At 54.9% G+C, this 57,401-nt stretch carries 52 protein-coding genes and 2 tRNA genes (2 of these 54 only partly in view); 27 read left to right on the top strand and 27 right to left on the bottom strand.

The features are described from left to right. Positions 1-332, top strand: the 3' portion of a protein-coding gene (locus FHW71_RS12110) for a family 20 glycosylhydrolase (protein ID WP_179451908.1). The gene continues 2,053 nt to the left of window position 1, outside the view; only the last 332 of its 2,385 coding nucleotides appear in the window; the start codon falls outside the window, past its left edge; its stop codon occupies positions 330-332. 67 nt (positions 333-399) lie between these two features. On the opposite strand, the gene ridA is transcribed toward FHW71_RS12110, so the two are convergent. From ridA to argF, 4 genes are all read right to left on the bottom strand, one after another. Beyond that, complete coding sequence (ridA, locus tag FHW71_RS12105) at positions 400-786, bottom strand: 2-iminobutanoate/2-iminopropanoate deaminase (protein WP_061718232.1); 387 nt, start codon at positions 784-786, stop codon at positions 400-402. A gap of 78 nt (positions 787-864) precedes the next feature. Beyond that, positions 865-1,329 (bottom strand): aspartate carbamoyltransferase regulatory subunit, encoded by a 465-nt coding sequence (gene pyrI / locus FHW71_RS12100; protein ID WP_007886734.1) that lies wholly within the window; start codon positions 1,327-1,329, stop codon positions 865-867. An 11-nt stretch (positions 1,330-1,340) separates the two neighbouring features. Further along, positions 1,341-2,276, bottom strand: a complete 936-nt coding sequence (gene pyrB, locus FHW71_RS12095) for an aspartate carbamoyltransferase (protein WP_008104258.1) — start codon at positions 2,274-2,276, stop codon at positions 1,341-1,343. Positions 2,277-2,519: 243 nt separating this feature from the next. Then, a complete protein-coding gene (gene argF, locus FHW71_RS12090) occupies positions 2,520-3,527 on the bottom strand; it encodes an ornithine carbamoyltransferase (RefSeq protein WP_154154422.1) in 1,008 nt (335 codons plus the stop codon). 162 nt (positions 3,528-3,689) lie between these two features. Between argF and rraB the strand changes: the two genes are divergently transcribed. Then, complete coding sequence (gene rraB, locus FHW71_RS12085; RefSeq protein WP_008104254.1) at positions 3,690-4,112, top strand: ribonuclease E inhibitor RraB; 423 nt, start codon at positions 3,690-3,692, stop codon at positions 4,110-4,112. A 58-nt stretch (positions 4,113-4,170) separates the two neighbouring features. After that, on the top strand, positions 4,171-4,941 hold the full coding sequence (gene miaE / locus FHW71_RS12080) for a tRNA isopentenyl-2-thiomethyl-A-37 hydroxylase MiaE (RefSeq protein WP_179451909.1): 771 nt from the start codon (positions 4,171-4,173) through the stop codon (positions 4,939-4,941). 64 nt (positions 4,942-5,005) lie between these two features. Here the strand turns inward: miaE and FHW71_RS12075 are convergent, their stop codons facing one another. The 4 genes from FHW71_RS12075 to pepA all read right to left on the bottom strand — a co-directional run bounded on the left by FHW71_RS12075 (position 5,006) and on the right by pepA (position 10,553). Beyond that, the gene (locus FHW71_RS12075) at positions 5,006-5,509 is read right to left on the bottom strand and encodes a GNAT family N-acetyltransferase (protein WP_154181801.1); all 504 of its coding nucleotides are present in this window, start codon (positions 5,507-5,509) and stop codon (positions 5,006-5,008) included. 66 nt (positions 5,510-5,575) lie between these two features. Beyond that, positions 5,576-8,431 carry a valine--tRNA ligase gene (locus tag FHW71_RS12070; protein WP_154154416.1) on the bottom strand — a complete coding sequence of 952 codons (2,856 nt, stop codon included), beginning with the start codon at positions 8,429-8,431 and terminating at the stop codon, positions 5,576-5,578. Positions 8,432-8,433: 2 nt separating this feature from the next. Then, on the bottom strand, positions 8,434-8,895 hold the full coding sequence (locus tag FHW71_RS12065) for a DNA polymerase III subunit chi (protein ID WP_008104246.1): 462 nt from the start codon (positions 8,893-8,895) through the stop codon (positions 8,434-8,436). A 146-nt stretch (positions 8,896-9,041) separates the two neighbouring features. Beyond that, entirely contained in the window at positions 9,042-10,553 is a 1,512-nt protein-coding gene (pepA, locus tag FHW71_RS12060) for a leucyl aminopeptidase (RefSeq protein WP_008104244.1), read from the bottom strand. 269 nt (positions 10,554-10,822) lie between these two features. Here pepA and lptF point away from each other — a divergent pair, with 269 nt between their 5' ends. Then, positions 10,823-11,923 (top strand): LPS export ABC transporter permease LptF, encoded by a 1,101-nt coding sequence (gene lptF / locus FHW71_RS12055; RefSeq protein ID WP_179451910.1) that lies wholly within the window; start codon positions 10,823-10,825, stop codon positions 11,921-11,923. After that, complete coding sequence (gene lptG / locus FHW71_RS12050) at positions 11,923-12,999, top strand: LPS export ABC transporter permease LptG (protein WP_008104239.1); 1,077 nt, start codon at positions 11,923-11,925, stop codon at positions 12,997-12,999. Before lptF ends, lptG begins: the two co-directional genes overlap by 1 nt. 32 nt (positions 13,000-13,031) lie before the next feature. Here the strand turns inward: lptG and FHW71_RS12045 are convergent, their stop codons facing one another. The 3 genes from FHW71_RS12045 to FHW71_RS12035 all read right to left on the bottom strand — a co-directional run bounded on the left by FHW71_RS12045 (position 13,032) and on the right by FHW71_RS12035 (position 17,605). After that, complete coding sequence (locus FHW71_RS12045; protein ID WP_154181754.1) at positions 13,032-14,309, bottom strand: DUF445 domain-containing protein; 1,278 nt, start codon at positions 14,307-14,309, stop codon at positions 13,032-13,034. Between the two features lie 57 nt (positions 14,310-14,366). Then, a complete protein-coding gene (locus FHW71_RS12040) occupies positions 14,367-15,869 on the bottom strand; it encodes a helicase HerA-like C-terminal domain-containing protein (RefSeq protein ID WP_179451911.1) in 1,503 nt (500 codons plus the stop codon). Between the two features lie 167 nt (positions 15,870-16,036). Next, on the bottom strand, positions 16,037-17,605 hold the full coding sequence (locus FHW71_RS12035) for an ABC transporter substrate-binding protein (RefSeq protein WP_179451912.1): 1,569 nt from the start codon (positions 17,603-17,605) through the stop codon (positions 16,037-16,039). 532 nt (positions 17,606-18,137) lie between these two features. Here FHW71_RS12035 and FHW71_RS12030 point away from each other — a divergent pair. Genes FHW71_RS12030 through FHW71_RS12020 form a run of 3 tightly spaced genes read left to right on the top strand, consistent with a single transcriptional unit; the run spans position 18,138 to position 21,931 of the window. Next, positions 18,138-18,869, top strand: a complete 732-nt coding sequence (locus FHW71_RS12030) for a gluconate 2-dehydrogenase subunit 3 family protein (RefSeq protein WP_008104229.1) — start codon at positions 18,138-18,140, stop codon at positions 18,867-18,869. A 37-nt stretch (positions 18,870-18,906) separates the two neighbouring features. After that, positions 18,907-20,676: a GMC family oxidoreductase gene (locus tag FHW71_RS12025; protein ID WP_008104227.1), complete on the top strand. Its 1,770-nt coding sequence runs from the start codon at positions 18,907-18,909 to the stop codon at positions 20,674-20,676. 4 nt (positions 20,677-20,680) lie between these two features. Next, positions 20,681-21,931, top strand: a complete 1,251-nt coding sequence (locus tag FHW71_RS12020) for a cytochrome c (protein ID WP_179451913.1) — start codon at positions 20,681-20,683, stop codon at positions 21,929-21,931. Between the two features lie 33 nt (positions 21,932-21,964). On the opposite strand, the gene FHW71_RS12015 is transcribed toward FHW71_RS12020, so the two are convergent. The 4 genes from FHW71_RS12015 to FHW71_RS12000 form a co-directional block, all read right to left on the bottom strand. Then, positions 21,965-22,654, bottom strand: coding sequence for a MarC family NAAT transporter (locus tag FHW71_RS12015; RefSeq protein ID WP_179451914.1), 690 nt, complete (start codon positions 22,652-22,654; stop codon positions 21,965-21,967). 114 nt (positions 22,655-22,768) lie between these two features. Beyond that, positions 22,769-23,404, bottom strand: a complete 636-nt coding sequence (locus tag FHW71_RS12010; protein ID WP_008104221.1) for a hypothetical protein — start codon at positions 23,402-23,404, stop codon at positions 22,769-22,771. Between the two features lie 95 nt (positions 23,405-23,499). Continuing rightward, positions 23,500-23,979: a carboxymuconolactone decarboxylase family protein gene (locus FHW71_RS12005; protein ID WP_179451915.1), complete on the bottom strand. Its 480-nt coding sequence runs from the start codon at positions 23,977-23,979 to the stop codon at positions 23,500-23,502. A 17-nt stretch (positions 23,980-23,996) separates the two neighbouring features. Next, positions 23,997-24,602, bottom strand: coding sequence for an NAD(P)H-dependent oxidoreductase (locus FHW71_RS12000; protein WP_179451916.1), 606 nt, complete (start codon positions 24,600-24,602; stop codon positions 23,997-23,999). A 112-nt stretch (positions 24,603-24,714) separates the two neighbouring features. On the opposite strand from FHW71_RS12000, the gene FHW71_RS11995 reads away from it, so the two are divergent. Next, positions 24,715-26,091 carry a PLP-dependent aminotransferase family protein gene (locus tag FHW71_RS11995; RefSeq protein WP_179451917.1) on the top strand — a complete coding sequence of 459 codons (1,377 nt, stop codon included), beginning with the start codon at positions 24,715-24,717 and terminating at the stop codon, positions 26,089-26,091. 45 nt (positions 26,092-26,136) lie between these two features. Here the strand turns inward: FHW71_RS11995 and FHW71_RS11990 are convergent, their stop codons facing one another. Beyond that, positions 26,137-26,646 (bottom strand): DUF2501 domain-containing protein, encoded by a 510-nt coding sequence (locus FHW71_RS11990; protein WP_179451918.1) that lies wholly within the window; start codon positions 26,644-26,646, stop codon positions 26,137-26,139. 273 nt (positions 26,647-26,919) lie between these two features. On the opposite strand from FHW71_RS11990, the gene FHW71_RS11985 reads away from it, so the two are divergent. The 4 genes from FHW71_RS11985 (at position 26,920) to FHW71_RS11970 (ending at position 31,741) form a co-directional block, all read left to right on the top strand. Further along, positions 26,920-27,004, top strand: a tRNA-Leu gene (locus FHW71_RS11985). Between the two features lie 191 nt (positions 27,005-27,195). Further along, on the top strand, positions 27,196-30,714 hold the full coding sequence (locus FHW71_RS11980; RefSeq protein WP_179451919.1) for an AAA domain-containing protein: 3,519 nt from the start codon (positions 27,196-27,198) through the stop codon (positions 30,712-30,714). A 184-nt stretch (positions 30,715-30,898) separates the two neighbouring features. Continuing rightward, a complete protein-coding gene (locus FHW71_RS11975) occupies positions 30,899-31,285 on the top strand; it encodes a DUF1090 domain-containing protein (RefSeq protein WP_179451920.1) in 387 nt (128 codons plus the stop codon). A 126-nt stretch (positions 31,286-31,411) separates the two neighbouring features. Then, a complete protein-coding gene (locus FHW71_RS11970) occupies positions 31,412-31,741 on the top strand; it encodes a DUF1493 family protein (RefSeq protein ID WP_008107769.1) in 330 nt (109 codons plus the stop codon). A gap of 30 nt (positions 31,742-31,771) precedes the next feature. On the opposite strand, the gene FHW71_RS11965 is transcribed toward FHW71_RS11970, so the two are convergent. Next, positions 31,772-32,551: an NAD(P)H-dependent oxidoreductase gene (locus FHW71_RS11965; protein WP_154181762.1), complete on the bottom strand. Its 780-nt coding sequence runs from the start codon at positions 32,549-32,551 to the stop codon at positions 31,772-31,774. A gap of 91 nt (positions 32,552-32,642) precedes the next feature. Here FHW71_RS11965 and FHW71_RS11960 point away from each other — a divergent pair, with 91 nt between their 5' ends. Beyond that, positions 32,643-33,533 carry a LysR family transcriptional regulator gene (locus tag FHW71_RS11960; protein WP_179451921.1) on the top strand — a complete coding sequence of 297 codons (891 nt, stop codon included), beginning with the start codon at positions 32,643-32,645 and terminating at the stop codon, positions 33,531-33,533. Between the two features lie 83 nt (positions 33,534-33,616). Further along, positions 33,617-34,672, top strand: a complete 1,056-nt coding sequence (locus FHW71_RS11955) for a DUF1176 domain-containing protein (protein WP_154181763.1) — start codon at positions 33,617-33,619, stop codon at positions 34,670-34,672. Between the two features lie 64 nt (positions 34,673-34,736). Here the strand turns inward: FHW71_RS11955 and FHW71_RS11950 are convergent, their stop codons facing one another. After that, positions 34,737-35,414, bottom strand: a complete 678-nt coding sequence (locus FHW71_RS11950) for a YecA family protein (protein WP_154154382.1) — start codon at positions 35,412-35,414, stop codon at positions 34,737-34,739. A gap of 210 nt (positions 35,415-35,624) precedes the next feature. On the opposite strand from FHW71_RS11950, the gene FHW71_RS11945 reads away from it, so the two are divergent. The 4 genes from FHW71_RS11945 to FHW71_RS11930 all read left to right on the top strand — a co-directional run bounded on the left by FHW71_RS11945 (position 35,625) and on the right by FHW71_RS11930 (position 39,442). Next, positions 35,625-36,644: an isopenicillin N synthase family oxygenase gene (locus FHW71_RS11945; RefSeq protein ID WP_353620991.1), complete on the top strand. Its 1,020-nt coding sequence runs from the start codon at positions 35,625-35,627 to the stop codon at positions 36,642-36,644. A 17-nt stretch (positions 36,645-36,661) separates the two neighbouring features. Next, on the top strand, positions 36,662-37,444 hold the full coding sequence (locus tag FHW71_RS11940; RefSeq protein WP_179451923.1) for a MetQ/NlpA family ABC transporter substrate-binding protein: 783 nt from the start codon (positions 36,662-36,664) through the stop codon (positions 37,442-37,444). A gap of 183 nt (positions 37,445-37,627) precedes the next feature. After that, positions 37,628-38,773 carry a serine hydrolase domain-containing protein gene (locus tag FHW71_RS11935; protein ID WP_218889283.1) on the top strand — a complete coding sequence of 382 codons (1,146 nt, stop codon included), beginning with the start codon at positions 37,628-37,630 and terminating at the stop codon, positions 38,771-38,773. Positions 38,774-38,929: 156 nt separating this feature from the next. Further along, entirely contained in the window at positions 38,930-39,442 is a 513-nt protein-coding gene (locus tag FHW71_RS11930; protein ID WP_061718197.1) for an RcnB family protein, read from the top strand. Here the strand turns inward: FHW71_RS11930 and FHW71_RS11925 are convergent. Next, positions 39,439-40,887 (bottom strand): PLP-dependent aminotransferase family protein, encoded by a 1,449-nt coding sequence (locus FHW71_RS11925; protein ID WP_179451925.1) that lies wholly within the window; start codon positions 40,885-40,887, stop codon positions 39,439-39,441. The two genes, FHW71_RS11930 and FHW71_RS11925, sit on opposite strands and share 4 nt — an antisense overlap. Positions 40,888-40,994: 107 nt before the next feature. Between FHW71_RS11925 and FHW71_RS11920 the strand changes: the two genes are divergently transcribed. Then, complete coding sequence (locus tag FHW71_RS11920; protein ID WP_179451926.1) at positions 40,995-41,702, top strand: GNAT family protein; 708 nt, start codon at positions 40,995-40,997, stop codon at positions 41,700-41,702. A 61-nt stretch (positions 41,703-41,763) separates the two neighbouring features. Here FHW71_RS11920 and opgB read toward each other — a convergent pair whose 3' ends face one another. Both opgB and FHW71_RS11910 read right to left on the bottom strand, forming a co-directional pair. Then, a complete protein-coding gene (opgB, locus tag FHW71_RS11915; RefSeq protein WP_179451927.1) occupies positions 41,764-44,055 on the bottom strand; it encodes a phosphatidylglycerol--membrane-oligosaccharide glycerophosphotransferase in 2,292 nt (763 codons plus the stop codon). Positions 44,056-44,269: 214 nt separating this feature from the next. Continuing rightward, positions 44,270-44,659, bottom strand: coding sequence for a tautomerase family protein (locus tag FHW71_RS11910; protein WP_008107739.1), 390 nt, complete (start codon positions 44,657-44,659; stop codon positions 44,270-44,272). Positions 44,660-44,779: 120 nt separating this feature from the next. On the opposite strand from FHW71_RS11910, the gene FHW71_RS11905 reads away from it, so the two are divergent. Then, entirely contained in the window at positions 44,780-45,703 is a 924-nt protein-coding gene (locus FHW71_RS11905) for a LysR family transcriptional regulator (protein ID WP_101762199.1), read from the top strand. Here the strand turns inward: FHW71_RS11905 and FHW71_RS11900 are convergent. Further along, positions 45,677-46,690 carry a capsular polysaccharide synthesis protein gene (locus FHW71_RS11900; RefSeq protein ID WP_008107736.1) on the bottom strand — a complete coding sequence of 338 codons (1,014 nt, stop codon included), beginning with the start codon at positions 46,688-46,690 and terminating at the stop codon, positions 45,677-45,679. The genes FHW71_RS11905 and FHW71_RS11900 overlap by 27 nt on opposite strands. A gap of 415 nt (positions 46,691-47,105) precedes the next feature. On the opposite strand from FHW71_RS11900, the gene FHW71_RS11895 reads away from it, so the two are divergent. Continuing rightward, positions 47,106-48,056: a WD40 repeat domain-containing protein gene (locus FHW71_RS11895; RefSeq protein ID WP_179451928.1), complete on the top strand. Its 951-nt coding sequence runs from the start codon at positions 47,106-47,108 to the stop codon at positions 48,054-48,056. Here the strand turns inward: FHW71_RS11895 and FHW71_RS11890 are convergent. Next, complete coding sequence (locus FHW71_RS11890; protein WP_179451929.1) at positions 48,049-48,603, bottom strand: histidine phosphatase family protein; 555 nt, start codon at positions 48,601-48,603, stop codon at positions 48,049-48,051. The two genes, FHW71_RS11895 and FHW71_RS11890, sit on opposite strands and share 8 nt — an antisense overlap. Before the next feature lie 583 nt (positions 48,604-49,186). Here FHW71_RS11890 and FHW71_RS11885 point away from each other — a divergent pair. The 4 genes from FHW71_RS11885 (at position 49,187) to FHW71_RS11870 (ending at position 54,147) form a co-directional block, all read left to right on the top strand. After that, positions 49,187-50,569 (top strand): MFS transporter, encoded by a 1,383-nt coding sequence (locus FHW71_RS11885; RefSeq protein WP_179451930.1) that lies wholly within the window; start codon positions 49,187-49,189, stop codon positions 50,567-50,569. 75 nt (positions 50,570-50,644) lie between these two features. Beyond that, positions 50,645-51,667, top strand: coding sequence for a LacI family DNA-binding transcriptional regulator (locus FHW71_RS11880; RefSeq protein ID WP_008107730.1), 1,023 nt, complete (start codon positions 50,645-50,647; stop codon positions 51,665-51,667). A 12-nt stretch (positions 51,668-51,679) separates the two neighbouring features. Next, positions 51,680-52,657 (top strand): nucleoside hydrolase, encoded by a 978-nt coding sequence (locus FHW71_RS11875; RefSeq protein ID WP_008107729.1) that lies wholly within the window; start codon positions 51,680-51,682, stop codon positions 52,655-52,657. Between the two features lie 269 nt (positions 52,658-52,926). Further along, positions 52,927-54,147: an MFS transporter gene (locus FHW71_RS11870; protein ID WP_008107723.1), complete on the top strand. Its 1,221-nt coding sequence runs from the start codon at positions 52,927-52,929 to the stop codon at positions 54,145-54,147. Here FHW71_RS11870 and FHW71_RS11865 read toward each other — a convergent pair. From FHW71_RS11865 to FHW71_RS11855, 3 genes are all read right to left on the bottom strand, one after another. Next, positions 54,144-54,608, bottom strand: coding sequence for a YbaK/EbsC family protein (locus tag FHW71_RS11865; RefSeq protein ID WP_061718187.1), 465 nt, complete (start codon positions 54,606-54,608; stop codon positions 54,144-54,146). The two genes, FHW71_RS11870 and FHW71_RS11865, sit on opposite strands and share 4 nt — an antisense overlap. Before the next feature lie 95 nt (positions 54,609-54,703). After that, positions 54,704-55,498, bottom strand: a complete 795-nt coding sequence (gene fhuF / locus FHW71_RS11860; RefSeq protein ID WP_179451931.1) for a siderophore-iron reductase FhuF — start codon at positions 55,496-55,498, stop codon at positions 54,704-54,706. 134 nt (positions 55,499-55,632) lie between these two features. After that, complete coding sequence (locus FHW71_RS11855) at positions 55,633-56,727, bottom strand: diguanylate cyclase (RefSeq protein ID WP_008107720.1); 1,095 nt, start codon at positions 56,725-56,727, stop codon at positions 55,633-55,635. A 228-nt stretch (positions 56,728-56,955) separates the two neighbouring features. Here FHW71_RS11855 and FHW71_RS11850 point away from each other — a divergent pair, with 228 nt between their 5' ends. Next, positions 56,956-57,240, top strand: a complete 285-nt coding sequence (locus tag FHW71_RS11850) for a DUF1435 domain-containing protein (protein ID WP_008107719.1) — start codon at positions 56,956-56,958, stop codon at positions 57,238-57,240. 92 nt (positions 57,241-57,332) lie between these two features. On the opposite strand, the gene FHW71_RS11845 is transcribed toward FHW71_RS11850, so the two are convergent. Further along, a tRNA-Leu gene (locus FHW71_RS11845) sits at positions 57,333-57,401 on the bottom strand; it runs 18 nt beyond the window's last position.

Raw genomic sequence — 57,401 nt, 5'->3', positions numbered from 1 at the left:
AGGTTGATCGCTTGATCGCCAATCGCGCCGATCACGCGGCGGCGCATGCCATCCGTCAGCAGCTGCAGCGCTGGCAGAACAACAGCGATGCGGTGATGCCGCTGATTCTGGGTAGCTATCAGCTCAAGCCGCTGCAGCAGCAGGTGCAGCAAGTGACAGAACTGAGCCGGATGGGGCTGGATTTGGTCAACGCGCTGGAGCGTAATCAGGCGTATGGCGCAGGCGAAGTGGCGCAGATGCATACGCAACTGGATGCGGCAGCGCAGGTGCAGGATGAAACGGTGCTGGCGCTAGTGCGGCCGCTGGAGAAGTTACTGCGATCGTTTAAATAACAGAGGTCGCCATTAATGGCGACCTTACGAAAAGCGTAGGGTGCGCATTTATGCGCACCGCGATCAATCAACGACGAACCGCAATCGCCTCAATCTCAATCTTCACATCTTTCGGCAGACGCGCCACTTCCACGCAAGAACGCGCTGGGAAGCTGGCGTTGTGCTCGGTGAAGAACGCTTCGTAAGTTGCGTTCACCGTGGCGAAGTCATTCAGATCCTTCACAAACACGGTGGTTTTCACGATATCGCCCACTTTCAGGCCTGCGGCTTCGACAATCGCCTTCACATTTTCCAGTGACTGACGTGCCTGTGCAGAAACATCATCGGCAACAGCGCCGGTAGCCGGATCAACCGGGATCTGGCCTGAAGTGATGATCATACTGCCGAGATCCACGCCCTGCACGTAGGGGCCAATCGCTGCGGGTGCGTTTGAAGTACTGATTTCGCGAGACATTGTTTCTCCTTGAAAGTGCGCGGCCGACCGATGTCCGCCGCGAAATGAATCGTCCCATTATAGGGACGACGCAGGCGATTACCAGTGACCGAGCACCACGTGGCGCGCGAACTCTTTCTCGCAATATTTGCACTTCAGATGTACATCATCTTCGCGCTTTTTCACCGCAAAGCTGGTGAACACCGGCTCGTTGCGGCTGATGCAGTTGCTGTTCGGGCAAGTCAGCACGCGGTCAATACGATCCGGCAAGGTTGGGGCGATCTTCGCCACCACTTCGTATTCGTCAATGCGGTTCACCGTGGCGAGCGGCGCATACACCGCCAGCTGATTGATCTGATCGTCGGTCAGGAAGGTGTTTTCGATCTTGATCAGATCTTTGCGGCCCATCTCGCCCGACGGCAAGTTGAGGCCAATGGTGATGCGCTGATCGGTTTCGGTCAGACGAAACAGCGACAGTAACTTAAAGCCGACCTGCGCCGGGATATGGTCAATCACCGTGCCGCGTTTGATGGCTTCAACCTGCAATTTATTATCGTGTGTCATCGTTTTGCTCCTTACAATGCCAGTTCGCGATTCAGTACCAGCGCCAGCAGTGCCTGGCGAGCGAAGATGCCATTTCCAGCCTGCTGGAAATACCAGGCGTGCGGCGTGCTATCCACGTCGGTGGTGATCTCGTCGATACGCGGCAGCGGATGCAGTACTTTCATGTTGTCGCGAGCACCGGCTAAATCGGCGGCGCGCAGGATGAACTGTGCTTTAACGTTGGCGTATTCCGACGGATCGAGGCGCTCTTTCTGCACGCGCGTCATATACAGAATGTCGAGTTCTGGCATCACTTCTTCGATGGTGTCGTGGCGCGACCAGGCAATGTTCTGCTCATCCAGCATATCGGTGATATACGACGGCATCGCCAGCGCATCCGGCGCGATAAAGAAGAAGCGGTTGCCATCAAACTTCGCCAGCGCCTGCGTCAGTGAATGCACGGTGCGGCCATATTTCAGGTCGCCGACCATCGCCACATTCAGGTTATCGAGGCGATTTTGCGTTTCGCGAATGGTAAAGAGATCGAGCAGCGTTTGCGTCGGATGCTGGTTAGCACCATCACCGGCATTCAGAATCGGAATGCCGCCGGAGAATTCCGTCGCCAGACGCGCCGCGCCTTCCTGCGGATGACGCATCACGATGGCATCGACGTAAGTACCAATCACCGAAATGGTATCGGCGAGGGTTTCTCCTTTCTTGCCGAGCGAGGTATTGCTGCCGTCGGCGAAGCCCACCACCGACGCGCCGAGACGATGCATCGCGGTTTCAAACGACAAGCGCGTGCGCGTTGAAGCTTCAAAGAAGCAGCTGGCGATCACGTTGTGTTTCAGCAGCTCCGGCTGGGGATTGGCTTTCAACTGGGCGGCGGTATGCAGCACCAGCTCCAGCTCGTCGCGGTTGAGATCGTTGATGGAAATAATGTGCTTGCGATATAGCGGGTTGGCCATAGCGTTCTCCTCTGCGCTGCCGGATTGCGGACAAAAAAAAGCCCCTGCTTAAGGGGCTTTTTTTACGATCGATTGATGACGGAAAGAAACAGATGCGCCGCCCGCTGTCAGGCGTCGTTGAGCGTCAAATTGTGCGCTGCGCTGTTGCATGTTTCCTCCGGCAAATTGGGCCGCATTATACGCATTCACTGATTTGCATCAAGCAAATATCGCGCACGAGGTAAACGTTTGCGGCGCGACCAATCATAGCTTGCCGAGTGTCGCCACCATCACCGCTTTAATGGTGTGCATGCGGTTTTCAGCCTGATCGAACACGATGCTGTGCGCAGATTCAAACACCTCATTACTCACTTCCATGCCATCCTGCAAACCGTACTGCTCGGCCATTTGCCGGCCCAGCGTGGTTTTGTCGTCATGAAAGGCAGGCAAGCAGTGCAGGAACTTCACCTGCGGATTGCCGGTCAGTGCCAGCATCGCGCTGTTCACCTGATAAGGACGCAGCAGAGCGATGCGATCTTCCCACACCGATTTGGCTTCGCCCATCGACACCCACACATCAGTGTAGATGAAGTCGGCACCTTGCACGCCTTCGGCGATATCTTCGGTCAGGGTGATTTTGCCACCGGTTTGCTGCGCGGCCACGCGGCATTGCTCGACCAGTTCCGCTTCCGGCCAGCAGCCTTTTGGTGCCACCAGACGCAGATCCAGGCCGACCAGCGCAGCGGCTTCCAGCATGCTGTTACCCATGTTGTTACGCGCATCGCCAACGTAAACCAGCGTCATTTCATTCAGCGCTTTACCCGGCAAATGTTCCTGCATCGTCAGCAGATCGGCCAGCAGTTGCGTGGGGTGGAATTCGGTGGTCAGGCCATTCCATACCGGCACGCCAGCGAATTCCGCTAAGGTTTCCACCAGTTCCTGGCCGTAACCGCGATATTGAATACCGTCATACATGCGTCCCAGCACGCGCGCGGTGTCTTTCATTGACTCTTTATGGCCGATTTGGCTGCCACTTGGGCCGAGATAGGTAACGTTAGCGCCCTGATCGTAAGCGGCAACTTCGAAAGAGCATCGGGTACGAGTCGAGTCTTTTTCGAAGATGAGCGCGATGTTTTTGCCTTTCAGGTACTGCGTTTCGCTGGCATTTTTCTTTGCGTGTTTTAATTCACCTGCCAGACTCAGCAGAGAATCGATTTCGGCTGGGGTGAAATCCAGCAATCTCAGGAAATGTCTTTGATGTAGCTGACTCATACAGCGCTCCGGGTGCCCACATTAAAATGAATTAAAATTCAATCTAACCGTATGAATATGCATTTTCAACCCCGGCGTTAAGAAACTTGTTGTTTTGTGTAGTGGCGCGCGAGGCAGTGTGGGAAAATAATTGTATTCAGCCGAATATTTGAGGACACACCCATGGCATATGAAGCATTGCTGGAAGAACAGCGCGAAGAGACGCGACTGATCATTGAAGAGTTGCTGGAAGACGGCAGCGATCCAGATGCGCTTTACACTATCGAACATCATCTCTCCTGCAACAACTTTGACTCGCTGGAGAAGGTCGCGGTTGATGCCTTCAAACTGGGCTACGAAGTCAGCGAGCCAGAAGAGCTGGAGCTGGAAGACGGCACCACCGTGATGTGTGTGGATATCCTGAGCGAAGGCGCGTTGAAGCCTGAGTTGATTGATGCGCAGGTTGAGCAGTTGGTGAATCTGGCGGGCAGCTACAACGTCGATTACGACGGTTGGGGCACCTACTTTGAAGATCCTGATGCCGAAGATGAAGACGACGATGGCGAGTTCATCGACGACGAAGAAGACAACGGTGTGCGTCACTAAGCATTAATGGGCGGCGCTCGCCGCCCTGAAACCTCTCCCCGTAAGACAAAGACTGCCCATGAATTACGCTCCTCTATTAGAACCGATCTATCAATTCCTGCATTGCCGCACGCCACAAGCGTGGATTGATGAAGCGCGCAAGCCGGAAAATCTGACGTTGCTGCTCACCGATCACATGGTTTGCGAATTGAAAGCCGCGCAAACTGCGGTGTTTATCATCCGTAAATACGTGGCGGATAAGCCGAGTGGTGATGCCATTCTGGCGTGGCTCAAGCCGTATGAAGATTTTATCTACCGCGATGAGCAGGACAGTAACTTTATCAATGCCCACAAGAATCTGACCAAAAGCATTATCGTGCGCAACGAACTGCCTTGGGCCGACGATCTGGTGGAGATGATGGTGCTGCTGGTGAAAGAGGAATTGCATCACTTCTATCAGGTGTGGGAGATCATGCAGTCGCGCGGTTTGCCGTATCGCAAAATCACCGCCAGCCGCTATGCCAAAGGGCTGATTCGCGAAATTCGCACTTACGAGCCGGAAGCGCTGGTGGATAAGCTGATTTGCGGGGCGTACATCGAAGCGCGTTCCTGCGAGCGTTTCGCCAGCCTGGCGCCGTATCTGGATGAGCAGCTGGAGAAGTTCTATATCTCGCTGCTGCGCTCGGAAGCGCGTCACTATCAGGATTACCTGAAGCTGGCACAGCAGATTTCGCCGAAGGACATTGCGCCGCGCGTAAAGGTGTTTGGTGTGACAGAAGCGCGCTTAATCAGCGAACCGGATGGCGAGCTACGCTTTCATAGTGGGGTGCCGGCAGTTTGGTGCGCATGAATGCGCACCCTACAAAAAACCGGCTACTAAACCGTAGGGTCGCCATTCATGGCGACCTCAATCATCACAACACCTTCAACATCCGCACTTCGCAATCCACATGCCCGGTACAACCCATCGCGTTATCAATCAGCTCAAACCCCAACGACTCATACAGCTTAATCGCACGCGTCAAACTGCCGGTGGTTTCCAGATAGCAGCGCTGAAAACCCTGCTGACGGGCAAATTCCATTGCGCGCAGCGCCAGATCGCGCGCCAGGCCTAAACCGCGCACCTGCGGCAGGAAATACATCTTCTGCAGCTCGCAGATATCCGGCGCGCTACACGCCAGCGGAGCAACGCCGCCGCCGCCCACCACCACACCATCATGTTCCACAATCCAGTAGGCGCTATTGGCTTCGCTGTAGAGTTCGAACAGGCGATCGAGATGGGGATCGGACACGGTGTAGCCTTTGTCCGCCGTCAGGCCAAATTCAGCTGACACATCACGGATCACCTGCGCGATCAGCGAGTTATCGGCAGCGGTAATGGGGCGCACCTTTAAATTGATGGAGGCGTCGGTGGTCATCATTATCTTCCGGTAAAAAAAAGCCGGGCAGTGCCCGGCTTCGATTAAGCAGTTGGACTGAAGCGCTTACAATGCCGCAATAACGCCCTGCTGTTCAAACAGTTTTGCTTTTGATTGCTCAAGCTCAGCCACGCGCTCACGCTCTTTCGCGACAACCGCTTCCGGCGCACGTGACACAAAGCCTTCGTTCGCCAGTTTGGTCTGGATCTTCTCGATTTCGACATCAAGTTTCACCAGCTCTTTCGCCAGACGCTCCAGCTCGGCTTCTTTGTTGACCAGATCCGCCATCGGGATCAGCAACTCAGCGCCTTCAACAATCTTGGTGACCGAAACCGGGCCTTTCTCGCCCGCAGGCAGAATGGTCAGGCTTTCCAGACGCGCCAGACGCGACAGGAAGGTGCGGTTCTCTTCTACGCGACGCTGAGCGGCGGCAGAGCAGTCACGCAGCAGCACGTCGAGCGGCTTGCTTGGTGCGATGTTCATCTCAGCACGGATATTACGCACCGCGACGATCGCCTGCTTCATCCACTCGATATCGGCCTGCGCCTCGGCATCCTCTTTCGCCGCTTCATACTGCGGGAACGGCTGCAGCATGATGGTATCGTGGTCGATGTTTTTCAGGCCTTTCACACGCTGCCAGATGGTTTCGGTGATGTAAGGAATGATTGGATGCGCCAGACGCAGCAGCGCTTCCAGCACGGTGACCAGCGTATTACGCGTACCGCGCAGTTCCGCTTCGCTACCGCTGGTCATCACCGGCTTGGTCAGTTCCAGATACCAGTCACAGAACTGGTTCCAGGTGAAGTCGTACAGAATGTTGGCCGCGATATCAAAGCGATAGCTATCCAGCGCTTCACGGTAGGCTTTCACGCTGCGGTTGAATTCGCTCAGAATCCAGCGATCCGCCAGCGACAGCTTCATTTCGCCGCCGTTTTGGCCGCAATCCTGCTCTTCAGTATTCATCAGCACGAAGCGGCTGGCGTTCCACAGCTTGTTACAGAAGTTGCGGTAACCTTCGAGGCGCTTCATATCCCAGTTGATATCACGACCGGTAGACGCCAGCGCGGCGAGGGTAAAGCGCAGCGCATCGGTACCTGAAGGCACGATGCCGTCCGGGAATTGCTTCTCGGTACGTTTGCGGATCTTCTCAGCCAGCTGCGGCTGCATCATGTTGCCGGTACGCTTCTCCAGCAGATCTTCCAGCGAAATACCGTCAATCATATCCAGTGGATCGATGACGTTGCCTTTCGACTTGGACATCTTCTGGCCTTCTTCATCACGGATCAAACCTGTCATGTAGACGGTTTTAAACGGCACCTGCGGTTTGCCGTTTTCATCTTTGATGAAGTGCATGGTCAGCATGATCATGCGCGCAATCCAGAAGAAGATGATGTCGAAGCCGCTCACCAACACGCTGGTTGGATGGAAGGTACGCAGCGCTTCGGTGTTCTCTGGCCAGCCCAGTGTCGAGAAGGTCCACAGACCGGACGAGAACCAGGTATCCAGCACGTCGTCGTCCTGGCGCAGTGCCACGTCGGCGGCCAGATTGTTCTCCTGACGCACTTCGTCTTCGGTGCGGCCAACGTAGACGTTGCCGTCGTTGTCGTACCATGCTGGGATGCGATGTCCCCACCACAGCTGACGTGAAATACACCAATCCTGAATGTCGCGCATCCATGAGAAGTACATGTTTTCGTACTGCTTCGGCACGAACTGGATGTCGCCGTTTTCTACCGCTTCCACCGCGACTTTCGCCAGCGGTGCGGTGCGCACATACCATTGGTCGGTCAGCATTGGCTCGATGACCACGCCGCCGCGATCGCCGTAAGGCACGGTCAGGTCGTGTGGTTTGATCTCTTCCAGCAGGCCGATCTCATCAACGGCAGCAACAATCGCTTTACGCGCGGCGAAACGCTCCATCTTCTGGAACTGTGCCGGGATATCGTCGGCGCATTCGTCGCTGACTTCACCATTGGTGTCGAACACTTCCGCGCGCTCGCGGATGTCGCCATCAAAGGTCAGAATGTTGATCATCGGCAGCTTATGACGACGACCCACTTCGTAGTCGTTGAAGTCATGCGCAGGCGTGATCTTCACGCAGCCGGTGCCTTTTTCCATGTCAGCGTGTTCATCGCCAACGATCGGAATGCGACGGTTCACCAGCGGCAGGATCAGCTCTTTGCCGATGAGATCTTTGTAGCGTGGATCTTCCGGGTTAACTGCCACTCCGGTATCGCCCAGCAGGGTTTCCGGACGCGTGGTCGCCACCACCAGATAATCTTTGCCTTCCGCGGTTTTCACGCCATCAGCCAGCGGATAGCGGATGTGCCACATCGAGCCTTTGCTCTCGCGGTTTTCCACTTCCAGATCGGAGATGGCGGTACGCAGTTTTGGATCCCAGTTCACCAGGCGCTTGCCACGGTAAATCAGGTTCTCTTTGTACAGGCGGACAAACACTTCGCGCACCGCGTTGGACAGACCTTCATCCATGGTGAAACGCTCGCGCTCCCAGTCAACCGAGTTGCCGAGACGACGCATCTGGCGCGTAATGGTGCCGCCGGATTCCGCTTTCCACTGCCAGATTTTGTCGATGAACGCATCGCGGCCATAATCCTGGCGCGTTTTGCCCTCTTCAGCGGCGATTTTGCGTTCTACCACCATCTGCGTGGCGATACCGGCGTGATCGGTACCGGCCTGCCACAAGGTATTTTTACCCTGCATGCGCTGGTAGCGAATCATGGTATCCATGATGGTCTGCTGGAAAGCGTGACCCATATGCAAGCTGCCGGTGACGTTCGGCGGCGGGATCATGATGCAAAAGCTTTCCTGGCTGGTATCGCCATTCGGTTTAAAGTAGCCCTGCTGTTCCCAGTGCTCGTAGAGCGGCTGCTCGATATCTTGCGGGTTATATGTCTTTTCCATTTCTACACTGTCGTTTGCGGCGAGGGTGGCGTCGCCGTATTCAATTGGAAACCAACGCTGCGATAGGCTTTGTAGCGATCGCGCGCCAGTTGTTTTAGGGATTCTTCATAAGGAACGAAGTCTATCACTTCATGGAAACCAGTAGCAAAATCTGCGAACTGCGGCAGAAGGCTGATCAGCAGATCGCGCGGTGAACTGCCACGACGCTGTGGCCAGGCCAGCTCAACCGGTGCGCCGTAGCGCGGGCCTTCTCCAGCGAGGTTATGCGGCACAAAGGCGTTGGCCGGGAGCTGCCAGAGCGCTTCATCCAGCCGATTGGCTTGTTCTTCGTTTTCGCAGGCAATCAGGATGCGTTTGCCGTCACGCCAGCGTGTTTCAGCAAGAGAGCACACCAATGCTTCGATGGCGGTTAGGCCGTCGCTGGCGCTCTCAGACTCCATCACATAGAAAGTGGCGTTTTTCATGGCGGACTCATTTCCATAAATGACAGTGGGGCGCATTGTGCGTCATCGGGTTTCGTGCGTCCAACAATAAGGTCGCCATAAATGGCGACCCTACGGAGTAAGGTGCGCATTCATGCGCACCGTTTCAATGACCGCATTGCGACAACTTAATCGTCGCCGTTCAATCCTGCGCGATTCAGCAGGAACTGCGACAGCAGCGGTACCGGACGACCGGTTGCGCCTTTGGCTTTACCGGAACGCCATGCGGTACCGGCGATATCCAGGTGGGCCCAGTTAAACTTACGCGCAAAGCGCGCGAGGAAACAGGCCGCAGTAATCGCACCGCCAGGACGGCCGCCAATGTTCGCCATATCAGCAAAATTGGATTCCAGCTGCTCCTGATACTCATCCGCCATCGGCAGGCGCCAGGCGCGGTCGCCGGACTGCTCAGATGCGCTAATAAGCTCGTGCGCCAGCGGATTGTGGTTCGACATCAAACCGCTGACATGATGACCCAACGCAATCACGCAGGCGCCAGTCAACGTAGCGACGTCAATCACCACTTCTGGCTCGAAGCGTTCAACGTAGGTCAGTGCATCGCACAGTACCAGACGGCCTTCGGCATCGGTATTCAGCACTTCAACGGTTTGGCCCGACATGGTGGTTAACACGTCACCCGGACGCATTGATTTGCCATCTGGCATGTTTTCACAGCCCACCAGCACGCCCACCACGTTCAGCGGCAGATTCAGTTCCGCTACCATGCGCATCACGCCGTACACCGACGCCGCGCCGCACATGTCGTACTTCATCTCATCCATCGCTTCGGCCGGTTTGATCGAGATACCGCCGGAATCGAAGGTTAACCCTTTGCCAACCAGCACAATTGGGCGCGCTTCCGGATCGTTATTGCCTTTGTACTCAATCACCGACATCAGCGATTCATTGTGGGAACCGGCACCGACCGCCAGATAGGCGTTCATCCCCAATTCTTTCATCTGCTGTTCGCCGATGACGCGGGTTGTTACATTTTTGCTGTACGCATCCGCCAGCTGACGCGCCTGCGACGCCAGATACGCGGCGTTACAAATATTTGGCGGCATATTGCTGAGGTCTTTTGCGGCTTTCACACCGGCAGCCACAGCCAAACCGTGCTGAATAGCACGTTCGCCGCTGGTGAGTTCACGGCGGGTCGGCACGTTGAACACCAGCTTACGCAGCGGACGGCGCGGCTCGACTTTGTTACTTTTCAGCTGATCAAAGTTGTAGAGCGCTTCTTTCGAGGTTTCGACTGCCTGACGCACTTTCCAGTAGGTATTGCGACCTTTGACGTGCAGTTCAGTCAGGAAGCACACTGCTTCCATCGAGCCGGTATCATTCAAGGTATTGATTGTCTTCTGAATCACCTGCTTGTACTGGCGCTCATCCAGCTCGCGCTCTTTACCGCAGCCGATCAGCAGGATGCGTTCGGAGAGGATATTTGGCACATGGTGCAGCAGCAGCGTTTGGCCCACTTTTCCTTCCAGTTCACCGCGGCGCAGCAGGGCGCTGATGTAGCCATCGCTGATTTTATCCAGCTGCTCAGCAATGGGTGACAAACGGCGCGGTTCGAAAACGCCAACAACAATGCAGGCGCTACGCTGTTTTTCCGGGCTACCGCTTTTTACACTGAACTCCATGCACTCTCCTGAATCTTAAAGACAACGGCCTAAGCTGTCGTTAGAATGTAGCGCGCTCGTAACTCATTAATTCGTTACGACGCCATGACAATTCAACGCCGGTAGTCATAATGAGTTGTGGTGACAAGTATGTTGTTTTTTCACCACGCTAACGCGTTCGTCATATTATTTTAGCTACGATGACGGCCATTGATGAAGAAAAATGGCTGATAAGCGTTGAAACTAGCGATTTTCCTGCAAAAAGACAAGTTATCACAGGCGTACTAAGCGTGATCATCATTAGATATCTGGTTCGGGAAACGCTCAAAAGCCAGCTGGCTATCCTCTTCATCCTGCTACTTATCTTCTTTTGCCAGAAGTTAGTGCGGATTTTGGGAGCTGCGGTGGATGGCGAAATTCCAACAAACTTAGTTCTGACATTGTTAGGACTTGGCGTGCCTGAAATGGCACAACTTATCCTGCCCCTAAGCCTGTTTCTGGCGATTTTAATGACCCTTGGGCGGCTGTACACCGAAAGTGAAATCACGGTGATGCATGCCTGCGGCCTGGGGAAAAGTGTGCTGATCAAAGCCGCGATGATTCTGATGCTGTTCACATCGATTGTGGCGGCGGTCAACGTCATTTGGTTAGGGCCATGGTCCTCACGTTATCAGCAGGAAGTGACGCAAAACGCCAAAGCGAACCCAGGCGCGGCGGCGCTGGCAGCTGGACAGTTCCAGACCTCCAGCGACGGTAATGCGGTGCTGTTTGTTGAAAATGTGAAGGGCAACCATTTCGGTAACGTGTTCCTGGCTCAGCTGCGTCCGAAAGGCAATGCGCGTCCATCGGTGGTGCTGGCTGACAGCGGTCACATGGAGCAGCACAAAGATGGGTCACAAGTGGTAACGCTGGATAAAGGCACGCGTTTTGAAGGCACCGCCTTGCTGCGTGACTTCCGTATTACCGACTTCGTCAACTATCAGGCGGTTGTAGGCTACAAAGAAGCCACGCTCGATCCGAACGATGCCGATCAGGCGGATATCAGCACGCTGTTCCAGAACAAAACCCCGCAGTTCCAGGCGGAGTTGCACTGGCGCTTAACGCTGGTGTTCGCGGTGCTGATTATGGCGTTGATGGTGGTGCCGCTCAGCGTGGTTAACCCGCGTCAGGGCCGCGTGCTGTCGATGCTGCCTGCCATGCTGCTGTACCTGATCTTCTTCTTGCTGCAGAGTTCTCTGCGTTCCAACGCCGCGAAAGGCCGCTTCGATCCGGCTATCTGGATGTGGGTGGTGAACTTCTCCTATCTGGCGCTGGCGGTGCTGCTGAACCTGTGGGATACCGTGCCGATGCGTCGCATCCGTGCGCGCTTTAGCCGTGGAGGATCGGTCTGATGTTTAAGGTTCTTGACCGCTATATCGGCAAAACCATCTTCAACACCATCATGCTGACGCTGTTCATGCTGGTGTCGCTGTCGGGCATTATCAAGTTCGTTGATCAGCTGCGTAAAACCGGGCAGGGCGCATATACCGCGCTGGACGCCGGTTACTACACGCTGCTCAGCGTGCCGAAAGATATCGAAATCTTCTTCCCGATGGCGGCGCTGCTGGGCGCATTGCTGGGTTTGGGCACGCTGGCGCAGCGTAGCGAACTGGTGGTGATGCAGGCATCGGGCTTCACCCGCATGCAGGTGGCGCTTGCGGTGATGAAAACGGCGATTCCGCTGGTGCTGTTAACCATGGCGGTGGGCGAATTTGTTGCGCCGCAGGGCGAACAGATGGCGCGTAACTACCGCGCACAGCAGCTTTACGGCGGCTCGCTGGTCTCGACGCAAAACGGTCTGTGGGCGAAGGACGGCAACGACTTCATCTACATCGAGCGCATCAAAGGTGATAACGAAATTGATGGCGTCAGCATCTACAAGTTCAGCGATCAACGCCGTTTGCTGAGTGTTCGCTATGCGGCGAGTGCTACCTGGAATGCGGATAAAAAGCTGTGGGCGCTGTCGCAGGTCGATGAATCGGATCTGCAAGACGCCAAACAGATTACCGGCTCGCAAACGCTGAGCGGCGAATGGAAAACCAACCTGACGCCCGATAAGCTCGGCGTGGTGGCGCTGGATCCGGACGCGCTGTCGATCACCGGCCTGTATAACTACAGCAAATACCTCAAGCAGAGCGGCCAGGTTTCAGGACGCTACCAGCTCAATATGTGGAGCAAAATCTTCCAGCCGCTGTCAGTGGCGGTGATGATGCTAATGGCGCTGTCGTTTATCTTTGGTCCGCTGCGTAGCGTATCAATGGGCGTGCGCGTGGTGACGGGGATTAGCTTTGGTTTCCTGTTCTACGTGCTGGATCAGATCTTTGGTCCGCTGAGTCTGGTGTACGGTTTGCCGCCGATTCTGGGTGCGATTTTGCCAAGCGGCGCGTTCTTCGCCATCAGTTTGTTCCTGCTGATGAAACGCCGTTAAGCCTTGTAGGGTCGCCATTTATGGCGACCTTTTTACTGAATACGCTCGATCCACCCCGGCACCTGCGACAACAAATACAAAATCAGCCCAATCGTCCCGCCAACCAGCGTGCCGTTAATGCGGATAAACTGCAGGTCGCGACCAATATTCAGCTCAATTTGCTGTGACATATCGCGGGCGTCCCAGCTTTTCACCGTATCGCTAATGTGGCGCGTCAGGAAGGCAGCAAACTCCGGCGCGACGCTACGTGCAGCGTCTTCGAGATGCTGATTCATAGAAGCGCGCAGCGCTTCATCGGCCGCCAGAGTTTCGCCCAGCCACAGCGCAGCCAGCCTGACGCGCTCCTGCACCCGCGAATCCTCGCTGTTCAGATCGTCTTTCAGCCAGCCACGTAAATCCTGCCACAGCTCACCAATGTAGCGATTGAACGACTCATCTTCCTTCAGCCAGCTCTTGATGGTTTCGGCGCGTTCCGCCATCTCAGGATCGCTTTTCAGCCGCTCAATCAGGCGCTGCACCGCGCGGTCAAAGCCGAGACGTAACTCATGTCCCTGATCGAGCGCCACTTGGTCAAGTATCGAATCCACCGCATTCGCCACCAAATCGGCGCTGTGCTCGCCAAGCCATTCGGTCGGCAACATTTTGGCTTTAATCGGATGCTCGCGCTTCAGCCAGCGCACAATCTGCGCGGCGATAAACTCGCGCGTACCGGGCTTGTGCAGCAAGCGCAGCAGCTGTTGTACTGCCGCATCCAGCAGCTCCTGATGACGATTATTTTTCGTCAGGCTATCCAGCAGCAGCGCGCTGGATTGGGTGAGATCGACCTTATCCAACGCGCGATGCACTGCACGGCGCAGAAAACGCTGAATGCGTTGATCATCGGTGAGATCGAGAAAACCGCGCATCACCTGCAACAGATGGCGACCAATGCGATCGGCGTTGCCCGGCGTGTTCAGCCACTGCGCCAGCATCTGCGACGGATCGTGGCGGCGAATCAGCGCCAGCAGCGAATCGGTATCGAGGAATTTCTCCTGCACGAAGCGCCCCAGATTCTCGCCAATGCGATCTTTATTGCGCGGAATAATCGCCGTATGACGCGAGATAAACGGCACCGGCACGCGGCGGAACAGCGCCACCACCGCGAACCAGTCGGCTAATGCGCCGACCATCGCCGCTTCGGCAATCGCCTTCAGCCCGAGTACCCAAAAGTTGGGGGGCAAAAACAGCGTTACCACAAAAGTCGCTGCCGCAATCAGCAGCAGCGACAGCGCCAGACGTTTGCTGCGTTTGAGTTGTTGATATTTATCCATAAATCCTTTGTAGGGGAGGCATTCATGCCTCCCATTTTAGAGGGTCGCAAAGAGTTTCTAGCGGCGACGTCCGCCTAACAAACTGCCGAGCACACCACGAATGATCTGATTGGTGACCTGACGCGCGGCACTTTTCGCCACGCTCTGCACCACGCCGTCACGCTTGCCGCCGCGCGGGCCGGTGCTGCCGAACAAGATGTCCTTCAGGCCGCCGAGAATGCCGTCATCGACGGCAACATTGTTGCCTTTGGCTTCCGGCGCATTGGCTTGCTGTGTGGTTGCCTGCACGCCTTTTTGCAGCATTTCGAATGCGGATTCGCGATCCACTTCGGTGTCGTATTTACCGTACAGCGGCGAGTTGTTGATCAGGCCGTTACGTTCATCCTGGCTTACCGGCCCCATGCGCGAGCCGGGCGCAATCACCATCGCCCGCTGCACCATTGATGGACTGCCTTTTTCATCGAGGAAGGAGATCAGTGCTTCGCCAGTGCCGAGCGCCTGAATCGCCTCGACGGTATCAAACGCCGGATTGGCGCGCATGGTTTCGGCGGCGCTTTTTACCGCTTTCTGATCTTTCGGCGTAAAGGCGCGCAGCGCGTGCTGCACGCGGTTGCCGAGCTGGCCCAGCACGTTGTCGGGAATATCGGCGGGATTTTGCGTAACGAAATAGACGCCAACGCCTTTCGAGCGGATCAGGCGAATCACCTGCTCCACTTTCTCCAGCAGCACCGGCGGCGCGTCGGTAAACAGCAGATGCGCTTCGTCGAAAAAGAACACCATTTTCGGCTTATCAAGATCGCCAGCTTCGGGCAAGTGCTCATACAGCTCGGCCAGCAGCCACAGCAGGCTGGTGGCGTAGAGTTTCGGCATTTGATAGAGCTTTTCCGCCGAGAGGATGTTGATAAAGCCTTTGCCGTTGCTGTCGCAGCGCATCCAGTCGCGGATATCCAGCATCGGCTCGCCAAAGAAGTGCTCGGCGCCTTGCTGCTCCAGCGCCAGCAATCCGCGCTGAATCGCCCCAACGGATGCGCTGTTGATGTTGCCATATTGCGTCTGGAAGGCCTTCGCGTTGTCGCCGATGTACTGCGTCATGGCGCGCAGATCTTTGAAATCCAGCAGCAACAAGCCCTGATCGTCGGCGATGCGGAAGATGATTTGCAGTACGCCCGATTGCACCTCGTTGAGGTTGAGCAGACGCGCCAGCAGCAGCGGGCCGAGATCGGAGACCGTGGCGCGTACCGGATGGCCTTGCTGACCAAAAATATCCCACACCATCACCGGATTTTTCTGCGCCTGCCAGTCGGTAACGCCAATCTTCGCCAGACGCGCCAGCAGCTTCTCTGAACCTTCACCCGCAGCGGAAATGCCAGTGAGATCGCCTTTCACATCGGCCATAAACACCGGCACGCCGATATCGGAGAAGGATTCCGCCAGCTTTTGCAGCGTGACGGTTTTACCGGTGCCGGTGGCGCCAGTGATCAAACCGTGGCGGTTGGCCATGTTGGAGAGAAGATGCAGTTGAACGTCAGGCGTTTGGGCAATCAGTAACGGAGTGGTCATGATTTTTTCGCTCTCAGGCAATAGGTTATGCCAGAAAGGATAGCAAGCGGCGCGGTGTATCGCGTAATGTTTGTCAGTCGAGATTCATAACGGTCGCCATTCATGGCGACCCTACGGTTTTGTAGGGTGCGCATGTATGCGTACCGAACAATAACGCTGAAATGAGATTACTTCTGCACCGTATCAAAAAACAGCAAACTCACGCCAATCCCTTGCTGCACATGATTCACGTTATTACGCACCGCCACCTGCTGCGCGCCCTGCAGCGTCACAACGAACGGTGAGTTCTGCTGCACGGTTTTCTGCAAATCGGTATAGAGCGCGCGGCGCTTACTAGCATCGCTCTCACCGGCTGCAGCGCGGGTTTTCGCGCTCAGATCCGGAATATCCCAGCCGACGCGCCAGGCCAGGGTTTTGGAACCGCCTGGCACGTTATACGCAAAGGCGCTGGCGTTGGTGTTCGGATCGACATAGTCCGCGCCCCAATAGATGAAGATCGACTGGAAATCGCGACCGCGCATTTTGCTCCACAGCTCGGATTCCGCTACCGGCTGCAATTCAATCTGCACATCCGCTTTGGCAAAGCTGGCCTGCAGCGCCTGTGCTACGTCAATGTAGGGCGGCTGATTGATCACCGTCAGCGCAAACTTCGTTCCCGGTTTGATGCCGCCTTTGGCTAAAATCTCTTTGGCTTTCGCCACATCGTAGTGGAACGGCTGATCGTCCAGCGCGCCGTCAAAACCTTGTGGCAGGAAGCTCTGATGAATGCGGTACTGACCTTTCAGCAAATCCTTCGAGATGGAATTGTAATCCACTAGCCAGCGCGCGGCTTGCCACAGCGCCGGATTGCCTAATGCCGGTTGCGCTTTGTCTTTGGTATTGAAACCGAGGTAGTAAACCAGGCTGGATGGGAAGGCCTCAATGCGCAGGTTTTTGTCGCTCTTCAGCGCATCAATCTGGTCCGGGCCGAGCTGGTACGCCACATCGACATCGCCTTGCTGAATCAGCAGACGACGCGCACCGGCATCCGCCACGCCTTTCAGCAGAATGCGTTTCAGCTTAGGCTGCGGATTAGCTTGTTGGTTGGCGCTCAGCACCAGCGCCTGCTGCGGCACATATTGCTGAATGGTAAAGGCGCCGCTGCCGGCGGAGTTGGTATGCAGCCAGCCGTTGCCAAAATCGTTATTGGCGACGTGTTGCTGCACGGTTTTGCTATCTACCACCGAGGCAACCGGCGCGGTCAGCAGACGCAGCGCCAGGTTCTGACCAATCTGCGCCGGCCACTGAATCTCCAGCTGATGGTCATTCAGCACTTTGAACTGGCTGGCGATGTTTTCCCTGGTCCAGCCAAATTCGGCGAGGATGAAAGAGGGCGCTTTGTTCAGCTGCACCGCGCGCGTCAGTGAGAAGATCACATCCTGCGCGGTCAACGGATTGCCGCTGGAAAAGTGCGCGTCGGGTTTGATGTTGAACACTAAGCTGTGCGGCGTGCTGCCTTGTTGCCAGTTGGTGGCCAGCAGCGGTGCCAGTTTTTGTGGATCATTGCGATCCGCCTCCACTAACGTTTGGTAGATGTTGCGCTGCACGCTGTTACTGACGGTTTCGAAGCTTTCAGCGGGGTCGAAGCTAATAATGCCGTCGAGCGGGACGGCGACGACAAGGGTATCTTTCGGTGTGGCGGCGTGCAGTGCAAAGCTGCTGCCCCATAAAGCGACGAGCAAAATCAGTGAGCGCATTATTATTGTCCTGAGTGATAGATAAATTCACTCTATCTCTGCCGTCGCGTTGGCAAAATGCCGGTTTGTTCTGAGCTGTGCCGGAAAATAACAATTGATTACCTTGAGGTATTATTACGTTTATTTTGTGCGCGACTTGTCATTTCCACGAAATAGATCGTTCATCTGCTGGTCAATAAAGTAAATAGGATGTTATAAATGAGAATAATTCTCTGGTATGGAAGTATGATTTTTTTTCATTGATTCATTTCTGCGATTATTTACTTTCGCGATAATACCTGGTCAAATGCCCACTGATTAGTGCCAATATCCCATCAAATGTACGGTTAAAACCGTGTTTTTCGCCTCGAAAGCCTTTTACCAAGCCTTAACCTAAATTCAACATGATGATTGAATTTCATCAAAACACATCCTTAATTGAATTTTTACATTCAGAAATACCTATATCCCTAAGATTGCCAGGTTATTTACCGATTTATAAAGCTATTAACAAAAATAATTATCTTTCTTAGCAAGTGAGAGTCTTCGCGCCATGCTTCTAAATAAACCGACCACCAGACGTAAGTTTTTACTTGGGTCGCTTCTGGCTTTGCCATTAAGTGACCTGGTATTTAAGGGATTGACTGCGGCGCAAGCTGCGGAAATGGCAGCACCTGAGCTCGCCGACTATAAACCGATCTTTTTCAGTGCCGATGAGTGGCAATTTATTCTGGCCGCAGCCGATCGTCTGATCCCCGCCGGCGGCAAAGGTAAAGCGCCAGGTGCACTGGAAACCAACGTACCGATCTTTATCGATCAGCAGTTGCACAGCCCGGAGTTCGGGGCAGAGATCTACATGCAAGGTCCTTTCAACGTGCATGCGCCTGCCACCATGGGTTATCAAATCCCGTTCACGCCACAGCAGATGTACCAAACCGGTATCAAGCTGGTGAATCAATGGACGCAAAGCAACTTCCAGAAACCGTTCCATGAGCTGTCACTGGAAGAGAAAGATGCCGTCCTCACCAAAGTGAACAAAAACGACGGTATCGACTTCGCCGCGCTGGGCGAAGAGAACCTGAAAGCCTCGCAGTTCTTCGGCCAACTGCTTGCAGATACCAAACACGGCTACCTCGCTGACCCGATGTACGGCGGCAACAAAGGCATGAAAGCCTGGATTGCCATCGGCTTCCCGGGCGCACGCGCCAGCTTTACCGAATGGGTGAAGCAGCACAACGTGCCGTACCCGCTGGGACCGGTCAGCCTCTTGGGTGAAAGCGCGTAAGCACACCCCCGTTTTTGGTATGTGAGACAGGATTAACATGGCACAGATTACAAAGAAAGAAGTCGACGTCGTCGTTTGCGGCCTCGGCTGGGCCGGCTCGTTGATGAGTATCGAACTGGCGATGGCGGGACTCGAAGTGCGCGCATTAGAGCGCGGCGGCGAGCGTGATTACCCGGATTTCGCCTATCCGAAACCGGCCGATGAATACGCCTACAACGTGCGTAACAAAGTGTTCGCTACCCCGAAAGAAGTGGCGGTTACCGTGCGTTACAACAGCAGCCAGACGGCGTTGCCTACCCGTAAATGGGGCGCGTTTGCGCCGGGTACCGGCGTGGGTGGTGCGGGCATGCACTGGACGGCGGTGCTGATTCGTCCAACCCCAACCGATATCAAGCTGAAAACCTACGTCGATGAGGCCTACAAGCCAGGCATCCTGCAGGAAGATATGCGCGTGATGGACTTCCCGTTCACCTGGGAAGAGATCGAGCCGTATTACTACAAGTTTGAGCTGATCTGCGGTCAATCGGGTAACACCGGCAACCTGCGCGGTCAGATTCTGCCGGGCGGCGATCCGTTTGAAGGCCCTCGCTCTGAACCTTATCCGTTGCCTGCGCTGGAAGACACGCTGAACAACGTGATGTTCAAAGAAGCGGCTACCAAGCTGGGTTATCATCCGTTCCCGAACCCTTCTGCCTGCGTATCGCGCGCGTGGAAAAACCCGTACGGCAACCAGATCGCGCCGTGTAACTACTGCGGCTACTGCTCGAAATATCCGTGCCTCAACTACTCAAAAGCCTCACCACAAACTGCGGTGATGGATGCGCTGAAGCGCATGCCAAACTTCTCTTACGAAGTGCATGCCGAAGTGGTGAAAGTGGTGCTGCACGACGACCAGAAAACTGCCAAGGGCGTGATTTATTACGATGTGGACGGCAACGAAGTATTCCAGCCGGCGAAGATCGTGGTGCTTTCCAGCTTCCAGCTCTACAACGTGCGCCTGATGCTGCTCTCCGGTATCGGCAAGCCGTATAACCCAATCACCGAAGAGGGTGTGGTAGGGCGTAACTACGCGTTCCTGTCGAACGGCGGCGCAACCCTGTTCTTCAAAGACAAAAACTTCAATTCTTACGCCACCGCAGGCGCCACCGGCCAGATGTTCAACGACATCTCACCAGGCAACTTCGACGGTCCGGGCCTTGGCTTCCTGGGCGGCGCCAAGATCCACAGTTCGCAGGCCACCGGTACGCCAATGGCCGCTGCGTTGCCGAAAGGCACACCGAGCTGGGGCATGGGTTACAAGGAAGGTCTGGAGGAGTGGTACAACCATTCCATGAAGATCAGCATCACCACCACGTGCCAGTCGTACCGCGATATCTATCTGGATCTGGATCCAAACTACACTGACCATCGCGGTCAGCCGTTGCTGCGTATGACGTTCAACTGGAAAGAGAACGAACTGAAGCTGCAACAGCATCTGAAAGGCATCGTTGGCAACATCGCCAAAGAGCTGAACCCAGACAGCATGAGCATGAGCTTCCTGCCGATGGGCGCGGACTTTGACCTCACCAAATACGTTTCGACCCACAACGTGGGCGGCGCGGTGATGGGCGATAACCCGAAAACCTCTGCACTGAACAAGTACCTGCAGAGCTGGGATGTTCATAACGTGTTTGTGCCGGGCGGCAACGCCTTCCCGCAAAACTTCCAGGCGAACCCGACCGATACCATCGGCGCGATCACCTTGATGGCGGCACAAGCGATTAAAGAACATTATCTGAAAAATCCCGGTCCACTGGTACAGGCATAAGCGCATGAAATTAAAATCATTGTTAATCGCCAACGCCGTGCTGCTGGGCAGCTTTGCATTGCAGGCACACGCGGAAGATGAAGCTCAATTGATCAAGCAGGGTGAATACCTGTCGCGTCTCGGCGACTGTATGGCGTGCCATACGGTTTCTGGTAAAGGGGATTACGCCGGTGGTTTGGCGATTGAGTCGAATCTCGGCACCATTTACTCCACCAACATCACGCCGGACAAAGAGCACGGCATCGGCAACTACAGCGAGCAGCAGTTCTCGGACGCGGTGCGCAAAGGCGTGTTGCCGAACGGGTCGCGTCTCTATCCGGCGATGCCGTATCCGGATTACGCCAAGATTTCCGATGCCGATATGCACGCGCTGTATGTCTACTTCATGAAAGGCGTGAAGCCGAGCAGCGAGCAGCCGCCGGAAACCGATCTGAGCTTCCCGTTCAGCCAGCGCTGGGGCATGCGCTTCTGGAACTGGGCGTTTACCTCTGACAAGCCGTTCCAGCCGATTGGCGGTGCGTCAGAAGAGGTCAATCGCGGCGCTTATATCGTAGAAAGCCTGGGTCACTGCGGCAGCTGCCATACGCCACGCGGCCTCGGCATGAACGAGAAGGCGCTGGATAGCGGCGACGATCAGTTCCTTGCCGGTGGCAGCCTGAACAACTGGGATGTGCCGTCACTGCGTGGCTTGCCGCGCTGGAGCGAGCAGGAGATCGTCGATTACCTGCAAACCGGTCGTAACGACAAAGCAGCGGTGGGCGGTGAGATGAAGTCGGTGATTGAGCACTCGAGCTCGCACATGACAGATGCTGACCTGAAAGCGGTTGCCTCCTACCTGAAGTTCCTTGGCGGCAACCCGGCGCTGCAGGCGTATGACGTGAAGAAACAGCAGGCGACGGAAGCGAAACTGACTGCCGCGAAAGGTTTGTCGGAAGGTGAGCGTCTGTATATCGACAACTGCGGCGCTTGCCACTTTGTCACCGGTAAAGGCGCGCCGGGGATCTTCCCGGAGCTGGATCAGGCGACGATCGTCAATGCCAAAGATCCAAGCGGTTTGATCCACACCATTCTGGCCGGTGCGCAGCAGCCATCGACCGAGAAGGCGCCATCAACGCTGGCGATGCCAGGTTTTGCTAAGCGTCTGGATGATGATCAAGTGGCTAAACTGGCGACCTTTATTCGTCAGGGCTGGAGCAACAATGCGCCAGCGGTGACGAAAGATCAGGTAGCAGAAGTACGTAAAACGTTGAAATAAAACCGTAGGGTCGCCATTCATGGCGACCTTTCTTTATGCCACGACCGAATGATAATTGTGAATCACTTCTAACACGCCGTTAATCACGAACTGCACGCCCATACATACCAGCAAAAAGCCCATCAAACGTGAAATCGCTTCGATCCCGCCCTTACCTACCAGCTTCATGATGGCGCCGGAACTGCGCAGTGAAATCCACAGAATCACCGACACGGTCAGAAATATCAGCACCGGCGCAACGGCAACTACCCACGCCGGGAAGTCCACACCCGATTTAACCGTCGACGCGGAACTGATGATCATCGCGATGGTGCCCGGCCCAGCGGTGCTCGGCATCGCCAGCGGTACAAACGCGATGTTGACGCTTTCGCGGTTGTTATCGGTCGCGTCCAGCTCATCCTGCTTATGCTCGGCTTCGACCGAATGCCCCACCGGTTTCGCCGGAAACAGCATACGAAAACCGATAAACGCCACAATCAATCCGCCCGCCATGCGCAGGCCGGGAATCGAGATACCAAAGGTGTGCAGCACCGCGCTGCCGGCGTACCACGCCACCATCATGATCAGGAACACGTAGATCGAGGCCTGCATTGCCTGGCGATTACGCTCCTGGAAGTTCATCTCACCGGCCAGGCCGAGAAACAGCGCCACGGTAGTCAGCGGATTGGCGAGCGGCAAAAGCACCACCAATCCCAGCCCGATGGCTTTAAACAATTCCAGCATGAAATGTCCTCAGAATTCCAGGTCGCCATAAATGGCGACCCTACAAATGCGGCGATGCCCTCCGTAGGGTCGCCATTTATGGCGACCGTGTCAGACGTCGCACCTACCCGAACATCAATGCTTCGGCGTATCCAGTGCCTCGATCAGCTCGGGGAAGAAATCCTGCAGCAGTTCCGGCGTCATCAGTTCGGGATAGTTGATCAAATGCTCACGAATGCGCTCATTCACATCGGGCAGCAAACGCTGGGCGGCGTCTTGCGCGCTGATCTTCTTCTGCTTCATCAGGCGCAGCACATCATCCGGCAGATTGTCTTCATCTTCGACTTCATCCACACCTTCGAGATCGTCCAGCTCATCCAGCAGATCCATCAAGGCTTCAATCTGCGGCGTGCGTGACTGGTATTCGGATGGCTGCTCATTCTCCAGATAACGCAGCAGCGCGCGCACCGGTGAACCATCGGGTTCGGCGGGCGGTTCGTTGGCGAACCAGGTCAAAAGGTCGTGCTGAGTGACCTGATGGACGTGATAACCGTTATCCACCAACTCATCGGCGAGGATATCGGCGGTATCGTGCTCAATCAGGCAAATGTGGGTGCGATTAGGCGTGAACTGTTCCAGCCACTGATAAATCTCTTCAATTACGCTGTCGTCGTAAATAAAGGTTTGGCTGAGATAGCTGTCATCCTGCTGGTGAACGCAGATGTGAATCTGGTCGGGATCGAAGTAAATCGCAATGTTGATGCCTTTCATGTGCGCTGTCCTGTGTGGTGCAAAATCTCACTATAGCCTCAGGCAGCGCAGATGAACATGGTGGTGCCAGCAGCATCGGCTACTGGCGGTAAAAATTAACGTAAATCAGCACGATCCAACCCATAAGCGCTGTCCAGTGCGCCCGGCGTCATCTGCGACAGCACCATCAGGCGGTTCCAGGTGTTGATCACCGCGATGCAGAATGTCAGCTCGCTGGTCTCCACTTCAGAGAAGTGCGCGCGCACCTCGTTGTACAGCGCTTCGTCGATGCCGTGATCGCCCAGACGCGTCAGCGCTTCGGTCAGCGCCAGCGCCGCTTTCTCTTTGGCATTGAACAGCGGGGATTCGCGCCAGATCGCCACGTGATGCAGACGCAACTCGCGCTCGCCGTGCAGTTTGGCCTCTTTCACATGCATATCGACGCAGAACGCACACTGATTGAGCTGCGAGGCGCGCAGATCGACCAGATGCTTAATGGTGGTGTCGAGTGACGATTTCCCCAGCGCAGCGGTGGCGTCGCCTAAGGTTTTCACCAGCGTGGGAATGTTTTTGAAATGGTTAACGCGTGAAGTCATGGTGTTGTCCTCTCTGTTCAAAATAGACGTTCAATGGATTGCAGGGCATGCGGTAAAGCGGTGGCGCGACTGACGGGATCGTGTGTGCCGTCAACGCGGATAAACGCCACATCGGTGATGCCGATGTATTCGAGCGCCACGCGGATGTAAGGCGTGAACTGGTCATCCTGCACAAACGGACCGTGGGCAAACATGCTGCCGCTGGCGACGACGCTATACACTTTTTTGTCGTTCACTAATCCGACTTTGCAGCCCTCTGGCGTGAAGGCGAAGGTGCGTCCGGCGCGGGTGATATGGTCAAACCAGGCTTTCAGCACTGAAGGCAAACCGAGGTTCCACATCGGCGATGAGATCACCAGCGTGTCGCAGGCAAACAGCTGATCGACTAAACGCTCCGACGTCTGGATGGCGGCACGTTGCGTTTCATCGCGCTGATCCGGCTGAGTAAAGAAAGCGCCAATCGTAAAGGCATCCAGATGCGGCAGCGGATGTTGCGCCAAATCCAGCACCGTCTCTTCGAGGTCGGCATGCTGCGCCCGCAGCTTCTCCACTAAATGTGCCGAAGCGATGCGCGATGCCGAACCCGCCAAATCGGGGCTGACTTTGATGTGCAGCAGTTTCATTCAATTGTTCCTTAAGCGAGATGGCGATGCATTGCGTGGTTGATGCGTGCATCTTAAACTTCTATGTCTGAGTGAAAAGGGTCAAAAACCGTGAAAACAGGTAGGACATGGTGTGGGATATAAAGAGATTTATGCGCGATATCGCCAGCAGATTCTCGCAGGGCAACTGAAGCCGGGTGACCGCGTCCCGGCGATCCGCACGCTGGCGAGTGAGTTGCGGGTGGCGCGAAAAACGGTGGAAGCCGCCTATGAAATCCTGATCGGCGAAGGCTATTTCGTCAGCCAGGGCGCGAAGGGCACGCGCGTTAATCCAGAATTGATTCTGGCGGCAGCGGCCGAGGAAGCAGTGCTGCCAGCGCCGCCAGCCAGTGATGCTTCACTGCGTGAACCAAAAGGCGAGCTGCGGCTTGGCATCCCGGCACTGGATGAGTTTCCGCATAAAAAGTGGCTGCTGATTTCCGGCAAAGCAGCGCGAACCTTGCGTGCGGATGAGATGATTTTGCCGCCGATCATGGGTTATCAGCCGCTGCGCGAAGCCATCGCCAGCTATCTGAACATCTCGCGTGGGCTCAACTGCCAGCCGGAACAGATCTTTATCACCAGCGGCTATCGCGCCAATCTGCGACTCATTCTGGCGGTGCTGGCGCAGCCGAGCGACAAAGTGATGTTTGAAGATCCTGGCTACTTCTTCGGGCAAAAACTGCTGAAGCGCATCGCGCCGAATCTGCATTACGTGCCAGTCGATCGGCAAGGTATGGATGTGGATTATCTGCTGCGCTATCACGCCGATGCGCGTTTCGCCATCGTCACACCTACGCATCACAGCCCGCTGGCGGTAACCTTATCACTGCCGCGCAAGCATCAATTACTCGAGTGGGCGCAGCACAACGATAGCTGGATCATTGAAGATGATTACGACGGCGAGTTTCACTACACGCGCAAAGTGATTCCGGCGCTGAAAAGCCTCGATGTGTACGATCGGGTGATTTACACCGGTACCTTCAGCAAAACCATGATGCCGGCGATGCGCGTGGGTTATCTGGTGATGCCGAAAGAGACCATTGCGCGCTTCAACGAGCTGGGAGAAATCCTCGAAACCGGCATGTCGCTGCTGCCGCAAAAGATTCTGTCACAGTTCCTGAGCGAAGGGCATTTCTATCGCCACATCAAAAAGATGCGCACTCTTTATCAGCAGCGACGCCGCATGATGCTGGATGCCTTACAGGCGTGTTTCCCGGATGTGTTTGATTTTGAACTGACCGATGGCGGCATGCACATTGTCGCCTTCCTGCCACGCGGCACGCAGGACGCGGCGCTGGCGGAGATTTGGCAGCGGCATCAGCTGCGCGTATTACCGCTTTCCGGCTGGTACATGCAGACGCAGAAACGCTATGGCCTGGTGATTGGCTATACCAATATTCGATCTGTGGAGCAGGCGCGGGAGTTGTTGCAGAGAACGGTGCAGGAGACGCGAGCGTTATTGGGTTAAAGAAAAGGCGCGAGGGACAGCTCGCGCCTTGATAGCGGCGCGTCCTTACATGCCGATATATTTTTTGCCTTGCTTCAGAACCACGTCGCAGGCTTTGGTTTTCAGCTTCTCACCCATCGGCGAGTTGCTCAGACTCTGCAAGTTCAGCTGCTGACCGTTGCCGGTGTTCAGCAAGCCTTGCAAACCCTGCTGGTAATCAGTTTTCTGTGCTTGTGCCGTCGGCGTGCTTAAACCGAGTTTGCTCAGCACCTGGTCCTTCACCGATGACACATTGTTATCCACCACGTTGTGCTGCACGCAATACGACATCACGCCTGCGGCGTTGGTCATGCTGTTGGAGCTCACCGCTTTATCGCCGCCGTTCAGCAGGCCGGTGAGCGATGAGAGCGACATGCCGCCGTTCTGCGTGGTGCTGGTGTTGCTGGTGCTGTTGTTCTGCTGCGACAGCTGCGATGCCGCGCTGCTCAGCTGATCCTGCCAGCTTGCCGCCGATGCGCTTCCCGCAACCATGGCTGCCGCGATGCCCCATCCCCAAATCATGCCTTGTAATTTCATCTCAACCTCGTTGTCTTTTATGTTCTGACTGCGTCAGTTTTGGTTAAGAGAGGTTTGGCAGCGGAAAGTTCCAGTTAAGCGGGCGGATTGGGGCAAATTGGGACCGTTCTGGGTTTTGGTTTTTGAACTTTGGTTAGCGTGATTGACGGTATAACAAGCAGTTATCTGCGAAACGCTGTTTTTTTCAACGCTTAGCACACATCCCCAACGATTCCGGTTGCGCACTCTGCTCGTAACGGTATAATCCCCAACGTTTTCCGCATCCTCTTCAGTGCCGAAGTGGCGAAATCGGTAGACGCAGTTGATTCAAAATCAACCGTAGAGATACGTGCCGGTTCGAGTCCGGCCTTCGGCACCATCGATTGATGCAAAATTAAGTCGCTTATGAGCGGCTTTTTTTGTGTCTGAAATCTGGCTTTTTACCTAATCTCGCTTCCTTAGCTACATAAACAAATTATTGCGATCGCGTTCTCATCGTGGACAATGTTCAACCATGGGTTGCGTTAATATCAATTAAATCAATAATTTTATTATATCAAGGGATGGATAATGGACAGGAATACTCAGGGATTCACATCATACTGGCGTAATTCTTTAGCCGATGCCGAATCAGGGAAAGGGGCATTTGAGCGTAAGGATGCGGATAAATTTACTCGTTGGGTGGACATCAGCACGGGACGGCTGGATGAAGAGACTGTTAATGCGTTTTTTGAGGGTGAAGGTGACACGGTAAAAACCGTTGAGGTAGTGCTACGACCTAAAGCCTGGTTACGTTTGCTACAGCACGGCAAAGAGCGAACGGCAGGCGCTCCTGGAATAGTCACACCGCTGGTATCATCTGCGCTACTTAATCGCGAAGGTTTTTTGTTCCCTACTTCATCGGCCACTATCCCCCGTGACCTGTTAGAGCCTCTCCCAAAAGGCACCTTCTCAATTGGCGAGATGGCGCAATATGATAGATACAAAACCACGCATAACTCGACCACCTTTGAAGTGGATTACGAACAGCAATACGAAGAGGAAAATGACGAGCAGCGAGCCCAGCGGTATGAGAAGCATCAGCTGCAGTGGCAAAAGTTTCAGACTGAAATAAGCAATTTGCTGGAATACGTAATCGGACAATGGGTCGCCACCCACGAGCAATATGAACTCGCCGCATATGGTTATGTTATAAAAGCCAACCAGCCCGGCGGTGCCAGCCGCCATATCCTCCCTCTGTATGATCATCTTCGGGTGTGCAAGAAAGAGGTTCCGCTATTAACACGCTTTGCTTCGACTGCCAGGCCGATCCTGGAACCGTTGCTTGCATCTAATGCGAAATTCAGCGAGCGATTAGGCCATTCAGGAAATGAATTCCCGCTTGCTGTGGCGCAGCGCGACGCTCTTAGCCATTATCTCACGCAGCAGTCGGGCGATATCCTTGCCGTCAATGGTCCGCCGGGAACTGGAAAAACTACACTTGTTCTCTCTATCATTGCTACTGAATGGGTTAAAGCGGCATTTAACAAATCTGAACCACCGGTAGTGATTGCCACCTCAACCAACAACCAAGCCGTTACCAATATCATTGAGGCCTTCGGTAAAGACTTTTCCACTGGAACAGGGGCTATGGCAGGGCGCTGGCTACCGGAACTAAAAAGTTACGGTGCTTATTTCCCTTCTCAAATGCGTGAAGCTGAGGCCGCTAAAAAGTACCAGACTGAAGACTTTTTCAACCGTGTGGAATCTACCGAATACGTTGAAGATGCGCTGGTACTTTATCTTGAGAGGGCAAAAGTAGCGTTCCCATCTGCGGAATGCCGTTCTCCAGAACAAGTTGTGAATCTACTACATGAGCGTTTAACCGCGCAGTTAGCTCAGCTTAAACATATTGAGCAGGCCTGGAGGAATTTGATCCGCATTCGCGAGGAGCGGATCCACCTTAGCGAAGACCTCGACCTTTATATTCACGATAAAAGTAAGCTACTGCTCGATAGCATAAAAGACATTGCGTTGTTAACTCAGGGTAAAAAGCAGTGGCAACAGTATCGTGCCAGCGAGTCGATGCTCTATGCGATCTTCTCATGGATTCCCGCGGTTCGTACAAAGCGCCACTATCAGATTAACCTCTTACTCGACACTACGTTTGGTGCAAGGATGGCCGAGTTTAAGGGCTCAGCGCCGGAAGATGTTGATGCTTATATCGACGGGCTTATTGCTCGCGCCCAAAAAGAGCAGGCCGAGTACCAGCAGCAGATTGATTTTGCTCAGGAGGTTTCCAGACGTGAAAGCGAAGCTCTGCGAGTTTGGCATGGTTTTTCGGTTTCCTTGGGACATGCGGGCAAAGATGAGATAACCCTTGCTGTGGCTGATGCGCTCGCCGATACGGCTATCCGATTCCCGGCATTTCTTACTGCATCTCACTACTGGGAGGGGCGATGGCTGATGGACATGGCCGCCATTGGCGATCTTCGAAAGGAAAAAGGTCGTAAGGGGGCGAAAGCTACCCTGGCTCGCTGGCATCGAAGAATGAAGCTCACCCCTTGTGTGGTGATGACCTGTTACATGCTGCCTCGTCATATGGTCATTAGCGAACATGTTGGCGGCGCTAAGAAATTTGAATCCGGATATTTTTATAATTTTGCCGATTTATTAATTGTTGATGAAGCGGGGCAGGTATTGCCGGAGGTAGCCGCAGCCTCCTTCGCATTAGCAAAAAAAGCGTTAGTAATTGGCGATACGGAACAGATCGCACCCATCTGGAACAGTTTGCCGGGCATTGATATTGGCAATATGGTTGAGGAGAACCTCCTCCCTGTCGGCACTCAGGAAGCGCTAGCGGAGGCTTATGCGCTTATATGTGATTCAGGGAAATGCTCGGCATCGGGCAGCGTGATGAAAATCGCCCAATTTAGCTCGCGCTACCAGTATGACCCGGATCTGGCCCGCGGCATGTATCTGTATGAGCATCGTCGCTGTTTCGATAACATCATCGGTTACTGTAACGCGCTCTGCTACCACGGCAAGTTACAGCCAAAACGGGGCGGTGAAAAAGAGACACTTTTTCCAGCGATGGGTTATCTGCATATTGATGGGTTGGGTAAACGGGCAAACGGTGGCAGCCGATACAACACTTGTGAAGCCGAGACAATAGCGGCTTGGCTGGCGACCCATAAAGAAGAAATAGAGCATCATTATGACAAACCACTGCATCAAACGGTGGGAATCGTAACGCCATTTTCGGCGCAGGTGAACGCTATTAGAGCCTCATTGAGTAAGCTGGGTATTAACTGTGGTGGAGATGATGATTCACTGACAGTCGGCACTGTTCACTCCCTGCAAGGTGCAGAAAGAGCAATCGTGATCTTCTCCCCAGTTTATTCCAAACATGAGGATGGTGGATTTATCGACAGCGACAGCAGCATGTTGAACGTCGCGGTCTCCCGCGCTAAAGATAGTTTCCTGGTTTTTGGGGACATGGATTTATTTGAGATCCAACCTGCCTCTTCGCCAAGAGGATTATTGGCAAAATACTTGTTTGCACAAGACAGCAACGCATTAGCGTTTGAATTTCAGGTACGTAAAGACTTGAACGCAGCCCAGATGCCCGTTTCTACGCTACATGGGGTAGATCAGCATGATGCATTTCTGAATCAGACATTGGGTACAATCGAGAAGAGCATTACCATTGTCTCTCCTTGGTTGACCTGGCAAATGCTTGAGCAAACTGGCTTTTTAAACTCAATGATTCAGGCACGTGCTCGCGGTGTTGATATTACTGTGGTGACGGACAAGCATTACAATACCGAACATAGCGATTATGAAAAGCGTCAAGAAAAACAGCGGCGGCTTCACAGCGCACTGGAAAAACTGAATGAGTTTGGTGTTACTACTAAGCTGGTCAATCGCGTTCACAGTAAAATCGTAATTGGGGACGAGCGTTTACTGTGTGTTGGTTCGTTTAATTGGTTTAGCGCCACACGAGAAGATAAGTATCAACGGTACGATACGTCGATGGTGTATCGCGGAGATAACTTAAAAGGTGAAATTAAAACGATTTACACGAGTTTGATTCAACGCCAATTGTGAGACGGAGCCACATCATTTCCGAGGTGAGTTTGGCGTTATGTGTATCAAATTAATAGCGCCAAGCCTTTTTTCGCCGTCAAACGGCAGCTTAATGGAAACGGCTTAGTAAGTTGCTTGCACCTTTAAGATCCTCTTAAGAACTCTTCGTATAATAGCGCCCATCAACTTAAACCTAGAGTTCATCATGAAAAACACCCTGATTTCCCTTTCGATTCTTTTCTCTGCTTTGACTGTGACTTCGGTTCAGGCTGCCAACCCAGCCACCGGCTGTGACGCCAAAAAACAGGATATCCAGCAAGAACTGGCGATGGCGCGTGACCACGGTAATCCAGCGCGCATCGCGGGTTTGGAGAAAGCGTTGCGTGAAGCTAGCGAACATTGCACGGACAGCGGCTTACTCAAAGCGCGCCAGGAAAAAGTGGCCGAGAAGCAGTTGAAAGTGCAGGAGCGTGAGCAGGATTTACAAGAAGCGCAGGACAAAGGCCGCAGCGACAAAATTGAGAAGCAGCAGCGTAAACTGGCCGACGCGCGTGAAGAGTTGAAACAAGCACAGGATGCATTGACGCAATAAACCGGGCGTCCCGCCCAGAAAATTCGCGCTTTGTCTCAAAATTCTCCCGCAGAGATTTTTTTCATCCAACTGTCGGGATTGCATGGCAGAATGGCGCTCCGGTGAAATCAGTGGAGTGCAGAAGCGATGACAGTTGAAATTGAGCAGCGTATCTACGAGCTGGTGCGACGTTACGACGGCGTTTACCTGTTTAAGCAAAAAACGCTGACGCCGCAAATTGATATCGATAGCGATCTCAACTTCGAACGTGAAGAAGCTGCTGCGCTAATGGATGAGTTCTTCGGCGAGTTCAGCGTCGATCGCGGCGGATTTGTCATCGAAACCTACTATCCCGATGAGCCCTCGCTGGCGCAGATTCTCAATCCATTCAATAAGCGTGAAGTGCCGGTGGTACCCGATTTCACGCTGGGAATGTTGATTGAATCGGCGAAAGCGGGGCGCTGGCTGTACGAGTAACAGCAGGCTCAGCGCCGAGCCTGCCGCCTTTCACCGCTTCACGTGCACGCCAAAGCCGCTCTCTTCCGCTACAAACTCCGCTTTCAACGTCAGCTCAGGAATCTCATAGTCGCCGCCGTTCTGCTGACGGTAGGCAATTGGCGCCGTTTCTGCCAACGTATCCAGTCTCGTGGCCAGCGCATCGCACCAACCAGCAAAACGTTCTGATGCCGACTTTTGTACCCGATAGAAAACCAGCGGCGGCAGCACGCTAAAGCCGGGATAAAACAGCATGCCGTGCTGAATCGGGAACAGCAGATCGTTAATCGGGCCGTTAATGCCGCGCGGGCTGTAATGCGATTCCCATCCACCTGTCGTCACCACCAGCATCGCGCGTTTGCCGCTGAGATTGCCTTCGCCGTAGCGATCGCCCCAATGCTGTTCATTGTGCTCGCCCACACCGTAGGCAAAACCGTTAGCGTAAACCCGGTCAAACCAGCCTTTCATGATGGCGGGCATCGAAAACCACCACAGCGGAAACTGGAAAATTACCGTATCGGCCCAGCGTAATTTTTCCTGCTCGGCGGCGATATCGCCAGCCTGCAGCTGATGATCGTAGGCGAAGCGTGAATCCACTGTCGCATCGTAATGGTCACCCACTAATGGGGCGCGCGTGTCATCAGCATCGAGCTGCACTTTCCACTGCATCGCATAGAGATCAGAGACCTGCACCTGATGTCCGGCATGCTGCAAATGCTGCACGGCAAAGTCTTTGAGTGAACCGCTCAGCGAACGCGGTTCCGGATGGGCATACACAATCAATACATTCATGGGCTTAATCCTGTGAGATGAAAACCACTGCAGATTAAGTCGGTGCTGGCTATAGTAGAAATCAATTGCTGATATCTCAGGTATAGACAGAGTGAATATCAACTCACTGGATTTGAATCTGCTGCAGACGCTCAACGTGCTGTTAACCGAACTCAACGTCACGCGCGCGGCGCAGCGCCTGCATCTCTCGCAGCCTTCTGTCAGCGCTCAGTTGGCGCGATTGCGTGGACATTTTGACGATCCGCTGTTGTTGCCCGGACCGCGCGGCATGCTGCCGACGGCGCGTGCAGAAGCGTTGCGTGAGCCGCTGCGTCTGGCGCTTGAGGCGGTAGAACGTGCTGTCGCGCCGCCCGATACCTTTAATCCGGCCAATGCCGAAGTCACCTGGCGCATCGCCGCCACCGATTACACCTCGTCGGCTTTGGTGCTGCCCGCCCTCAACTTGATTCGCGCTGCTGCACCGCAGAGTCGTATGGCGATTCTGGCGCTCAATCCGCCGCTGATAGCGCAGCAGTTGGAAAAAGGTGAGCTGGATGTGGTGTTTCATACCGGCGATAACGCGCCGCCGACGTTGCATCAACGCAAACTGTTCAGCGAGCGCTACGTGCTGGCGGGACGGCGCGATCACCCACAATTGCAACGTCCGCCGACGCTGGATCAATTCTGCCAGCTGGAATTTGTCATGGTGTCGCCGGATGGCGGCGGCTTCAGCGCCGCCACCGATACTGCACTGGCGAAGCTGGGACGTTCACGCCGCGTAGTGTTGTCGGTGCCGCATTTCTTGTTTATGCAGGAAACGCTGGCGAACAGCGATTTGGTGGCAGTGCTGCCCGAGCGGCTGGTGCGTCATGCTTCGCAGCTTAAGGTAATCGATCTGCCGCTGGAGGTGCCGGGCTTTGATATTTTGCTGCTGTGGCATGAACGCCTGCATCGCGACCCGGCTCAGCAGTGGTTGCGGCAGCAGATTGTGGCGGCGCTTTAAATCAGCTTCGCCGCAAAAAATTCACTTCTCCCGCATCACAAAAATCATCACACTAGCCACCTTTACCATTATGGAGAGATGGCATGATTACCCGATTGCTGCTGGCGATATCGCTACTTGCCAGCCTGAGTGCGCCGCTGTTAGCAGATCAAGACGGCGTCTCCTTTAGCCACAAAGACTGGGAATTGGCCTGCGATAACACGCTGACCTGTCGCGCCGCCGGTTACAGCGCCGAAGAGGGCGCGGGCGGCTCGGTGCTGCTGGTGCGTGCCGGTGGCCCCAATGCGGTGACGCACGGTCGCGTGGTGCTGGCCGATACCGGCGATGATGATTCTAAAGTGGTGAACAATTTAGCGCTGTGGATTGATGACCGTGCGCTGGGCGACGTGGCGAAAGCCGACAACGACGAATGGACGCTGACGGATGAACAAACCCAGGCGCTGATCAACGGTATTAAAGGCAGCGGCAAAGTGGAGTTTCGCGGTGGCGAGGAGCCTTTCGATCTCTCCAGCAATGGCGCGTTTGCGGTGCTGCTGAAGATGGATGATGCGCAAGGTCGTCTTAGCACGCCGGGCGCGCTGGTGCGTAAGGGCAATAAACCGGAAAACAGCGTACCGGCAGCGGTGGCGATGCCGGTGATTCAACAGGTGAAAGTGGTGAAGGCTGATGCGCGTCCTTTGACGGCCGATGAGCTGGCACTGTTGAAGCCGAAGCTGATTGCCTCGCTCACCGATGACGACAGCTGCGACAATCTGGCACCGTCCGACGATCAGCCGGAAGAGGGCGCGGAGCCGCTGACGTTAACGCCGGTCGATGATGCGCACGTGCTGATCGCCGCATTGTGCTGGCGCGGGGCGTATAACGAAGGTTATGGCTATTGGCTGATCGATAAAGCGTTGCAGGGCGCTCCGCAACTGGTGACGGATTCCGGCTCTGATTACAGCGAAGGTGTGATCTCCGAAGCGCAGAAAGGGCGCGGCATCGGTGACTGCTGGAGCACGGCGGCGTGGGTGTGGGATGGCAAAGCGTTTGAGCAGAGCAGCGATGCTACCACCGGCATGTGCCGCGCGATTCGCGCGGGCGGCGCATGGCAGTTGCCAACCTGGGTGACCGAGGTGAAAGCGGCATCGCTGCCGTAGGGTGCGCATTTATGCGCGCCTGGTTGTCAGGTCGCCATAAATGGCGACCCTACAAATGGCGACACTACTTGCCGCAGCACTGCTTATATTTTTTACCGCTGCCGCATGGGCAAGGATCGTTGCGGCCGGTTTTCTCGCCGGCAAAGTGCGGCAGTTGAGGTTCTGGATCGGGCTGCGCCATGCGCTGTTCCTGCCAGTATTCATGCAGCTCCAGCGCCGCAGGGCGAATCGCCTCGATGCTGGCTTCAAACTCGTCCGGCGTGAAGGCTTCGCGCTTCGCCAGATGATCTTCGCTGCCGTGCAAGGCAATCGCCTCCATCATCGGCTGCAGTGATTCTGGCAGCAGCGACCAATCTGCATCCAGCGCCACGCCGCGCAAATAGCCGTAGCACCAATCTTCCACCACGGTGAATTCCTGGCCTTCCATCTCTTGCGTGCCAAACAGCGGATCAAACTGCTCCGGGAATTCGGCCAGGCGCTCGGCGATGTCGTTGAGATGCTGGAACGTCAGCGTCATAAAACGATCCATCTCGCGCTCATTCGACCATTTTGGAATGTGCTTTTTGCCGCCCCACATCGCCACCAGCCATTCGCTCGGTTCGATGTCGTTCGGACCCGAGAGCAGCGCCGTCAGCATGCCATCCAGCTCAGCGGTGTCCACCACCGAGTGTTCGTTGCCGTATTTCTCCAGCATATCTTCAAGCCAGTTCAGCTCTTTTTCAGTTAACGGACCCTGGTTCATACGGCATCTCCTGCTTTCATTGATGGGCAATGCCCAAAGTTAATTGGCGGCGATTATAGCGGGAAGCGGGCGCGATTTATCGCTTTTTGCATATCGATTGCTGAACCTCTCCTAAAAATGATTCGCCATAACTTATCGCGCAACAGTATTGGCTGCTTTTGTCGACAGATGGCAGCGTAAAGGCAGAATTTTTCTGCATAAAGGATGCAAATTATGGCCAGCACATTGCCGGTACTGGATTTAGCCCTGCTGGAACTGCCGGATGCGGAACAGGCGCAATACCTTGCCGAACTGCGCGAAACCGCGCGTGACGTCGGCTTCTTTTATCTGGTGAATCATGGCATCAATCCGCAACTGCTGCAGAACGTGCAAAGCATCACGCGCGCGTTCTTTGCCTTGCCGGATGAAGAGAAGCAGCGCGTTTCGATGATCCATTCGCCGCATTTTCGCGGCTACAACCGCGCGGGCGTGGAATATACCCGTGAGCAGCGCGATCAGCGCGAGCAATTTGATATCGGTGCAGAACGCGCCGCGCTGCCGTTGCAGCCAGACGATCCAGCATGGAAGCAGCTGCAAGGGCCCAATTTGTGGCCGCAGGCGCTGCCGCAGCTGCGTCCGGTGATCCACGCGTGGCAGCAGGCGATGACCGACGTGGCGCTGCGTTTACTGCGCGCCTTCGCCAAATCCCTGGCGCTGCCGCCGGACGCTTTTGATGCGCTGTACGGCACGCATCCCAACGAACATGTGAAGCTGATTCGCTATCCGGGTCAGGATGCCGCTGCCAGCCAGCAAGGTGTCGGCGCGCATAAAGATTCAGGCTTTCTGACCTTTCTGTTGCAGGACGATCAACCTGGGTTGCAGGTAGAAGTCACGCCGGATCAATGGGTTGATGCGCTGCCGAAAGCGGGCGCTTTTGTGGTGAACATCGGCGAACTGCTGGAAATCGCCACCAACGGTTATCTGCGCGCCACCGTGCATCGCGTGGTGTCGCCGCCGGCAAATCAGCAGCGCATCTCCATCGCTTTCTTCCTCGGCGCGCAGCTTGATGCCGAAGTGCCGCTCTATCAGTTACCGCCGCAGCTGGCGGCAGAAGCGCGCGGACCGACCAGCGATCCCAGCAATCCGCTGCTGCGCGAAGTGGGTTGGAACTATCTCAAAGGGCGTTTGCGATCGCATCGCGACGTGGCGCAGCGTTATTACGCTGACACTCTCAATAGCGTTAAATCATAAGAAACTAAGGGAAGCAGATGAATAAAAAGGTGATAGCCGCGTTAGCGATGGTTTCGGTGTTCAGCAGTTACGCCTCGGCGGCCGCGCTGCGCGTGGCGGCAGATGCCGTGCCGCACAGCGAAATCCTCAACCACATCAAACAAACTGACAAGAAGCTCGATCTTAAGGTGATTGAACTCAACGGCAACCTCAACGCCAACGAACTGCTGGCGCGCGGTGACGTCGATGCCAACTACTTCCAGCATGTACCTTATCTGCGCGATCAGGAAAAAGCGCTGGGCGAGAAATTTTCTGTGGTTGCCACCGTGCATATTGAGCCACTTGGCATCTACTCGCACAAAGTGAAATCACTGAAAGATCTGCCTGATGGCGCGCAAGTGGCGGTACCGAATAATGTCACCAATCTGAGCCGCGCACTTTATCTGTTGCAGGCCAATGGTTTGATCAAACTGAAGAGCAGCAGCGCCAATACGCTGGTGACCTCCGCAGACATTACTGACAACCCGCACCATCTGAAGATTATCGAAGTGGAAGCGCCGCAGCTGCCGCGCGCGCTGGATGATGCGCAGTTGGCGATCATCAATGGCAACTACGCGTTGCAGGCTGGTTTAGTGCCGTCGAAGGATGCGCTGGCGCTGGAACAGGCGAAGGATAATCCATATGCCAACGTGCTGGTCACCACGCCGAAACTGGCGCAGGATCCGCGCATTCTGGAATTAGCGAAAGATCTGGAGTCAAAGCAAACCGCTGAATTTATTAACCAGCACTACAAAGGATCGGTTATTCCCGTTAATCAATAATCCCCGCCGCCACCTGGTTTTGGCAGGTGGCGCTGACTTTCTTCTGTGTTATATTTCGCCACCAACACCCGTCGCACCCACTATAAAACATAAAAATTCGCTCAATCCATTGCCATGATTATCTTTGCCAGGAATAAACGGGTGCTGTGCCATCGTTTAATAACATGCATCATTCTGCTGGGCATGAGCGTATTGCTCAGCGCCTGCGGCACCTTGTCGCAAACCTCCGCGCCCGTCAGCGATAAAGTCTATCTTTCGCACGCGACCTTTAATGAAAACGTCGATGACATCGTGCGCCATTACATGCAGCAAAAGCAGGTTTCCGGCATCAGCATCGCCATCATCCATCAACGCAGCCATCCTAAATTTTACAGTTTTGGCGTCACCGATGCGGTGCACCGTTATCCCATTACGCCAGACACCTTATTTGCGCTTGGTTCGCTGAGTAAAGGCATCACCGCTGAGGTGATTATTGAGCTGGTGGATCGCGGCGAACTGCACTGGAACGATACGCTCGCGACGCTTTTGCCGCCCAACGTGCCGCTGAGCGCTGATGCCAAACGCATCACGCTGTTGCAGCTGGTGACGCACACCTCGGGCTTGCCGCGTCAGGATATGGATTTGCCGATGTTCATGAAATTTATGGGCTATCTGCGTAGCGGCGAGAACTTTTACGGCAACCTCGACAGCGACGCAGTGCTGGATTATCTGGCCGACTTTGACGCGCCCGCGCATCCCACCGCGCGCTATTCCAATCTCGGCTATGCGCTGTTGGGCTACATCCTCAAACATCGCTTCCATCAGGACATCGAAACGCTGGCGCAGCGCAATCTGTTCCAGCCGCTTGGCATGACCAGCAGCAGCTTCAAGCCGCAGAGTCTGCGCGGTTATCCGTGGCGTGCACTCGGCCATGCGGGCGATCAGCCTAAGCTGATTCCTCGCGGGCAAATCACGCCGGATTGGGCGTTTAACAACAATATGGTGGCGGCCGCCAGCCTCTACAGCAACGCGCGCGATTTGATTCGCTATCTGGATGCGCATCTGCATGACGGCGCGGGGGCTTCGCTCAACGCAGCCTTTGCGCAGGTTAATCACGGCTACGAGCAGCACGGCAATCAGTCTCAAAATATCGCCTGGGTAACCGATACCTACGGCGATCAGCAGATCACCTATCAGGTGGGTTATATCGGCGGCTACTCGAGTTTTATTGGCTTTGATAAGCAGAACGGCAATGCAATTGTGGTGCTGCAGAACGCGTTTAACTGGAGTAACTATCTGGGCATCGCGTTATTGATGGATCTGGCGCAGAAAGCGCACGACAAAAACTAACATGGTTGCTTGCAATTTTACTGCGCCAAAAAACGCGTGAGCTGAGGTATGCTGAGCAGCGAAATTTGACGCGCTAAGCGCGCCGGGGGAACCTTCTGCGTGCTTAACTTGTCAGTTAAATGGACAGTTAATAATTAACCAGAGTGGAAATCACCAATGCGCAGGACACACGTCAATCTTCTTTCTGCAGGAATTTTTCTGGGCGCTTTAAGCCTTACTCCGGCCGCGCTGGCGGAAGGCGAGCAAACAGACGCCGTACCGATGCCGCCACAAGTGCAGCAAACCGCACCCGACGCGCAAACCCAGGCGCCGGCCGCAGACCCGCAAACGCAGGCTCCGGCAGCCGATGCGCCAGCCAGCAATGAACCCGCTGAATCCAGTGGCGATGTCGCGCCAATTCGTCCACCGCAAAGCGGCAATGCGACGGCTCCGAATAACTACGATCTGACTACCATCATCATCGACTACAAAGAGTACAAAGTGGGCGATGTGGTGCCAGATGAGTATCGTAAAAAGCAGTACACCATTGTTGAGTGGAAGCCACGTCATCTGCCAGCGCCGCAGCCAGGCACGCACTGGGCGTACATCAATGCCAACTACATCCTGATCACCGATGACAGCGGTAAGATCGTGATGGGCAAATCAGGCGAAATCTTCTTCCGCGGTTAATTCCCGCGTAGCAGACGCGCTAACTGCGCGACGCCCGCCGTAATTTGGCTGGTGCTGGTGTTACCGTAACCCAGCACCAGCCCTTGTTGCTTCTGCTCACCCGAATAAAATCCCGACAGCGCGCCCGGCGCGTAGCCGCTCTGGATCAGCCGATCCACCAACCTCATATCGTTTTGATCCGCTTCCAGTGATAACACCAGATGCATGCCGCATTCGCCGCCCAGCAACGGAACCTGTGCGCCAAACGTTTGCTGCAAAGCCTGCCGCAAAGTTGCCTGGCGTTGACGGTACAGACGGCGCATTTTGCTCAGATGACGGCTAAAATCACCGCTGCGTAAAAACAGCGCCAGCGCCTGCTGCTCAGGACGATTACCGCCGCGCAGCAGTTCATGTAGCGCAGGGCGCAACGGCGCGACCAGCTGTGGCGGCAACACCATAAAGCCGAGGCGCAGCGCCGGAAACAACGTTTTGCTGAACGAGCCAACGTAGATCACCGGCGTTGGTTGCGTCATGCCCTGCATGGCGGCGATCGGCTCGCCGCTGTAGCGAAAATCGCTGTCGTAATCATCTTCAATAATCCACGTTTGCTGTTGCCGTGCGGCCGCAAGCAGCGCCAGACGACGCGGTGCGCTCATGATCACACCGGTGGGATATTGGTGCGTTGGCGTAGTGTAAATCAGGCGCGGCGCACGCTGCTGCCAGTCCTGCGGCTGCGGTGCCAGCCCTTGTGCATCAACCGCTATAGGTTCAATACGCATATCTCCCAACCGCATCGCCGCTTTCGCGCCGCGATATCCCGGTTCCTCCACCCAACCAATGTCGCCTGGGCTGCTGAGCAGCGCCACGCACAGCGTTAATGCCTGCTGCGCGCCTTCGGTAATCACGATTTGTTCGGGCGTACAGCGCACGCCGCGCGCCAATGCCAGATGCTGCGCCAGCGCTTCACGGAGCGTGCGTTCACCGAGCGGGTCGCCGTAGCCCAGCAGTTGCTGCGGCTGATGCAGCATCACGCGGTTCAACCCCCGCCGCCACTGAGCCAGCGGGAAATGTGCCAGCGAAGGAACGCCGGGGCGCAGCGCCATCTCCTGACTGAAGCTGCGATGGCTGGAACGTAGCTGAGCGATGCGCGGCGACAAGGTGATTTCGCTGCTGGTGTGCGGCTGATTTTCCTGCGGTAGCTGCGCCATATTGCTGATGCGGCTGCCCTGGCGATCGCTCAGCAAAAATCCTTCCGCCTGCAGCTGCGCCCAGACGGCGATCACCGTATTGCGCGAAACCGCGAGATCCAGCGCCAGCTGGCGTGTCGCGGGTAAGCGCGTTCCGGCGGCGAGTTTGCCTGTCAGAATCGCCTGCCTGATACGCTGAAACAGTTGTTGTTGCAGCGTCTGCTCGCCGTTGGTTTCCAGCGGGGCCAGTAATAATCGATGCAGCTCAATGTCACTCATTTACGCAGTTCCGTGGATCCATCAATTTCGGGCATTGTGGCGCTTTTTAACACGCCAGCAAAGTGGCACTCTGCATTTCTGGTCCTGACTGATAAAGGAATTGAGGAATGTCGCAACACAGCAATGCTTACGGACAACCGGTAGGATTTCCGCTGCCAGATTGGCAACCCCGCGCCTGGCCGAACTATGAAACCTTCACCGGTGACTATTGCCGCCTGGAACCGCTGAGTGCCGAGCGCCATGGCCGCGAACTTTATGCTGCCTATGCGCTGGCTGCAGATGGGCGTGACTGGACCTATATGTTCGCCGAACCTTTTGCCGATGAAGCAGCCTATGTTGCCTATGCGCGTAAGCTGGAAAATGGGCGCGATCCCCTGCATTTCGCGGTGATCGATCCGGTTAGCAATCGTGCGGTCGGCAGCCTGGCGTTGATGCGCATTGATGCGACAAACGGATCGGTGGAGGTCGGCCACGTCGCCTTCTCGCCGCTGCTGAAGCAAACGCGCATGGCCACCGAAGCGCACTATCTGCTGATGCGCTACGCATTTGAGCAGCTGGGCTATCGTCGCTACGAGTGGAAGTGCGACAGCTGCAATCAGCCATCACGCAACGCGGCGCTGCGTTTAGGGTTTCAGTTTGAAGGCACCTTCCGGCAGGCGATTGTCTATAAAGGCCGCAGCCGTGATACCTGCTGGTTCTCGATTATCGACAGCGACTGGCCGCAGGTGAAACAAGGCTTCGAACGCTGGCTGGCGGCAGAGAACTTTACGGCGGAAGGGGCGCAACGCGAAAAACTGGAGGCGCTGCGCGCGTAGGGTGCGCATTCATGCGCACCTGGTCGTCATGCACCTGGTCGCCATAAATGGCGACCCTACGTTAGGTTTGCGGAATTATTTTTATATCCACCATGCCGATCCCCAGTTTGCGCGGATCCTGACCGATGATATTGCCGACATTCGACTCCTGCGGCTCCGGTGGCGCAATAATCAAATTATGGCTGCCGGTTGGATTGGTGAAATGCAGCGTGGTGGTGGAGAACTCATCTCCCAAATTCAGTTGCTGCTCTTGATCGCCAACGCGCACAGGAATTGGACGATGCGCATTCGGACCGAACGCCCGCGCGGTGATCACCACATCGAAGCGTTCAGGCAGCGGATCGGTGTACTCAATATTCACTTCCGGTGCCAGATTGGCATTCGACCAGCGTCCCCACTCTTCCGGACGTGATATCCCTTTAAAACTCTTCACGCTGTTTGGCGCGCCGGGCACCGTTAACAGGAAGCTGTCGGCGTTGTAGCGAATCGCATTGTCTTCGATGCGTATTTGCTGCTCGTTGAGCTGGAAGGTTGCCGCATTGACTTCTGCTTTCGGGAAGCTGACTTTACCTTTCCACTGCGGTTTATCGATGCGGGTTACGCTGGGTTTGGCGCCCATTTGTCCCATCGACACGCACAAATCGTTCGACAGCGCTAACTCTGGCTGCCACAGGCGCGCCATCTTAAAGCAGCGATCCACCCAAACGAACTTGTCGGCGGCAGCAAAACTCGCCAGCTGATAACGCAGCGGTTCGGAGTATTCCCCTTCCGGCAGCGGTTCGACATGTTTGTCGGAGACGCGAAACAGAATCGGTAATTTGAAGGTCGCGCCAGAGAAGCTGAAAGTGTTTTTCTGTTGATCGACAGTGAAGCTGTCCATCTTGCTGGGGAAATTCCACAGCTGAATAATGTCCGCTTTCCACGATGTGACGCGCTTTGCCATGTCGTCGAACTCGGTGGACAGCGATTTCGAAGAGAGACCGCTGCGACCGAGTCCAATCGCGTTATCCCCGCCGAGAATATCCAGCACCGTGGCACCGTTATCCAGCGTGCTGCGTTTGCCATCGAGCACTTCCGCCTGTGGCTGATCGCCACGAATCACCATAAACAGGTCATGGCGCGGCTGCTTGATCAGGTATTGATGCGCGGTGTTGTTCATCGCCAGATGATCGGAAGTCACCACGATGATGGTGTTTTTAAACCACGGTGACGCTTTGATGCGTTCAATCAGACGCGCCACATGCTCCTGCGAACAGGCCACCGCGCTAAAGGATTGATTGGGTTTGCCATCATAGCTGTAGCTTTTGCGCTGGCAGCTGCGCGAGATAAAACCATCCGGATGATGGGTGTCGACGGTGAGCGTGAACAATGCGAAGCGTTTTTGCGCGCGCGACAGCTCCTCGTATTTCTCAAACACCTCGTCCATCACCGTGTCATCGTAGTAGCCCCAGTTATTACGATAGCTGGGATCGACGACGCGACTCTTCAGCTCCTGCGAGCCATACATATTGGCCGCATCAAAGCCATGCGACAGCAGGAAAGTGTCTTTACCGGCGAAGCGTAAATCTGCGCCCTGAATAAACCAGTTCTCGTAGCCAGAGTTCTTCAGGATGTCGCCCAGACAAATGTTCTGGGGATAGAAACTGGAGAGCGAAGCCGAGGCATTGCCATCAAAAGGCGCAAACAGCGGGATGCCACACTGTGAAGCCACCATGCCGGCGATGGTGTAATCGGTGCCGGGCAGCTGTTCGGTTTGGCTGAAATCGATGCTGTTATCTTTTTCCCGGCTGAGTTCCGGGGCCAGACCGGGAAATGCCTGTTGATCGAAATAGGTCCGTTCAAGACTTTCGCCATAAATGTAGACCAGATTGAGCTTGGGCTCAGCGATCACCCTGTTAGGCGTTTTGTAATAGCTTTCGAAATCCGAATCGGCGAGGCGCGAATGTGAGGCGATAAGCTCTTTCACCTGGCGAAACGCAGGCGTGGTTTGTACCGAACCCGCGGCACAGGCAATCGCCAGCAAACTCCAGCCGAGGTGATGCGGCCGCTTACGGCGGCGCAGTAACCACGAAAGCAGGCAAAATAGCGAGAACAGCGCGATGATCAGTCCGATGGCCGGCACCACATATTTGCTCACGCCCGCCCCGGTCAGGCTGTTGGTCAGGGTATACAGCACCGCGTCATTAATGCCATCGCCGGTAAAATAGTTACTGGCGACCAGCGTGACGTTGAGCACGATAAACAGCGTGAGCAGCAGCAGGATCAGACTAAACCAAAATTTATTTCGCCCGGCTTTAGAGGAGTAGACCGCAATCGCAGCCAAAAAGAGTACAACCGAAACCAATTCGGACAACGTTAGATCCTCATGTTGAATGAATACGCAATCCTTGCGCCAACGACCCTCTGCGGGGATTTTGCGTCAATCTATATTGGGTGTCACAAGGCTGCAACACATCCAACCAGATTTGTGCGATGCATTCCGATTCGTTTAAGGCGGGTTAAGGCTGACTGTGGTTTCGCCTGGCAGCAACGGATGCGCTGCTGCCAGTGAGGGCAGAGAAGGGGGATTAGAGTTTTCCAGTGAGGTATTGCGCTTCGCCGTCGGCAAAGCTCCAGTCGCCTTTACTGTTGGTGATAAAACTAATCATCAAATCAGTGCCCTGAACGCCACAATTTTCCAGCAGCTCGCGCGCTAACTCTGCCATAAACAGGCACTTCTGTTCTTCACTTCTCGGGCTGGTATACACGCGCACCATCACCAGATTGTCGGTTCGCTCAAAGCCTAGGCCGGTGTCCTGAAAGACCATCTGATAACCTTTGTTTTCATGAACAATCTGATAACGATCGCGGGCCGGGACTTTAAATGCGGTTAACACCGCGCGATGTGCGGCATCCAGCAATGTGCGTATTTCTGATTCTGAACGGCCCTGAATAACGTCGAATGTCAGTAACGGCATAAATAAACCCTCGTTTTTGCTCACATGAAAAGAGTAGGATGTGGCTCTATGCTGCCGCTTGCTGCCGGAAAGAAAAAGCGCGCTGGTTGAAATGATTATTTATTATTTTGAACAATCGATATGAAAGAAATTAAAACAGATAGCCTTTGGGTCCATTTGCACTGGTTAACCGTGCTGGCTGAGCTCGGCAGTTTTACGCGCGCGGCGGAACGATTAGACGTCAGCAAAGCGGCAATGAGTCAGAAGATTAAAGAGCTGGAAAAGATGGCGGGTGTGGCGTTGGTGCAGCGCACCACGCGCAGCGTGCGGCTGACCTCTGCCGGTGAAAAGCTGGTGGATGAGCTGCGCGATCCCTTTGCGCGTATCGCACAGAGCTTTTTCAGCGTACGTGATGAAGCGGGTCCGGTGCGTGGCATGGTGCGCGTGACGGCGCCGGTGGCGTTTGCGCGTCAGCAGCTGGTGCCGATCATCGGCGATTTCTTGCGCGACTATCCGCAGGTGCGTTTGCAGCTGGACGTCACCGATCGTCTGGTGTCGCTCGGCAGTGAAGGGTTTGATCTGGCGATTCGCCACAGCGATAGCCTGCCGGAAACACATGTTGCGTTGCCGCTGTGTGAAACCCGCGCGCTGCTGGTGGCATCGCCGGCGTATCTGGCGCAGAACGGTTTGCCGGATTCACCGCAGGCGTTGCAGCAGCACAATTGTCTTTATTACCCGCGCGGACTCGAGTCGCCGCAGTGGCGCTTTCGATTAGCGGACGGCGGCAGCGAAACCGTGCAGGTAAAGATTCAGGGTAATTTTGCCACCAACAACAGCGAGTCGATCCGTGATGCTGCATTGCAAGGTTTGGGCATTGCGATGCTGCCGGACTTCAGCGCCAGCGCGGCATTAGCCAGCGGCACGCTGCAGCAGGTGCTGCCGCAGTGGCAAGCGGTGGATGCCTTCGCCGATCGGTTGTGGGTGGTACGCCCGTATGCCGCACAGGTGCCACGGGCGGTGACCACCCTTATCCATTGGTTACGCGCGCGCTTTGTTGATGGGTGAAGCCAGTGCGATCGGCGCAGGCGTTTGCATCATCTGGCCCAATAAACTGCTGCGGTTGTAATGGCCGAGCCGCAGGTTGAAGTCGAGGTGCAGCTGCTCATTGCCGCTGAGTTTAATCACCGGCGGTGGCGTGAGTGGACGCTGGTGAAACAGCACCGCGTGGGCAAACGCCTCGCTCTTCCAGCCGCTTAAACGCTGATAGTAATAGGCGTTAGCCTCGCATTTACGCAGGTAGAGATTCACCCGGCGATGTTCGCGCATGGCGATCTGCTGCGCCAGTGAACCTAATTGCTGCTCCGGCTGCGCAATCTTCTGCGTCAGCAGGGAATAATCATCGCGCTTGGTCAATTCACTGAAGTAATTCTGTTCGCCGAGATGTTTGATCGGCGCGTAATGTTTTTGCCATTCGCGGATAAAGGGATTATTGGCGGTCGCCGCTAGGAACCAGCTCTCAATCACCGGCGCGAGATAGTTGACGGTGGCGTTTTCGTGATAATAACCAATCACATCCATACAACGTTCCTGATGCGCGCGATGCACCCAGGAGAGATCTTCAAATAATAAGGTGCTGCAATCAATGGCAATGCCGCCATAGCGCAACAGCAATTCCAGGCGAATCACTTCGCTTCTTTGCTGGGCGGTTAATTGGGTCGAGGTGAATATAAAATCCGGTAAAACTTCTTTTACCGTTAAACGATTTAATAAATGGATTTCATGGTCGGGATTATCCTGACGAATCTTTTTAATATTTAATGCCAGTGATTTCGGTAAATATTCATTATCCCAATACATCCAGACTTTCTTTGGAATCTCTGGCAGATCTTTTTCGCCAGAAAGTAACACGATATTGTCCTCTTCGCTGGGATCGTATTCCGGCGCACAGAGCGCAGTATGCTGTTTTTTCTGCAGGAAAGTCTGGCTGGTAAACGCGAGTCTTTTCCAGTTATGCCAGAGGGTTAACGCTGGCTGAAGGCGTTTTTTATTCATGATGCACCTGATTATTGTGATTATGGTGGCAAGGCGTCCCTGATCGTGGCGCTGAGCGCTCTTGATTGTCCTTTAGGCTGTGTGTAAAAAAAGTACTCTCCTATGCTTAATAAAACATTCTGTGCGATGCGGCTATCACTTTTTGATCCTTTCAGATAAACCGGAAAATCAAGGATCCGTTAAGCTTTAAATTAACGATAAATAATCGCGTAAATTGTTGGTTATTCTATTTTCTCCCATTAAGACTATTCCTAATAAAATAATCAGAGCGTGGCGTAAGTCGCGGGTGAGATTAAAAAGTGCGCGTGAGATCACTTGTTAACCTGGCTGCATTTTTCGCTGGTCTGCCGGGAAAATCCCACCCTGAGTGAGGGTTAGCTACGCTTAAAGCAGGTGATCAACAAAAGGAGACACTATGCAGCGACACAACCGTGGATTATTGGCGGTCGATAAGCAGGGCAATCGCGTGCTGTTTCTCAATCCCGAAACCTTTGCCGTTGAGCAAGAGTTAAATGCTTTTCCGCCGCGTCCACACGAGCTTCTGATGCTGCCACAGCTGGAAAAAGCTTACGTGCCCATCTACGGCGACGGCATTCACGGCGACAATCCGCATCCTGGCCATAAAGTGGCGATCATCGATCTGCGCCGGCGGCAGATCAGCGGTTTTATCGATCTGTCGCCGTTGAAAGCGCCGCACAGCGGCCAGTTAGGACGTGACGGTAAAGTTTATCTCTGCTGTGAAAACAGCGCGGTGGTGGCAGTGATTGATCCGGTTAGCGATCGCGTGGAGAAAACCATTCAACTGCCTTCGCACAATGCGCACCGACTCACTTTATCGCCCAGCGGTCGCAAGCTGTTTACCGAAAATGAAGAGGACGCCAGCATTACCGTGGTGGATCTGTGTGAGGCGGAAGGGCGGATTATCGACAACATCCTGATGCCAGGCCCGATTTCCGGTATCGCCGCCTCACCTAAACATCCTTATCTGGTGGCGAGCGCCGCCGATGCGCCGCTGCTGTATGTGGTGGATCGGCAAAGTCATCGCATCCGCCAGCGCCTGACATTGCCGGGCCATCAGCAACCTTGTCAGGTAGTGCGCTTTAGTGCCAACGGTGAGCGGCTGGTGGCGATTGGCGATCAGGAGCCGGTGGTAACGTTGTTTGACGATCTGCTCAATCCGCTCGGCGATATTCAGGTTGGCAATAAGCCGATGGATGGCTGCTTCAGTGAGGATAATCGCAGCTTGCTGATTGCGAATGAGGGCGACGGTTCGCTCAGCGTGATTGATTTGCAGCAGATGAAGGTGATTGCCACGCCGCAGGCCGGTACCGGTTGTGAGGTGCTGAGCTACTTCCAACTTAAATGAATGGACGATGATAAATCGCACTGCTCCAGTGGCGGCTGCTGGCATGTTTTTCGGCCTGCCAGCCGCGCTTGCGTAACTCACGCGCAATCAGCTTGTTCATGATGCCGTGACCAACCAATAACACCGTGCCTTGCTGCGACAGCGTCACCAGTTTATCTGCCGCCAGATGGGCGCGTTGACGCGCATGCTGCACCGATTCGACATGGCCGCTATAGCCGCACAGCCATAACAGGCGTAATAGCGCCAGCCAGACGTTGAGCGGCAGATGCAGGCGCTCAAACGGCAACGTCGGTATCGCGACTTCGCTAAAAACCTCATCCACCGCGTGCGGCTGCAAACCCAGACGCGTTAACGACGAACGGGCTCGCGGCAGCGGGCTGGTGGCGATCACACTCGCGAGTCGCGCAATGGTCTGACTGCGTGGCGGCGGGGAGTCGCAAATATCAGCCTGATCGTAACCTTCACACCAGTCGGCTAATGCCCGCGCTGAGAAGCGCCCATTGACCGGATGATCGGGTTTACCGTGTCGCATAAGAATAATGGTCATAGCGCTCCTGAGTGATATTGCTCCAGTGTAATGCAGACGTTAAGTAAGTCGCGCATCCATGACGGGATTTAAGAGTATTGCCTGTTTGTCATTAAACCTTAACTGAACTGTGCGAAAAACAGCGCGATGAAGAGTTAGCCTGCGCCGTTAAATGGTAAGCAATAATCGTCAATCAAGCTTCAATAAGACAATTCTTGCGCCATGCATTAGATGTAATGTCATGATTTGACGCCATTTTTGACTTGTTTTCATGAGTTATAGTGAAGTTTATCTAATAAATTTCTCTATTATCACTTGATTTATCTACGCGCGTAGATAGACTATCTCCATAGTGATAACTCACGGTGCCAGAGACGAAGTTGGCCTTGAGATGACCCAGTTACATTTGCCTCACTAATGCGATCGATGAAAATTACATCGGCGGGAACAGGCGAAGAAGCGGATTCCAACACCAGGGAATTCATTACTGATTTTTCATCCAGGTTTGCCTACTGAACGTCGCCACCGGGGAGTTCCGCTTGTTGCAAGGGAACTGACCCACGGAAGGGCGTTTGCTGTTTTTACCTCTTTCAGGGAATGGGTTATGACGGTTTCGCAACAAAGCTCACTAACATCCTCCTCAGCTGCCGATGCGCGGCTTGAAACATCCTCCGGCCGTAAAGATTTCTGGCGCGCCACGTTCTCCTGCTGGCTTGGCACCGCGATGGAATATGCGGATTTTGCGCTCTATGGCCTCGCCGCCGGCATTATCTTTGGTGACGTCTTCTTCCCCGAAGCCACACCGGCTATCGCTTTGCTCTCGAGTTTTGCCACCTGGTCGGTTGGCTTTATTGCTCGCCCGATTGGTGCCTTGCTATTCGGCTGGATCGGCGATCGCAAGGGCCGCAAAACGGTAATGATCTCGACCATCATTCTGATGGGCGCCTCCACAACACTCATTGGTTTGATTCCTTCCTATGCCAGCATTGGCGTCTGGGCTCCCGCATGTCTGGTGCTGCTGCGCTTTACCCAAGGTTTGGGGGCGGGCGCTGAGTTGTCCGGCGGTACGGTGATGCTGGGCGAATATGCACCGGTTGAACGTCGTGGGTTGGTTTCGTCGGTGATTGCGCTGGGCTCAAACAGCGGCACGCTGATTGCGTCGCTGGTATGGCTGGCGGTGATCCAGATGGACAAAGAGAGTTTGCTGGCGTGGGGCTGGCGTATTCCGTTCCTCAGCAGCGTGCTGATTGCGGTGGTAGCGTTGTGGATTCGTCGCAATCTGCGTGAAACGCCGGTGTTTGAACGCCAGCAGGCGGAATTGCAGGCCGAACGTAACGCCACGCTGGCACAGGCGAAAGAAGAAGTGGATACGCGCAGCTTCTGGCGCCGCACTCGCGCCTTCTGGACCATGGTCGGTTTACGCATCGGCGAAAACGGCCCTTCTTATCTGGCGCAGGGCTTCATTGTCGGTTACGTCGCCAAAGTGCTGATGCTCGACAAATCGGTGCCCACCACGGCGGTGTTCATCGCGTCCTTACTTGGTTTCCTGATCATTCCGTTTGCCGGCTGGCTGTCGGATCGCTTTGGTCGCCGCATTACTTATCGCTGCTTCTGCTTATTGCTGATGTTCTACGCCTGGCCTGCCTTTAATCTGATGGACAGCCGCGATCCGGCGATTGTGATGGCGGTAATTGTGGTCGGTATGGCGCTGGCATCGCTGGGTATTTTCGGCGTGCAAGCGGCGTGGGGCGTCGAGATGTTTGGCGTGAAGCGTCGTTACACCAAGATGGCGGTAGCGAAAGAGCTGGGGTCTATCCTTTCAGGAGGCACCGCGCCATTAGTGGCGGCGGCGCTGCTGTCGTTTACCGGACACTGGTGGCCGATTGCGGTTTACTTCACGGCGATGGCCAGCATCGGTTTTCTCACCACTTTCGTGGCGCCGGAAACGCGCGGGCGCGATCTCAATCTGCCGGAAGATGCCATCTGACCAGCAGGATCGCGTAAACCATCATCACCATTGGCCGGAGATTCCGGTCAATGGCATTTACGCAGGGGCAAAGGAATGGCGAAATCTCCAACCGGAAACGTAACGCGCACGGACGTGGCAAAAATCGCCGGCACCTCGGTGGCGGTGGTCAGTTATGTGATCAATAACGGCCCGCGACCGGTGGCAGAAGCTACGCGTCAGCGCGTGCTGGAAGCGATCAAACAGACCGGCTATCGCCCCAATGCGGTGGCGCGCGCGCTGGCTTCTGGCAGCACCAAAACCTTTGGTTTGGTGGTGCCGAACATCGGTAATCCCTTTGTTGCTTCGATGGCGCACATGCTGTTGCAGGAGTCGATGAATCACGGCCACGTCATGTTGTTGGGTGATGCCGGTGACGATCGCAAACGCGAGCTGGAGATTATTCAGGGCCTGTTAAATCGTCAGGTTGATGGCCTGTTTTACAATAGCGTCGATCGCCATCCCTATATTGATGTGATTCAGGCCAGCGGTACGCCGCTGGTGATGCTGGATCGCATTGAGCCGCGTCCGGGCGTCAGCATGCTGCGCGTCAATGAGCGCGAAGCGGCGTGTCAGGTGACTGCGCATCTGCTCAGTCACGGCTATCAGCAGGTGGGCATGATCAGCGGTCCACTGGACATGCTTAACGCGCAGGATCGTATTCAGGGCTGGCGCGATGCGCTGGCGCAGAAAGGATTGTTGGCGGATGAGGCGATGATTTTCCCGGCCAGCTATACGCGCCAGGGCGGTTATGACGCCGCGCAGCGCATGGTGGCCAGCGGTCGTGTGCCGCGCGCACTGTTTACCAGTAATGAAGGCCAGGCGATTGGCTGCATTCGTGCGCTGTCGGAACATGGACTGCGGGTGCCGCAGGATGTCGCGCTGGTGTGTTTTAACGGTACCGATCAGTCGGCGTTTCATGTGCCGACGCTCACCACCGTCCGTCAGCCGCTGCGTGATATGGCGCGCAGTGCGATTGCCATGCTCAAAAATTGGGATGGCGACGCGAAGCTGGCGGAGTTCCCTCACCACTTAGAAATCGGTGAGTCCTGTGGCTGCCAGCTTACTCAACAACAATAAAACTATAACACTATGAAAAGATTGATTATCGATTGTGATCCGGGAAACGGTATAGCGGGCGCCAACACCGACGACGGCCTTGCGCTGGCGTTGGCATTGGCTTCGAAGTCGCTGTCGCTGGAACTAATTACCACCGTCACCGGCAACACGCCGAGCGCGGTCGGTGCGCAGGTCGCCAAAGATCTGCTGCAGCGATTGGGACGCAACATTCCGGTGGTGCAGGGCGCGTTGCAGGCGCTGCGCGAAGATCCTGCGCCGTGGCGTGCGCGTCTTGACCACGTTGCCGATGAAAAGCTTGGTGAACTGTGGCGCGGCGTGCGGCAGCCGCAGCGCATTCCGGCGGATGGGCATGACGCGGCTGGCGTAATGGGCCAACTGATTTGTGACAATCCAGGCGAGTTTACGCTGGTGGCGATTGGTCCGCTGACTAACGTGGCGCTGGCGCTGCAGCGTTATCCGGCCATGGCGGAATCGGTGGCAGAGATTGTGATTATGGGCGGCGTGTTCGCGCTGGATGATTACATCAAAGACACCAATTTTGGCCTCGATCCGGAAGCGGCGCATCAGGTACTGCACAGCGGCGCGACCATCACGTTGGTACCGATGGACGCCACCACGCAAACCTTGATGACGCAGCAGGATCTCACGCGGCTTACCGCCAACGATCATCCGTTGCCACAGTTTGTGCGCGAGACGTTACGTCCGTGGATCGATTATTCGATTCGCACCCGCCATTTGCCCGGCTGCTGGATTCATGATGCGCTGGTGGTGGCGTGGTTGCTGAATCAGCGTGTCGCCGACGGCGTGGATTATCATGTGGATATTGAGCTGCGTCCTGGCGCCACGCGTGGCAAAAGCTGGCGTTATCGCACGCCGCTGCGTTTGGATATCGGCGTGCCGCCGCAGACCGGCGCGTTGGTGCATGTGATTCAAACCGTCAATAACGCGCTGCTGCTGGAGATGATCGAAAAGGCGTTTAATCAGTTGTAAGTCGGCATTTGTGACGGCCTGGTGCGCATAAATGCGCACCCTACAAAATCGCCGTAGGGTCGCCATTCATGGCGACCTATTCCCCCAGACTCGAATGACACGCTTTTTTACACCGCGAATCACTCGCTGACAATTCCCGCCACAGCCCACCTTTCTGACATGCTATATACAAATAGTTAACATAATAGTAACCCGTGAAATTATTCGCGCGGTAACTTCTACAATAAATCCGGCCAACGATCCGGAAGCTAATCAGACAGGATAACAACATGTTCAACTGGACTGCGACCCAGCGCAACGTGGCTTTTGCCAGTTTCGCGAGCTGGACGCTGGATGCGTTCGACTTCTTCATCTTAGTGTTTGTCCTCAGCGATCTTGCCCAGTATTTCCATACCAGCGTCTCCGATGTTTCCCTCGCCATCATGCTCACGCTCGCCGTGCGACCGATCGGCGCGCTGCTGTTTGGTCGGCTGGCGGAGAAGTATGGCCGCCGACCGATTCTGATGCTCAATATCGTGATGTTCTCGGCGTTTGAACTGCTGTCGGCATGGTCGCCCACCTTCACGGCGTTCCTTGGTTTCCGCGTGATTTACGGCGTGGCGATGGGCGGCATTTGGGGCGTGGCGTCGTCGCTGGCGCTGGAAACCATTCCGGATCGCTCGCGCGGCTTGATGTCCGGCATCTTCCAGGCCGGTTATCCATGCGGCTATCTGCTGGCGTCGGTGATTTTTGGTTTGTTCTTCGAAACGGTCGGCTGGCGCGGCATGTTCCTGATTGGCGCGTTGCCGATTCTGCTGCTGCCGTTTATCTACTTTAAAGTGCCAGAATCGCCGGTGTGGCTGGCGGCGCGCGAGCGTAAAGAGAGCAATGCGCTGCTGCCGATTATCCGCCAGCACTGGAAAATCTGTATATATATGGTGCTGCTGATGGCCTGCTTTAACTTCTTCAGCCACGGTACGCAGGATCTCTATCCCACCTTCCTGAAAGTGCAGCATCAGTTTGATCCGCACACCGTCAGCATTATTGCTATCAGCTACAACATCGCGGCGATGCTGGGCGGCATCACCTTTGGCGCACTCTCCGAGCGCATTGGCCGTAAGCGCGCGATTATTCTGGCGTCATTCCTCGCGCTGCCGGTGCTGCCGCTGTGGGCCTTCTCCAGCGGTTCATGGATGATCGGTATCGGCGCGTTTCTGATGCAGTTTATGGTGCAGGGCGCGTGGGGTGTGGTGCCGACCTATCTCACCGAACTGGTGCCCGCCAACGCGCGTGCGGTGCTGCCGGGCTTTGTCTATCAACTGGGGAATTTAATTGCCTCAGTGAATGCGACGGTGCAGTCGCGTATTGCCGAGGCACACGGCGGCAATTATGGTTTGGGGATGGCGATTGTCGCCGGAACGGTGGCGGTGCTGATTTGCGTGTTGGTGGCTTTTGGTCGGGAGACGCGCGGCATCGAAATCTCCGGTGCTGCCGCGCGCGAGTCGCGTTAAAGCGCCTCGCAGACGTCAACCCATTTCGCCGCAGTGAGTTCTGCCATGCGCTGCGGCGAAATGCGTACCGCGCTATGAATCGATCCTGCTGCTGGCAGCACTTCGTCAAAGCTGCGCAGCGACACATCGCAATAAATGGTCAGCGGATTTTCCAGCCCGAACGGACAGACGCCGCCGACCGGATGCCCGGTCCAGTTCACCACTTCATCCACGCTTAACATGCGCGCCTTGGCGCCGAGCGCAGCTTTCAGCTTGCGGTTGTCGAGACGCGCATCGCCGCGCGTGACGATCAGCACGATGGCATCCTTCACTTTCAGCGACAGGGTTTTGGCGATTTGCCCAGGCTGAACGCCATGAACGCGTGCGGCCAGCTCAACGGTGGCGGTGCTTTCCGGCATCTCGATGATGTCGATATCCGGTGCATGTTCGGCAAAGAAGTGCCGTACCGACTCCAGGCTCATTGTTATCTCCGGTAAAAACAGAGCCAAAAAAATGCCACAAGCCTGGAAAAGTGTAAACGGGAGAAAAGGAGAATCTGTAACAGAATGCGCGGGTGCTACACCGCTTTTAACGTGCAGTTACCACAACGTTCTATATCGGGGATGCGATAGCGCTGGCAGCAGCTGCGTCGCTCCATTTCACCATTGCGCGGGATCATGGTGCGATACAGCGGGTTATCGCTGCCATCGAGCAGTGACTGAGTGAAAAATAGCGCCTGCTCTAACTGCAAAATCGTCTCTTCCGGCAGCTGGTTTTTCAGCTCACCGAGGAACCAGTAAAACGAAAAGCCCATGTTGTTCCAGATGAGCTTCGCATTGATATCACCGTGCTGCGTCATGCCATTCACTGCCGGAATCAGGCATTGCTGAATCAGGCGATCGATACGCTGCTGGGCATTGAGGTAGCGCGCATCCTCATCTTCCTGCACATCCAGCCAGAAAGCGCACGGATGGCCGTTTTCGTGGAACTCAACGTGAATCAGATGGGGCGAGCAGTTCAGCGCGCGCGGTTCCTGCAATAACGCCATCATCAGCGGTGGCAGCAGCAGACCAAAATACCATTGCGCCCACAGCGACTGCAGCGGCTTAGCTTCCTGCTGCACATTGGGATGGTCGCGATAGAGATAGTCGCTGTAGCGCTGCGTCAGGCGGCGATAGTGAAGCGGATTTGACCACTCGGCCAGCGTTAACGTCCCCGCGGGTGCCGGTTGGCCGAGCTTGAGGTTGTCCAGCATGTAGCTACGTTGTTCGCGCATCAGATCTTCCAGCGCGCTCGCTAAACTGCGATCGCTCTGCATAAAGATCAGGGGATGCTCGCTAAAGCGATGATCCTGACGCGTGATGATAGCCATGCGGGTCCTGAGTGATAACGGGAATCGAGAGACAAATGATAATCGTTCCCGTCGCTTTGAACAACATTTCTGCACATGCGGCAAAGCTTGACGAGGTCTGCGTAGGGTCGCCATTCATGGCGACCAGCAAAACCTTACGCCAGGTTGTCACTCGCCTGCGTCAATTTCGGCAAATCTTCCCACGCTAAAATGGTGTTACGTCCCTGATTTTTCGCCACATACAGCGCGCGATCGGCATTGGCCACCGCCTGATCAAAATCCTCATCGAAGATGGGCGCAATCCCCGCGCTGATGGTGACGTGCGTCGACACTTTCTCATTGAAGCGATGCGGAATTTCCAAATCCACCACGTACTGACGAATGCGCTCAGCCAGTTTCATCGCAATTGAGGCGTTCACGTTGGTCATCAGCACCAGAAACTCTTCGCCGCCGTAACGCGTCACCACATCGCGCGAGCGTACCGCATCGCGGATCGCCACGGACACGCGCGCCAGCGCCTGATCGCCCATCGCATGGCCGTAATTGTCGTTGTAGGCTTTGAAGTGATCGATATCCAGCAGCAGCACAAAGTGGCTGCCCGCGTGGTTTTCCATAATGGTATCAAGACGATTCTTCAATCCACGGCGGTTGTACAAGCCAGTAAGCGGATCGAGCATGCTCAAATCGCTGAAGCTCTCTTTTTCCTCATACAGCTGGCTCACCAGCCGACGGGTGAAGGTATCAAAGCGGCGACGCATTAAATGGTGCAGTGAAAAGCCGATTAACGGCAGCGTAATAGTGAATAAGATCATCATTAAATGCTGACCATCATCCAATAACAGCACGGTTAATACCGGCGGCGTGATGTGTAAACAAAATGCGATCAAATAATCACTCAGCGCAATTGCACTGATAAAGAAAACGCTTAACAGGCTGATAATTAAAAAGCTGCCATCAAAATAGTAAACCAGATGATATCTGTGGTTAATATGCCACGCCCACAGCGCACCCAATATAAAAGCCACAGGATTTAATAGCGGTAATTTTTGTTTTGACGCCATTAAACAAATAACCAGCAGCGTGGAGCTGAAGCCCGCCACAACAGCCACCGGCAGCGAGCGGATTGGGCTGTCGCTGCCTAAAATCGGCAGCAGGCAAAAAAGCGAAACGGCGACATTAAGAAACAGAAATAGCATCAGCGACAGCCGATATTTACTCTGTTTCAACTCATCATAAGATTGTAATTTCATTATTATTCTCGTGACAGCCCTGATATATCAAAGCGCTACCCGTAAGTAATAGTTTACCTACCCGGATAGAGAGCACGTTATTGTTGTGTTAGCGATATTGTTATCGGCGGCAATTTAGCATTTTCCAGTAATTCTGTCATCCGGCATGGCTTGCGACAAAAAATTCGCTGCAAGATGAGAAATATTGTCATATGATAATGCGAATATTTATCATCTGAGGGTTGCGCAATGATCATGGCGATAATGGCCGCCTGCGGACTTTGGGGCGTGAGCTGGATAATGGGTAAACGTCTGGATAGCGGCTGGGGCGTGTTATTACCCTGCGCGGCTATGCCGGTTTTCGCGTTATGGGAACCGAGTTTCAGCCAATGGCGGGTGGTGATGATTGTGGCGCTGCTGCTGACCGTGGTGATGCTGTTTCATCATCGCCTGCGTCACTATTTATTGCTGCCGTCTTGTCTGGCATTGGCGGGCGGATTAGCGGCGGTGTCGGTCAATTTCCACGTCATCTGATCAAATCGCAGAAACGACAACATCACGCTGAGAGCGTGAAGTTCGTTGAAAATCTTTTTGGGAATTTACTGCTCGAAAGGAGTGACAACTGTTGGTGCGAAGGGAGGGACTTGAACCCTCACGTCCGTAAGAACACTAACACCTGAAGCTAGCGCGTCTAC

It is taken from the genome of Enterobacter sp. Sphag1F (assembly GCF_014193275.1).
Lineage (GTDB): Bacteria > Pseudomonadota > Gammaproteobacteria > Enterobacterales > Enterobacteriaceae > Pantoea > Pantoea symbiotica.
This window is presented reverse-complemented; position numbering and strand designations above follow the sequence as displayed.

What these genes read in the sequence shown, in the direction of transcription:
- FHW71_RS12010 (WP_008104221.1), bottom strand. Translation starts at nt 23,404, where the DNA reads ATGAAAGGCATCAACATTGCGATTTACTTCGATCCCGACCAGATTCAC.
- FHW71_RS12045 (WP_154181754.1), bottom strand. Translation starts at nt 14,309, where the DNA reads ATGGATAAATATCAACAACTCAAACGCAGCAAACGTCTGGCGCTGTCG.
- pepA (WP_008104244.1), bottom strand. Translation starts at nt 10,553, where the DNA reads ATGGAGTTCAGTGTAAAAAGCGGTAGCCCGGAAAAACAGCGTAGCGCC.
- FHW71_RS11920 (WP_179451926.1), top strand. Translation starts at nt 40,995, where the DNA reads ATGTCGCAACACAGCAATGCTTACGGACAACCGGTAGGATTTCCGCTG.
- pyrI (WP_007886734.1), bottom strand. Translation starts at nt 1,329, where the DNA reads ATGACACACGATAATAAATTGCAGGTTGAAGCCATCAAACGCGGCACG.
- FHW71_RS12005 (WP_179451915.1), bottom strand. Translation starts at nt 23,979, where the DNA reads ATGACTTCACGCGTTAACCATTTCAAAAACATTCCCACGCTGGTGAAA.
- argF (WP_154154422.1), bottom strand. Translation starts at nt 3,527, where the DNA reads ATGAGTCAGCTACATCAAAGACATTTCCTGAGATTGCTGGATTTCACC.
- FHW71_RS11870 (WP_008107723.1), top strand. Translation starts at nt 52,927, where the DNA reads ATGTTCAACTGGACTGCGACCCAGCGCAACGTGGCTTTTGCCAGTTTC.
- fhuF (WP_179451931.1), bottom strand. Translation starts at nt 55,498, where the DNA reads ATGGCTATCATCACGCGTCAGGATCATCGCTTTAGCGAGCATCCCCTG.
- FHW71_RS11905 (WP_101762199.1), top strand. Translation starts at nt 44,780, where the DNA reads ATGAAAGAAATTAAAACAGATAGCCTTTGGGTCCATTTGCACTGGTTA.
- ridA (WP_061718232.1), bottom strand. Translation starts at nt 786, where the DNA reads ATGTCTCGCGAAATCAGTACTTCAAACGCACCCGCAGCGATTGGCCCC.
- FHW71_RS12070 (WP_154154416.1), bottom strand. Translation starts at nt 8,431, where the DNA reads ATGGAAAAGACATATAACCCGCAAGATATCGAGCAGCCGCTCTACGAG.
- FHW71_RS11895 (WP_179451928.1), top strand. Translation starts at nt 47,106, where the DNA reads ATGCAGCGACACAACCGTGGATTATTGGCGGTCGATAAGCAGGGCAAT.
- FHW71_RS11930 (WP_061718197.1), top strand. Translation starts at nt 38,930, where the DNA reads ATGCGCAGGACACACGTCAATCTTCTTTCTGCAGGAATTTTTCTGGGC.
- FHW71_RS11890 (WP_179451929.1), bottom strand. Translation starts at nt 48,603, where the DNA reads ATGACCATTATTCTTATGCGACACGGTAAACCCGATCATCCGGTCAAT.
- FHW71_RS11855 (WP_008107720.1), bottom strand. Translation starts at nt 56,727, where the DNA reads ATGAAATTACAATCTTATGATGAGTTGAAACAGAGTAAATATCGGCTG.
- FHW71_RS11975 (WP_179451920.1), top strand. Translation starts at nt 30,899, where the DNA reads ATGAAAAACACCCTGATTTCCCTTTCGATTCTTTTCTCTGCTTTGACT.
- FHW71_RS12040 (WP_179451911.1), bottom strand. Translation starts at nt 15,869, where the DNA reads ATGACCACTCCGTTACTGATTGCCCAAACGCCTGACGTTCAACTGCAT.
- FHW71_RS11875 (WP_008107729.1), top strand. Translation starts at nt 51,680, where the DNA reads ATGAAAAGATTGATTATCGATTGTGATCCGGGAAACGGTATAGCGGGC.
- FHW71_RS11965 (WP_154181762.1), bottom strand. Translation starts at nt 32,551, where the DNA reads ATGAATGTATTGATTGTGTATGCCCATCCGGAACCGCGTTCGCTGAGC.
- FHW71_RS12015 (WP_179451914.1), bottom strand. Translation starts at nt 22,654, where the DNA reads ATGCTGGAATTGTTTAAAGCCATCGGGCTGGGATTGGTGGTGCTTTTG.
- FHW71_RS11925 (WP_179451925.1), bottom strand. Translation starts at nt 40,887, where the DNA reads ATGAGTGACATTGAGCTGCATCGATTATTACTGGCCCCGCTGGAAACC.
- FHW71_RS11885 (WP_179451930.1), top strand. Translation starts at nt 49,187, where the DNA reads ATGACGGTTTCGCAACAAAGCTCACTAACATCCTCCTCAGCTGCCGAT.
- FHW71_RS11970 (WP_008107769.1), top strand. Translation starts at nt 31,412, where the DNA reads ATGACAGTTGAAATTGAGCAGCGTATCTACGAGCTGGTGCGACGTTAC.
- lptG (WP_008104239.1), top strand. Translation starts at nt 11,923, where the DNA reads ATGTTTAAGGTTCTTGACCGCTATATCGGCAAAACCATCTTCAACACC.
- FHW71_RS11940 (WP_179451923.1), top strand. Translation starts at nt 36,662, where the DNA reads ATGAATAAAAAGGTGATAGCCGCGTTAGCGATGGTTTCGGTGTTCAGC.
- FHW71_RS12065 (WP_008104246.1), bottom strand. Translation starts at nt 8,895, where the DNA reads ATGAAAAACGCCACTTTCTATGTGATGGAGTCTGAGAGCGCCAGCGAC.
- miaE (WP_179451909.1), top strand. Translation starts at nt 4,171, where the DNA reads ATGAATTACGCTCCTCTATTAGAACCGATCTATCAATTCCTGCATTGC.
- FHW71_RS11990 (WP_179451918.1), bottom strand. Translation starts at nt 26,646, where the DNA reads ATGAAATTACAAGGCATGATTTGGGGATGGGGCATCGCGGCAGCCATG.
- FHW71_RS12035 (WP_179451912.1), bottom strand. Translation starts at nt 17,605, where the DNA reads ATGCGCTCACTGATTTTGCTCGTCGCTTTATGGGGCAGCAGCTTTGCA.
- FHW71_RS12075 (WP_154181801.1), bottom strand. Translation starts at nt 5,509, where the DNA reads ATGACCACCGACGCCTCCATCAATTTAAAGGTGCGCCCCATTACCGCT.
- FHW71_RS12025 (WP_008104227.1), top strand. Translation starts at nt 18,907, where the DNA reads ATGGCACAGATTACAAAGAAAGAAGTCGACGTCGTCGTTTGCGGCCTC.
- FHW71_RS11935 (WP_218889283.1), top strand. Translation starts at nt 37,628, where the DNA reads ATGAGCGTATTGCTCAGCGCCTGCGGCACCTTGTCGCAAACCTCCGCG.
- FHW71_RS12030 (WP_008104229.1), top strand. Translation starts at nt 18,138, where the DNA reads ATGCTTCTAAATAAACCGACCACCAGACGTAAGTTTTTACTTGGGTCG.
- FHW71_RS11950 (WP_154154382.1), bottom strand. Translation starts at nt 35,414, where the DNA reads ATGAACCAGGGTCCGTTAACTGAAAAAGAGCTGAACTGGCTTGAAGAT.
- FHW71_RS11900 (WP_008107736.1), bottom strand. Translation starts at nt 46,690, where the DNA reads ATGAATAAAAAACGCCTTCAGCCAGCGTTAACCCTCTGGCATAACTGG.
- FHW71_RS11980 (WP_179451919.1), top strand. Translation starts at nt 27,196, where the DNA reads ATGGACAGGAATACTCAGGGATTCACATCATACTGGCGTAATTCTTTA.
- FHW71_RS11955 (WP_154181763.1), top strand. Translation starts at nt 33,617, where the DNA reads ATGATTACCCGATTGCTGCTGGCGATATCGCTACTTGCCAGCCTGAGT.
- FHW71_RS12020 (WP_179451913.1), top strand. Translation starts at nt 20,681, where the DNA reads ATGAAATTAAAATCATTGTTAATCGCCAACGCCGTGCTGCTGGGCAGC.
- pyrB (WP_008104258.1), bottom strand. Translation starts at nt 2,276, where the DNA reads ATGGCCAACCCGCTATATCGCAAGCACATTATTTCCATCAACGATCTC.
- FHW71_RS11910 (WP_008107739.1), bottom strand. Translation starts at nt 44,659, where the DNA reads ATGCCGTTACTGACATTCGACGTTATTCAGGGCCGTTCAGAATCAGAA.
- FHW71_RS12000 (WP_179451916.1), bottom strand. Translation starts at nt 24,602, where the DNA reads ATGAAACTGCTGCACATCAAAGTCAGCCCCGATTTGGCGGGTTCGGCA.
- rraB (WP_008104254.1), top strand. Translation starts at nt 3,690, where the DNA reads ATGGCATATGAAGCATTGCTGGAAGAACAGCGCGAAGAGACGCGACTG.
- FHW71_RS11880 (WP_008107730.1), top strand. Translation starts at nt 50,645, where the DNA reads ATGGCGAAATCTCCAACCGGAAACGTAACGCGCACGGACGTGGCAAAA.
- FHW71_RS11850 (WP_008107719.1), top strand. Translation starts at nt 56,956, where the DNA reads ATGATCATGGCGATAATGGCCGCCTGCGGACTTTGGGGCGTGAGCTGG.
- FHW71_RS11865 (WP_061718187.1), bottom strand. Translation starts at nt 54,608, where the DNA reads ATGAGCCTGGAGTCGGTACGGCACTTCTTTGCCGAACATGCACCGGAT.